At 52.7% G+C, this 57,671-nt stretch carries 53 protein-coding genes and 1 pseudogene (1 of these 54 only partly in view); 22 read left to right on the plus strand and 32 right to left on the minus strand.

Going from position 1 to position 57,671, the window contains the following annotated elements:
• Nucleotides 1-31 precede the first annotated feature (31 nt).
• The 3 genes from AACH44_RS11690 to AACH44_RS11700 all read left to right on the plus strand — a co-directional run bounded on the left by AACH44_RS11690 (nt 32) and on the right by AACH44_RS11700 (nt 4,340).
• Nucleotides 32-2,071, plus strand: a complete 2,040-nt coding sequence (locus AACH44_RS11690; RefSeq protein ID WP_261848353.1) for a beta-galactosidase — start codon at nt 32-34, stop codon at nt 2,069-2,071.
• A 16-nt stretch (nt 2,072-2,087) separates the two neighbouring features.
• Nucleotides 2,088-2,942: an arabinose operon transcriptional regulator AraC gene (araC, locus tag AACH44_RS11695; RefSeq protein WP_261848354.1), complete on the plus strand. Its 855-nt coding sequence runs from the start codon at nt 2,088-2,090 to the stop codon at nt 2,940-2,942.
• A 93-nt stretch (nt 2,943-3,035) separates the two neighbouring features.
• On the plus strand, nt 3,036-4,340 hold the full coding sequence (locus AACH44_RS11700; protein ID WP_261848355.1) for an MFS transporter: 1,305 nt from the start codon (nt 3,036-3,038) through the stop codon (nt 4,338-4,340).
• A gap of 138 nt (nt 4,341-4,478) precedes the next feature.
• On the opposite strand, the pseudogene AACH44_RS11705 reads toward AACH44_RS11700, so the two are convergent.
• From AACH44_RS11705 to AACH44_RS11715, 3 genes and pseudogenes are all read right to left on the minus strand, one after another.
• Nucleotides 4,479-5,027 (minus strand): annotated as a pseudogene (locus AACH44_RS11705) (SbmA/BacA-like family transporter); the annotation flags it as partial.
• 273 nt (nt 5,028-5,300) lie between these two features.
• Nucleotides 5,301-7,256, minus strand: coding sequence for a S9 family peptidase (locus tag AACH44_RS11710; RefSeq protein WP_261848356.1), 1,956 nt, complete (start codon nt 7,254-7,256; stop codon nt 5,301-5,303).
• The gene (locus AACH44_RS11715; protein ID WP_261848357.1) at nt 7,253-9,058 is read right to left on the minus strand and encodes an ABC transporter ATP-binding protein/permease; all 1,806 of its coding nucleotides are present in this window, start codon (nt 9,056-9,058) and stop codon (nt 7,253-7,255) included. Before AACH44_RS11715 ends, AACH44_RS11710 begins: the two co-directional genes overlap by 4 nt.
• A 190-nt stretch (nt 9,059-9,248) precedes the next feature.
• On the opposite strand from AACH44_RS11715, the gene AACH44_RS11720 reads away from it, so the two are divergent.
• From AACH44_RS11720 to AACH44_RS11730, 3 genes are all read left to right on the plus strand, one after another.
• Nucleotides 9,249-11,585, plus strand: coding sequence for a TonB-dependent siderophore receptor (locus tag AACH44_RS11720; protein WP_261848358.1), 2,337 nt, complete (start codon nt 9,249-9,251; stop codon nt 11,583-11,585).
• Nucleotides 11,586-11,663: 78 nt separating this feature from the next.
• Complete coding sequence (locus AACH44_RS11725; RefSeq protein ID WP_261848359.1) at nt 11,664-12,002, plus strand: thioredoxin family protein; 339 nt, start codon at nt 11,664-11,666, stop codon at nt 12,000-12,002.
• The gene (locus tag AACH44_RS11730) at nt 11,999-12,922 is read left to right on the plus strand and encodes a hypothetical protein (RefSeq protein ID WP_261848360.1); all 924 of its coding nucleotides are present in this window, start codon (nt 11,999-12,001) and stop codon (nt 12,920-12,922) included. Before AACH44_RS11725 ends, AACH44_RS11730 begins: the two co-directional genes overlap by 4 nt.
• A gap of 44 nt (nt 12,923-12,966) precedes the next feature.
• On the opposite strand, the gene AACH44_RS11735 is transcribed toward AACH44_RS11730, so the two are convergent.
• From AACH44_RS11735 to AACH44_RS11750, 4 genes are all read right to left on the minus strand, one after another.
• Nucleotides 12,967-13,905: a FecR domain-containing protein gene (locus AACH44_RS11735; protein ID WP_261848361.1), complete on the minus strand. Its 939-nt coding sequence runs from the start codon at nt 13,903-13,905 to the stop codon at nt 12,967-12,969.
• Complete coding sequence (locus AACH44_RS11740) at nt 13,902-14,417, minus strand: sigma-70 family RNA polymerase sigma factor (RefSeq protein ID WP_261848362.1); 516 nt, start codon at nt 14,415-14,417, stop codon at nt 13,902-13,904. The genes AACH44_RS11735 and AACH44_RS11740 overlap by 4 nt, the downstream gene beginning before the upstream one ends.
• A gap of 442 nt (nt 14,418-14,859) precedes the next feature.
• A complete protein-coding gene (locus AACH44_RS11745) occupies nt 14,860-15,333 on the minus strand; it encodes a TonB-dependent receptor domain-containing protein (RefSeq protein WP_261848363.1) in 474 nt (157 codons plus the stop codon).
• A gap of 214 nt (nt 15,334-15,547) precedes the next feature.
• A complete protein-coding gene (locus AACH44_RS11750) occupies nt 15,548-16,132 on the minus strand; it encodes a TetR/AcrR family transcriptional regulator (RefSeq protein ID WP_261848364.1) in 585 nt (194 codons plus the stop codon).
• A gap of 261 nt (nt 16,133-16,393) precedes the next feature.
• Between AACH44_RS11750 and AACH44_RS11755 the strand changes: the two genes are divergently transcribed.
• From AACH44_RS11755 to AACH44_RS11795, 9 genes are all read left to right on the plus strand, one after another.
• A complete protein-coding gene (locus AACH44_RS11755; protein ID WP_261848365.1) occupies nt 16,394-17,488 on the plus strand; it encodes an alkene reductase in 1,095 nt (364 codons plus the stop codon).
• Nucleotides 17,489-17,562: 74 nt separating this feature from the next.
• The gene (locus AACH44_RS11760) at nt 17,563-18,351 is read left to right on the plus strand and encodes an SDR family NAD(P)-dependent oxidoreductase (protein ID WP_261848366.1); all 789 of its coding nucleotides are present in this window, start codon (nt 17,563-17,565) and stop codon (nt 18,349-18,351) included.
• A gap of 42 nt (nt 18,352-18,393) precedes the next feature.
• The gene (locus tag AACH44_RS11765) at nt 18,394-19,380 is read left to right on the plus strand and encodes an MDR family oxidoreductase (protein ID WP_261848367.1); all 987 of its coding nucleotides are present in this window, start codon (nt 18,394-18,396) and stop codon (nt 19,378-19,380) included.
• 71 nt (nt 19,381-19,451) lie between these two features.
• Nucleotides 19,452-19,745 (plus strand): putative quinol monooxygenase, encoded by a 294-nt coding sequence (locus AACH44_RS11770; protein WP_261848368.1) that lies wholly within the window; start codon nt 19,452-19,454, stop codon nt 19,743-19,745.
• Between the two features lie 123 nt (nt 19,746-19,868).
• A complete protein-coding gene (locus AACH44_RS11775) occupies nt 19,869-20,450 on the plus strand; it encodes a TetR/AcrR family transcriptional regulator (RefSeq protein WP_261848369.1) in 582 nt (193 codons plus the stop codon).
• 157 nt (nt 20,451-20,607) lie between these two features.
• Nucleotides 20,608-21,435: an oxidoreductase gene (locus AACH44_RS11780; protein ID WP_261848370.1), complete on the plus strand. Its 828-nt coding sequence runs from the start codon at nt 20,608-20,610 to the stop codon at nt 21,433-21,435.
• A gap of 106 nt (nt 21,436-21,541) precedes the next feature.
• Nucleotides 21,542-22,528 carry an MDR family oxidoreductase gene (locus tag AACH44_RS11785; RefSeq protein WP_261848371.1) on the plus strand — a complete coding sequence of 329 codons (987 nt, stop codon included), beginning with the start codon at nt 21,542-21,544 and terminating at the stop codon, nt 22,526-22,528.
• Nucleotides 22,525-22,938, plus strand: a complete 414-nt coding sequence (locus tag AACH44_RS11790; RefSeq protein ID WP_261848372.1) for a hypothetical protein — start codon at nt 22,525-22,527, stop codon at nt 22,936-22,938. The genes AACH44_RS11785 and AACH44_RS11790 overlap by 4 nt, the downstream gene beginning before the upstream one ends.
• A 90-nt stretch (nt 22,939-23,028) precedes the next feature.
• Nucleotides 23,029-24,024 (plus strand): NADP-dependent oxidoreductase, encoded by a 996-nt coding sequence (locus AACH44_RS11795; RefSeq protein WP_261848373.1) that lies wholly within the window; start codon nt 23,029-23,031, stop codon nt 24,022-24,024.
• A 156-nt stretch (nt 24,025-24,180) separates the two neighbouring features.
• On the opposite strand, the gene AACH44_RS11800 is transcribed toward AACH44_RS11795, so the two are convergent.
• From AACH44_RS11800 to narQ, 4 genes are all read right to left on the minus strand, one after another.
• Nucleotides 24,181-25,548 carry an MFS transporter gene (locus tag AACH44_RS11800; protein ID WP_261848374.1) on the minus strand — a complete coding sequence of 456 codons (1,368 nt, stop codon included), beginning with the start codon at nt 25,546-25,548 and terminating at the stop codon, nt 24,181-24,183.
• A gap of 48 nt (nt 25,549-25,596) precedes the next feature.
• Nucleotides 25,597-26,442, minus strand: a complete 846-nt coding sequence (locus AACH44_RS11805; RefSeq protein WP_261848375.1) for an AraC family transcriptional regulator — start codon at nt 26,440-26,442, stop codon at nt 25,597-25,599.
• 222 nt (nt 26,443-26,664) lie between these two features.
• A complete protein-coding gene (narP, locus tag AACH44_RS11810; RefSeq protein WP_261848376.1) occupies nt 26,665-27,297 on the minus strand; it encodes a nitrate/nitrite response regulator protein NarP in 633 nt (210 codons plus the stop codon).
• Between the two features lie 76 nt (nt 27,298-27,373).
• A complete protein-coding gene (gene narQ / locus AACH44_RS11815) occupies nt 27,374-29,092 on the minus strand; it encodes a nitrate/nitrite two-component system sensor histidine kinase NarQ (RefSeq protein WP_261848377.1) in 1,719 nt (572 codons plus the stop codon).
• A gap of 240 nt (nt 29,093-29,332) precedes the next feature.
• Between narQ and napF the strand changes: the two genes are divergently transcribed.
• From napF to napC, 7 genes are read left to right on the plus strand one after another with little or no spacing between them, the layout of a single operon-like run.
• On the plus strand, nt 29,333-29,869 hold the full coding sequence (gene napF / locus AACH44_RS11820) for a ferredoxin-type protein NapF (protein WP_261848378.1): 537 nt from the start codon (nt 29,333-29,335) through the stop codon (nt 29,867-29,869).
• Nucleotides 29,866-30,186, plus strand: coding sequence for a chaperone NapD (napD, locus tag AACH44_RS11825; protein WP_261848379.1), 321 nt, complete (start codon nt 29,866-29,868; stop codon nt 30,184-30,186). Before napF ends, napD begins: the two co-directional genes overlap by 4 nt.
• Nucleotides 30,183-32,669: a nitrate reductase catalytic subunit NapA gene (napA, locus tag AACH44_RS11830; RefSeq protein WP_261848380.1), complete on the plus strand. Its 2,487-nt coding sequence runs from the start codon at nt 30,183-30,185 to the stop codon at nt 32,667-32,669. The genes napD and napA overlap by 4 nt, the downstream gene beginning before the upstream one ends.
• A 5-nt stretch (nt 32,670-32,674) precedes the next feature.
• Nucleotides 32,675-33,367, plus strand: coding sequence for a ferredoxin-type protein NapG (napG, locus tag AACH44_RS11835; protein WP_261848381.1), 693 nt, complete (start codon nt 32,675-32,677; stop codon nt 33,365-33,367).
• Nucleotides 33,354-34,217, plus strand: coding sequence for a quinol dehydrogenase ferredoxin subunit NapH (napH, locus tag AACH44_RS11840; protein WP_261848382.1), 864 nt, complete (start codon nt 33,354-33,356; stop codon nt 34,215-34,217). The genes napG and napH overlap by 14 nt, the downstream gene beginning before the upstream one ends.
• Complete coding sequence (napB, locus tag AACH44_RS11845; protein ID WP_095699806.1) at nt 34,214-34,651, plus strand: nitrate reductase cytochrome c-type subunit; 438 nt, start codon at nt 34,214-34,216, stop codon at nt 34,649-34,651. Before napH ends, napB begins: the two co-directional genes overlap by 4 nt.
• Before the next feature lie 8 nt (nt 34,652-34,659).
• Nucleotides 34,660-35,262 (plus strand): cytochrome c-type protein NapC, encoded by a 603-nt coding sequence (napC, locus tag AACH44_RS11850; protein WP_338659248.1) that lies wholly within the window; start codon nt 34,660-34,662, stop codon nt 35,260-35,262.
• Between the two features lie 808 nt (nt 35,263-36,070).
• Here napC and ccmI read toward each other — a convergent pair.
• The 21 genes from ccmI to bglF form a co-directional block, all read right to left on the minus strand.
• Nucleotides 36,071-36,940 (minus strand): c-type cytochrome biogenesis protein CcmI, encoded by an 870-nt coding sequence (ccmI, locus tag AACH44_RS11855; protein ID WP_261848384.1) that lies wholly within the window; start codon nt 36,938-36,940, stop codon nt 36,071-36,073.
• Nucleotides 36,937-37,395 (minus strand): cytochrome c-type biogenesis protein, encoded by a 459-nt coding sequence (locus tag AACH44_RS11860; RefSeq protein ID WP_261848385.1) that lies wholly within the window; start codon nt 37,393-37,395, stop codon nt 36,937-36,939. Before AACH44_RS11860 ends, ccmI begins: the two co-directional genes overlap by 4 nt.
• A complete protein-coding gene (locus tag AACH44_RS11865) occupies nt 37,392-37,949 on the minus strand; it encodes a DsbE family thiol:disulfide interchange protein (protein ID WP_261848386.1) in 558 nt (185 codons plus the stop codon). Before AACH44_RS11865 ends, AACH44_RS11860 begins: the two co-directional genes overlap by 4 nt.
• Complete coding sequence (locus AACH44_RS11870) at nt 37,946-39,901, minus strand: heme lyase CcmF/NrfE family subunit (RefSeq protein WP_261848387.1); 1,956 nt, start codon at nt 39,899-39,901, stop codon at nt 37,946-37,948. Before AACH44_RS11870 ends, AACH44_RS11865 begins: the two co-directional genes overlap by 4 nt.
• Complete coding sequence (ccmE, locus tag AACH44_RS11875) at nt 39,898-40,380, minus strand: cytochrome c maturation protein CcmE (RefSeq protein ID WP_261848388.1); 483 nt, start codon at nt 40,378-40,380, stop codon at nt 39,898-39,900. The genes AACH44_RS11870 and ccmE overlap by 4 nt, the downstream gene beginning before the upstream one ends.
• Entirely contained in the window at nt 40,377-40,598 is a 222-nt protein-coding gene (gene ccmD / locus AACH44_RS11880) for a heme exporter protein CcmD (protein WP_261848465.1), read from the minus strand. The genes ccmE and ccmD overlap by 4 nt, the downstream gene beginning before the upstream one ends.
• Nucleotides 40,598-41,335, minus strand: a complete 738-nt coding sequence (locus AACH44_RS11885) for a heme ABC transporter permease (RefSeq protein WP_261848389.1) — start codon at nt 41,333-41,335, stop codon at nt 40,598-40,600. The genes ccmD and AACH44_RS11885 overlap by 1 nt, the downstream gene beginning before the upstream one ends.
• A gap of 68 nt (nt 41,336-41,403) precedes the next feature.
• Nucleotides 41,404-42,060: a heme exporter protein CcmB gene (gene ccmB, locus AACH44_RS11890; RefSeq protein WP_261848390.1), complete on the minus strand. Its 657-nt coding sequence runs from the start codon at nt 42,058-42,060 to the stop codon at nt 41,404-41,406.
• On the minus strand, nt 42,048-42,680 hold the full coding sequence (ccmA, locus tag AACH44_RS11895) for a cytochrome c biogenesis heme-transporting ATPase CcmA (protein ID WP_261848391.1): 633 nt from the start codon (nt 42,678-42,680) through the stop codon (nt 42,048-42,050). Before ccmA ends, ccmB begins: the two co-directional genes overlap by 13 nt.
• A 190-nt stretch (nt 42,681-42,870) precedes the next feature.
• A complete protein-coding gene (nrfG, locus tag AACH44_RS11900; protein WP_261848392.1) occupies nt 42,871-43,698 on the minus strand; it encodes a heme lyase NrfEFG subunit NrfG in 828 nt (275 codons plus the stop codon).
• Entirely contained in the window at nt 43,695-44,096 is a 402-nt protein-coding gene (nrfF, locus tag AACH44_RS11905; protein ID WP_261848393.1) for a heme lyase NrfEFG subunit NrfF, read from the minus strand. Before nrfF ends, nrfG begins: the two co-directional genes overlap by 4 nt.
• The gene (locus tag AACH44_RS11910) at nt 44,089-45,963 is read right to left on the minus strand and encodes a heme lyase CcmF/NrfE family subunit (RefSeq protein WP_261848394.1); all 1,875 of its coding nucleotides are present in this window, start codon (nt 45,961-45,963) and stop codon (nt 44,089-44,091) included. The genes nrfF and AACH44_RS11910 overlap by 8 nt, the downstream gene beginning before the upstream one ends.
• Before the next feature lie 21 nt (nt 45,964-45,984).
• On the minus strand, nt 45,985-46,947 hold the full coding sequence (gene nrfD / locus AACH44_RS11915; RefSeq protein WP_261848395.1) for a cytochrome c nitrite reductase subunit NrfD: 963 nt from the start codon (nt 46,945-46,947) through the stop codon (nt 45,985-45,987).
• Complete coding sequence (nrfC, locus tag AACH44_RS11920; RefSeq protein ID WP_261848396.1) at nt 46,944-47,615, minus strand: cytochrome c nitrite reductase Fe-S protein; 672 nt, start codon at nt 47,613-47,615, stop codon at nt 46,944-46,946. Before nrfC ends, nrfD begins: the two co-directional genes overlap by 4 nt.
• A complete protein-coding gene (gene nrfB / locus AACH44_RS11925) occupies nt 47,612-48,181 on the minus strand; it encodes a cytochrome c nitrite reductase pentaheme subunit (protein ID WP_261848397.1) in 570 nt (189 codons plus the stop codon). The genes nrfC and nrfB overlap by 4 nt, the downstream gene beginning before the upstream one ends.
• A 46-nt stretch (nt 48,182-48,227) precedes the next feature.
• Complete coding sequence (gene nrfA / locus AACH44_RS11930; protein ID WP_261848398.1) at nt 48,228-49,661, minus strand: ammonia-forming nitrite reductase cytochrome c552 subunit; 1,434 nt, start codon at nt 49,659-49,661, stop codon at nt 48,228-48,230.
• A 441-nt stretch (nt 49,662-50,102) separates the two neighbouring features.
• Nucleotides 50,103-51,116: a nucleoside hydrolase gene (locus AACH44_RS11935; protein ID WP_261848399.1), complete on the minus strand. Its 1,014-nt coding sequence runs from the start codon at nt 51,114-51,116 to the stop codon at nt 50,103-50,105.
• 106 nt (nt 51,117-51,222) lie between these two features.
• Complete coding sequence (locus AACH44_RS11940; protein WP_261848400.1) at nt 51,223-52,407, minus strand: alpha/beta hydrolase; 1,185 nt, start codon at nt 52,405-52,407, stop codon at nt 51,223-51,225.
• A gap of 92 nt (nt 52,408-52,499) precedes the next feature.
• Nucleotides 52,500-54,158, minus strand: a complete 1,659-nt coding sequence (locus AACH44_RS11945) for a carbohydrate porin (RefSeq protein WP_261848401.1) — start codon at nt 54,156-54,158, stop codon at nt 52,500-52,502.
• 254 nt (nt 54,159-54,412) lie between these two features.
• The gene (locus tag AACH44_RS11950; RefSeq protein WP_261848402.1) at nt 54,413-55,807 is read right to left on the minus strand and encodes a glycoside hydrolase family 1 protein; all 1,395 of its coding nucleotides are present in this window, start codon (nt 55,805-55,807) and stop codon (nt 54,413-54,415) included.
• A 35-nt stretch (nt 55,808-55,842) separates the two neighbouring features.
• Nucleotides 55,843-57,671, minus strand: the 3' portion of a protein-coding gene (gene bglF, locus AACH44_RS11955) for a PTS beta-glucoside transporter subunit IIABC (protein ID WP_261848403.1). The gene runs 73 nt beyond the window's last position; 1,829 of the gene's 1,902 nt are visible here — the last part of the coding sequence; its start codon lies beyond the right edge, outside the window; the stop codon is at nt 55,843-55,845.

Consider the following 57,671-nt stretch of genomic DNA (forward strand, 5'->3'; position numbering starts at 1 on the left):
AGTAACGAAAACCAGAAGGAGCATACTGAAGATGTCGGGACTCTATTATGGCGTAGCGTATTATGATGAATATATTCGTGAAGCGCGTCTGGATAAAGATATTGAAATGATGCTGGCCGCAGGTATTAATGTCGTCAGAATAGCGGAATCAACCTGGAGTACGCTGGAACCCTCAGAAGGGCAATATAATTTTCATCATATCGATCGTGTTTTAGATGCCATGCACCATGCGGGGATCGCGGTAATTATCGGCACACCGACTTATGCCATCCCACACTGGTTGGCAAAGCAAAATCCTGATATTTTAGTGACCACGCCGAATGGCCATGAAATATATGGACGTCGACAGATCATCGATATAATGAATCCGTATTTTCTGACATACGCTGAGAATATTATTCGCGTGTTACTGGAGCATGTTTGCCATCACCCGGCAATCATTGGCTATCAGGTTGATAACGAAACAAAACATTACGAGAATGTCGGCGAGGTCATTCAAACCGCATTTAAACGCTCGTTGAAAAAACGCTTTCCCGATATTCGTCAATTAAACGACGCCTTCGGCCTTGAATACTGGAGTAATCGTATCGATTGTTGGGATGATTTCCCTCCGGTAGAAGGGACGATTAACGCCAGCCTGGGATGCGCCTTCGCACGTTTTCGTCGGGAGAAGGTGGCGGACTATCTCGCCTGGCAGGCCGCTATCGTTACGGAATATGCGCAGCCGTCACAGTTTGTCACGCAAAATTTTGACTTTGAATGGCGCGGCTGGTCGTTTGGCTTACAGCCCAGAGTCGATCATTTCGCCGCCGCTCAGGCAATGAGCGTGGCGAGTGTCGATGTCTATCACCCCACCCAGGATCACCTTACCGGGCGTGAAATTGCGTTTAGCGGCGACGTGGCGAGGAATCTCAAAGGCGGGAAAAACTATTTCGTGATGGAAACCCAGGCTCAGGGTTTTGCAAAATGGACGCCTTATCCAGGTCAGCTTCGCTTACAGGCATTCAGCCATATTGCCAGCGGAGCCAGTATGGTTTCTTACTGGCACTGGCATTCAATTCATAACTCCTATGAGACTTACTGGAAGGGGTTGCTAAGCCATGATTTCGCCCCTGGCCCAACCTATCAGGAAGCCGTGACCATCGGCACCGACATGGCTCGATTGTCCGGCACGCTTAATGAACTTCGCGTCGAGAATGATGTGGCGATCCTGGTCAGCAATAATGCCATGGAAGCAATGAACTGGTTCCGGCCGGACACGCCGCAGCCTGAACTCAATAATCACGGTCATTACATCTATAACGACATTCTACGACGCTTCTGGGATGCGCTGTACGATCGCAACGTCGGCGTAGACATCATTAACGGTATCGATCCGAAAGCGTGTAAATATCGTCTGATTGTGATTCCCGCGCTCTATTCCGCCTCAAATGAAGAGCTCGAAAGGATAAACCAGTACGTTGAAAACGGCGGCAGAGTCTTGATTGGGTTTAAAAGCGGGTTTTGCGATGAAGATGTCAAAGTACGCACAGAAACCCAGCCGGGGGTCATTAGCAAGTGCTGCGGCGTCAGCTATAGTCAGTTCACGATCCCGGAGAATGTCGGCCTTAAAGCAGAAACGGAAACCGTTAGCTGCCTGCCGAATGAATCCGCAGAAATGTGGATGGAGTTATTGTCACCGGCATCCGAACGCACCACGGTGCTGTTACGCTATGACCATCCGCACTGGGGGAAATATGCTGCGGCAACAATTTCACAGTATGGGCGAGGTCAGGCGCTTTACGTGGGATTTCTGCCGTCACAAGAGCAGATCTTCAGTCTCTTTTCATCTCTGGCGACCGGACTGACACTGACGTCAGTCACCGCAAACTGCCGTTGGCCTGTCGTGGTTCGCCATGCAGTAAACAAAAATGGAGAATCCATACAGTTCATTTTTAATTACAGTGCAGCTACAGAAACGATCGCACTTGATGCTGATGTTCATGAGCCGCTCAGCGGAGACCGTTTACGTAAAGGAGACAGAGTGACAATAGCAGCGTGGGGAATGCGCTTATTTGTAAAAAATGTTTGAGCCCAGGAGGTGGTAAATGTGTTTTACCTTTGATGCGTACCTGGTTGCCGGGTTTACCCCGGTCATCCTTAACGGACCTCTTGATACCGCCATCGAGCGTCCGAATGGCATGGAAGGCTATATCATCAACATTACCGTTAATGGTAAGGCCTGGGTTAAAACTGGCAAGGGAAAAATCCTCATTTGCGAGAAAAGTGATGTACTGATTTTTCCGCCTGGCGTGGCGCATCACTATGGCCGACATGAATCCAGCGACCGCTGGGAGCATTTTTGGATCTACTTTATTCCACGTCCCTACTGGGCTGACTGGTTGTGCTGGCAGACATCAGAAGGTGATATTGGAAAAATGACGCTGGGAAGCGATCATGAAGGCGAAACCATCAAAGGGTTATTTAACGAAACCATTTCCTGGTTTTCCGAAAGCAATGCGCTGTCCGAAGCGATGGCGATGAATGTGCTGGAACGCATTATTCTTTCTTGTTATCGAATGCAGGCGGATAAACTGAATAAAACGCAGGATCCGAGAGTAAAGGAAATATGCCAGTATCTGGATAATCATTTATCTGAGGATGAAAGTCTTACTGCACTGGCGGCGCGAGTTTGTTTATCACCATCACGTTTATCACATTTATTTCGCCGCGACACAGGGAAAACCATAAGCGAATGGAAAGAAGAACAGCGGATTTATCGTGCAAAAAATATGCTGCAAAATACCATGCTGTCGGTGGCTGACATTGCATTATTAAATGGATATAACGACGCATTCTATTTTTCTCGAATTTTCCGGCGTCACAGCGGAATATCGCCTAGCGGATATAGAAAAAATTACGCGAAACTTTCTGCTGTTGAAACGGTTTACTCTGGTGTGTAGCCACCAGAGTATTTATTTTTCATAAAAATAAAAAACCAATCCTTGATTGATAATCAATTATTCAGAAACAGGTCAATTAAAAGGCAAGAAAATATGAATAATGAAACCACGGTAAATGACGGTTGGTCTGCATCTGTTACTAATGAGCAACAACCTAAAGCCCCCGTATTATTAGGCTTCGCGGTGGGTATTGGCGCACTTTTATGGCTTGGACCATTTATGGGCATAAACTCGGTACTCAATCCGGCTAAGTTAAGCAATATTATCGGACAAGGCGCAGAGGTAAATAATTTCCTTGCACTATTGGGAACACTGGGAGCAATTACGTCAACAATTACCACGATTATTATCGGTGCATTGTCTGATTTAACGCGATCGCGATGGGGGCGCAGAACACCGTGGATTCTTGTCGGCTCGGTATTAACGGCTGCGGTAATGATCGGGTTAGGAATGATCAATACCAAAGAACAACTCGGCACCTTTATTGCATTATGGTGTTTATTACAGACGTTTATCAACTTTGTTGTCGCGCCACTCCTTGCGGTGATCGCCGATCAAATCGCCCCCCGACACCGAGGTTTGATCTCCTCAATATATGCAGCCGGTTTTATTGTCGGGCAATACGGCGGTCCGGTGGTAGGCGGTTTTTTTCTCAGTGATGTTAATCCGCATCTGGTTAATACCGGTTATTATGTGCTGGCCTTAGCCATGTTACTTTCCGGGCCGATAGCGGCAATGATTATCAAAGAGAAATCCAGCCTTGATATGCCGCATCAAAAAATAAACAAAGAAAACTTTGTGCAGTATTTTGTTTTTCCTGTCAGAAATGCGCGTGACTTTTATCTCGCGCTCTTTGGTAAAATGCTTGTGACCATCACTATTACCGCCTTTAGTGTTTACCAACTGTTCTTTTTGACGAGCGGAATGGGGTTGAATAACTCGTCTGCCGGCCATTATATTTCACTCATGGGCATCGCGACTATGGTAACTGCGCTGATATTTGCCCCCATTGCCGGCCCGATATCTGACCGACTACGCACCCGCAAAAAACCGGTTTTTATTGCCACACTATTAATTGCCCTCGGTACCGTTATTCCCTTTTTCTATGGGGAACCGGCGGCGATGATCTGGTACGGCGTCGTCGCGGGTATCGGTTCAGGGATCTTCTTCTCCGTCGATCAGGCACTCAATCTGGAAGTGTTGCCTAACCCTGAAAACTCCGCGAAAGATCTTGGCATTCTGAATTTTGCCAATACCGGCGCGCAAATTCTTGGGCCTGTGCTGGGGGCGGTTCTGTTTAATCTCGTGGGGCAACACTATCTGCCTATCCTGCCCATTCTGGCCATTATTTCCCTGGCGGGAGGCTGCCTGGTAATGATGATTAAACAGGTAGGTTAAACGCCTGTTCTCCTCCTCCATCATATACAACAGTATCATGGCTGGTTTAACCGTTCGGTGTGGCGTGATCTTACGCCACACCCTGCCGGGAAACAGCATAACGTTGTTAGGAATAACGTTCGCGTTGTTCGCATCACATCATGTTTTCTTCTTATCGATTACCGACTCAAAGGCATGTAAGCGTTTATAAATAGAAAGCAGCTCAACCATCGTTGACCATGAATGGATCAATTATTGCGATGAATCACGAACACGTTCAAAAACATTGGTAATTTGTGTCATCAGACCCAGCGTCAACATTCCCGCGAGAATAGCCGGAAATAACAGAAATAAGCTAAAAATACTATCCGCACGCAGGTAGAGAAATCTTGCGATATTAAAATAGGTGTAGTGGAAATACAGTCGAAAATAATTTTTCCTGACCGCAGTAAAAAGCTCGACTGTCGTTAACGGATCAACACGGCTAGCATAATCTTCAGCATACACCAATTCTTTACGATACGCGGCCTCGACCCGCTGGTTGTTAAATTCAAGACCAGGCAATTTAATGCCGACCAGAGCAATCAATCCGGTTCCCACCAGTGACTACATCGCAGCGACAATCACCAAACCATAAGGGACATCCCCCAATACGGGCAAGGTAGGAACATGTGAAGAAAGCGTGATCAAGACGGTAGGAAAAGCCACATAATAAAAAACCTACCATAAGCGTATAATCAGTATTCAGGCTACGATGGTTGAAGAACCAGAGCCTGAAATCATTCCTGACATTTCACCCAAATCCTCTGTATTAACGTCCGAACAGGGAGTTCCCTAAGTTTTTGCAACCCCCGTGAGGTCAGTGGCAACCCCATAAGGATCGGATCGAGATACACAGAAGTACCACGGAAATGAGGTGTCCTCAAAAAAAGCGCATTTCCGTGTTGATCCTAAACGTGTGTTATTAAGACATTGCCCCTGTCAAGGCTTTGGCTCGCTGACAATCGCAGTATTTCCTTCTGCTTCGCCCGGCTCTTCATCCTGAAAGCGCCCCCCCAGATGTCGGGCCAGAAACCGCTCGGTGATCGCATTAAAAGCAATATTATTAGCTGGCCGAGAGAAACCATGCCCTTCATCAGGAAACAACGCGTAAGTCACCGGAATCGCACGTTCAACCAAAGCGGCGACCATTTGATCGGATTCTGCCTGCTTCACGCGGGGATCGTTAGCACCCTGTCCTATCAGCAGCGGTTTTTGAATACGATGGGCATGATTCAAAGGCGACTGAGACTGTAACAGATCGCGCCCCTGCTGCGTGCCAGGATCGCCAACGGAGCGGTACAACTGGGCGCGGAAAGATTCCCAATAATCGGGAATAGCATTTAGCAAGGTTTGCAAACTGGACGGCCCGACAATATCCACGCCGCACGCATAACGCTCAGCATGTTGAGTCATCGCCCACAGCGTGGCATACCCGCCATAGCTTCCTCCCATGATGGCAATACGTGCCGGATCGGCGATGCCCTGCGCGATTGCCCAGTCAACGCCGTCGCACAGGTCGTCATCCATCTTGCCGCCCCATTCCAGGTTCCCAGCATTAACGAAGCGTTTACCAAATCCCACAGAGCTGCGGAAGTTGACGGACAACACCGCATAACCACGGTTAGCCAACCACTGGTGATAGGTATTGAAACCATAGCCATCGCGCGCCCACGGCCCGCCATGTACCAGCAGAACCAATGGCACGGGTTTAAGGCTGCGTAACGGCGTTTCAGGATCGTCAACCTCAACCGGCAATGTCAGGTAGCTCACCATACTCAGCCCGTCACGAGTCTGTATGACCGTATGCTGCATACGCGCCAATCGCGCTTCGGCCAGTTCAGGTCGGCTCAGGTAAATGCGCTCAATACGGCCTTCATTGCGATCGTACAGGTTGGCGATACCCGGCGTTCGGTCGTCACCGAACCCGACAATCCAGTAGCGGTCGTCCTCGCTGCGGCTGCTAACGCCCCATGTGCCTGGGAATTGCCGATCAAGGAACTCGATGTCAGGGCGGATACTGTCGTCGACGATCAGGTAATCGGTTCTCTCATAAGTGGCACTACAGTACAGCGGGCGATGGCTATCCTGATCGATAAAAACACCACCGATGTCTGCCTGCAAGTGCTCAGCAAGCAGCGTGGGTTCGAGATCGTCTGCGTTATTCACATCGAACGGCAGCGAAACCAATGCCGCTTTGTCCCTTCCGCGGCTGTCGAGCAGATACAAAATATCCCCATCAGCCCCCAAATGGCTCACATACGTGGTTCGGCTGTCTTCTGCCGACACCTTCAGCCAGGGAAGCCACTGCCCGTCTTTCCACTTCAGGTACTGTGTACTACCATCCCGTTGAGCCTGAACCGCCAACCGCACTTCAAGGTTTGCATCAACGATAAAACTGCTGAACCCTGGGTTTTCCAACACCACCGTCAGCACACCGCTCTTCAGATCAAGCCGATACAGATCGGCGTAACGTGGATCACGCTGATTGAGGGACACCAGAACCGTGCCGCGCAGATCCTCCCGTTTGCTCGTCGCGGTAAGCAACCCGCGCGAACCAGGATAAGGCGTGAGATCGCGCGGTTCGCTGCCGTCCAACGTAATCGCGTAAAGATGGTGGTTCTCATCGCCCTTGTTATCCTGGTTGTAAAGCAGATGTACGCCATCCCGCGCCCAGGCGTAAGACTGAATGCCCCGATAGCGATCGTGGGTGAGGGGTCTGGCGTCTTCAAGGTTTTCCCTTGGTGCAATCCACAGGTTCATGACGCCGTCCACCGGCGCAACCCACCCCAGATACTGTCCGTCGGGGCTAATGCTCGCATTCATTTTTTGCGGGTTGCCAAATAGCAAGGTACGTGGCAACAAGGGAACGTCAGAGCAGGCGCTAAAGCTCGTCATTTATTTTCTCCATTGATTATCTCAGGATGATTAGGGTCAAAGGGGTAGCGTGTTTGGGACGAAACCGTAACGTCAGGCTGAACCGTGCTGATTTCTTCCGTCTCTTCGGCAGGAGCCAACACCAGTGACCGAGAGTGAAAAACTTGCAGTGAAGCGTGGTGCGCCACACTGACCAACGTACACTCAGGCAGGCGTTGTAGCAGCATGTCATAGAGGTGTCGCTCGGTTTCAGGATCGAGCGCGCTGGTCGCCTCGTCCAGAAATAACATATCCGGCCGCTGCAACATCACCCTGGCAAAACCAAGGCGCTGTTGCTCGCCCATCGATAGGCGATTGGACCAGTTAGTCACTTCGTGCAAACTGCCCTGCAAACTGGGAAGACGACATTCCCTGAGCGCTATCACGCAGGCATCGTCCGTAAAGGCATCCTCAGCGGAGGGATAGCACAATGCCGCCTTCAGTGAACCGATGGGGATATAGCTGCGCTGCGGCAGGAACAGTCGACTTGCGTCGGCGGGGATGCGGATCGTACCTGCGCCGTGCGGCCATAAACCGGCAATGGTGCGCAACAGCGTACTTTTCCCGACCCCAGAACGGCCGCTAATGATTAAGCGCTCACGCGGTGCGATGCTGAACGTGCCGATATCAGTCAGCCGCTTGCCATCGGGCAGATTCAGCGACACGCCCTCCCCTCGCATATCGGTAGCCTGATGCCCGACGACCTTGATGCCTTCCGCCGGCGGGTTATCGATAGCGCGATCGAGCAGAGATAAGCGCAACGCTGCGGCACGCCAGGTGGCAATCGTCGTATAGTTAGCGGCGAACCAGGACAGCGCGACAGCCGTTTGCATCCAGGCGGCATTGGTGGCCATCATGGTGCCCAGATCGGTATGCCCTGCAAACAAATTTGGTGCCATCAGCAGCATAGGCAATAAGCTCATCAACCTGCTGTTAAGGCCAGAGGTAAAACTGACCTGCGCATTCACAATGAACTGGTGCTTGCACACCAGCCAGATCGCACCGAAGCGATTGAACAGCCGGTTTTTCTCAACGCGTTCGCCATGATACATGGCAATCTGCTCGGAATGGACGCGAATTTGCATCAGCGCATAGCGTAAATCGGCTTCCGCCGCTTCACGACGGACATTGAGCTTCAGCAAGCGTTTACCGGCAAAATGCGTCATGCCGATGTCAAAAAGCGCATAGGCCACCGCCACCCAAAACATATAACCGGGAATATGAATCGGAACCCCAAACCATTCAGTATCGAGGTTGCCACCTTTGGTCCACGTCAGATAGCCGAAAGATCCCAGAGACACCATCGTCGTAATAAAGCGAACGGTCAGCCCCATAGTGAGATCGATAAGCGTCGAGGTATCTTCGCTGATCCGCTGATCCGGGTTATCACCAATATCATCCCGCTCTATGCGGTAATAAGCCTTGCGTGACAGCCAGTGCGACATCATGTGTTTGGTCACACCACGCCGCCAGCGCAGTTGCAGCCAGGCATCGAGAAAATCCTTCAACGTCAGCAGCAGCAGCGTCACCGCCATCAACGACAGTAATACCGGGATCGCCAGCCAAAAATCGTCGGCTTTCCCCTGTTGCAGGTAGTTGAAAAAATCGCCATACCAGTCGTTATATTTCACAGACAAGGCGGTTTGCACTAACCCCAGTCCCAGCACACCCACGGCCAGCGCGATACCATAATTTCGGTCGCTCGTTGCCCAGTAAGACGCTAATAACCGAAATGTCGAATGAGACGAACAAAAGGAGGAAACACGCCGGACAAACTTGAACATTCACTCTTTTCCTGTACAGAACACAACGCGCTTCAATAGCGCCACTATCGGGTATGAGCAACAATGATGAAAAAGTGACAGTGGATAAGCCGAAAAAAAACAGTGTCACTTTTTAAAACTGATTGCTCATACCATCTGAAGCCTGATGCAAAGGGGCTAACTAATAACATTTTTGGTAAGGGACATTGGAATGATGATGAACAAACACAGGCTAAAAACTGTGCCGAAGGTGGTGGCGGTACTCATTGCACTGTTATCTCCTATTGGTACTTATGCCGCTACTGGCGACATTTACACCTATTCACTGGCCAAGGCGCCCTTGGCAGAAACGTTGTTGTCGATCGCTCGGCAAAGCAGGGAAAACATTTCATTCGAACCGGATTTGGTTAAAGGCTACACCTCGCGTTCGGTTCAGGGGCCGTTGACCGTGGAACAGGCGATCGCCATCGTGCTGGAAGGAACCGATCTCCAATTTACCCGGACAAACAATGGAACGCTGACGATCATCCGTAAACCGGTGCTGCCCGCTAAGGTGGAAGAAAGCCAGTTGCCGCCGATAGAGGTCAGAGCACGACAGGAGCGGGGCTATGCAGCAGATAGCGCCAGCACGGCGACGCGGGGGATTGATACACCGATACTCGAGCTTTCCAAATCGGTCAGCACCGTTTCCGCTGAGTTAATCAAAGACCAGCAATCCCCCTCGGTTCTGGATGCATTACAGAATGTCAGCGGTGTGACGACCAGCCAGGCGACAGTTGGTCCGAGTTCTTCTGTCAGAATCCGCGGATTTGATGCTTACAACGACGTCATAACCGATGGTTTGCAATCAAGCGGTGGCAGGTTTGCATTAAATACCCCATTGATTGGTATAGATAAAATAGAGGTGGTAAAAGGGCCTGAAGCGGTGATCGGCGGCGGTGCCGGGAAATTCGGCGGGGTGATTAATCTGGTGAGTAAGAAACCTCAGGCGACAGCGTGGCGAGAGTTATCAACGGTTGTTGATTCGTCAGGCAAAACCTCTCTTGGCCTGGATTTAACCGGGGCGCTGACGGAGGATGAGAAACTGCGTGGGAGAATCATCGGCCTGACCGAGAATCATGGCGATACTGATCGAGACTGGGATGGAGGGAAAAATAAATATTTGGCACCTTCACTGGCGTGGAAAGATACGGTTAACGATCTTTTAATTGGCGCCGAGCTGCAAAATGAAACCCGGCCTTTCGGGAATTACGCATATACGCCGTCGAATAGTCTTAATGATCTGGTCACGGTGCCTCATGCCAAAGATGATGGTTTTGATTACAAATCGCGCCGTTATTATATTAATTATAAACGTTATTTTAGCCAGGATTGGGAGTTTACTACACAGGCACAGTATGCATCCTATCTATCGGAAATGAATGCCTGGTTAGCTTCGCCTAATCCGCTTAATAGCCCAACGAGTATATTTGCCCAAGCAAACCAAAATGGTTTGAATTATCGTTCAAAAAGCTTTTCAACTTCACTGGGAAAATATGTTGAGCTGGGAGCGACTACGCATAATTTATTACTGGGTTTCGATTTTATTGATAGCGAAAGCCGTCAGGATATCAGAGGCGTTTTTAATGACGCTTCAACACCCTTCTTATTATTACCGGTAGGTCAGAACATCATATTGCCTTCAGTAAAAAGTTTACCTTACGGTATTGATTACCTTTCCGACTCTCGTAGCCGTACGATAGAAAATAGCTATTATTTTCAGGATCAGTTCTCTATCGCAGATGATTGGCATTTTCTTCTGTCAGCTCGCCGGATAACCTATCGCCCAGTCGGAGACTCAACGATTGAATCATTAACTAAGTGGTTATACGGCGGGGGTATCGTTTATCAACTGACACCCGCTTTTTCCACCTATGCCAGCTATTCCGAAGGTGTAACCAATTCATTTCAATATGCCACTCGAGATGGCTCTGGTTTGCCGCCCACCCAGGCAAAGCAGTACGAGATCGGTACTAAATATGGGCTAGACAACGCTAAGGTTGTTTTAACCACGGCATTGTATCGTCTTGAAAAGAAAAATGTTCCCAAGCAAGATCCGCTTGATCCGAACTTCTACTTTGCATCATCGGGGCAAGTTAGTCGTGGGTTGGAGGTCGAACTGAAAGGTAAACCCACTGACAAGTTAAATGTCAGCCTTACTTATAACAATATCTTGGCTGAGGACGATGATGGCCTTCGGATTGGAGACGAACCCCGTCACCATGCCAACCTGTGGACAACTTATCACTTAACTGACAATTGGAGCGTTGGCGGCGGTATTGATGCCAGAAGCAAAACCTCCTACAGCAGCCAAAGTATTGGCGAATTTAAATTTCCCGGTCAAACGCGGCTAGATGCGATGGTGCGTTATGAGGCTCGCCAATGGTCTGCCACATTGGGGGTACGCAACCTGACGAACCGCGATTTGTATGATGGCGGCTCCAGCCCGTATTACCTCTATCAAGAACCGGAACGGACCTTTACCCTGAGCGGTTCGATGAAATTCTAAAAGAACCGAACAACGAGCCGCTTCGTCAGAATTGATCAGGTGAAAGCGGCAACAACTGAAGAAATAATAAGGAAAGCGATGAGTTCTATTATTGCAGTGACCGAACACAACTATACCGATGAAGTTGAATTATCCGAACTACCCGTATTGATCGACTTTTGGGCACCCTGGTGTGCGCCTTGCCGGGCATTGGCTCCTACCATTGAAGAAGTGGCGCAGAAATATGACGGAAAAATCAAAGTAGTGAAGATCAATGTCGATGAGGCCAAACCTTTAAGCGATCGTTTCGGTGTTAAAGGCATACCCGCGCTATTTATCATAAAAGACGGCAACATAGCCGCCCGCCCTCAGGTCAGCAACCGCACCCGCTTATTCGCGTTGCTCGACACACAGTTAGCACCGGAGCATAAATCATGACCACCACATTATCGGCATTCCATAATGATACGCAGCGAAAAGAAGACCTACTGGCGCAGGCGCGAACAGCAATTGCACAAGGTCAACTTCGCGCAACGACAGATAGCTACGACGATAACAGCGGCAAAGGCAGTGTTATCGCCGTTTTACTGGGATCGCAGCAAATTACACTGGCAGAAGAAAAACTGGGTATCCCTACAAATGTGGCGACACTCTATGAAACTCTTTTCGCCAATTTTGGCGTATTGGAGACAATCGATAACATTCAGTATCACGATAAACTCCCTGCCGACGCCCAATCAAAGCTGCTCGACTGGCTAACCGCCATTCCGGTGGGTGCCGACCTGACATTATTACCCAGCGCATTTATCGCACGGTTGCTTCAAGACATACTGTCTGGCGACATCTTACTTCCCGAACATATTCCAGCCAGTCTTGACGACATCATACGCGATACGGCAGAGGCTCACTGGCGGACTTCACGTGGAGAACCATTGACGGAGCAGGAATGGCAGCAGTTGCGACAAAACGCAATGGCAATCACAGACGGTGTGGAATCAGGCTGGCCACATTCGGTGGCGACCTTCGTAGAAAGTATCCTGTGGCCTTCAAATGAAGGAGGGCGAGCTATATCCGATGCGTTGCATTTTTTTCTGGCAACGCTGGTGAGCCAGTTCAGCCTGCAACATTATACTCCCGAAGATCGTGCCGCCTTGAGTGCAGCGATGCAAGCTTTTGAACAGTTAAAAGAAGACACGCCGGAACCTGACCAAGCCGCTATTTTAGCACTGCCTGAAATTATTGCCTGGAGAGAAGTCACGGCCAGCGGCCGACAAAACAGCGCGCTGACGCAAGCAAAAAAGACGGTCTCTGCACTCAGCGCGGCGCTTCATCAACGGCTCATTGAGTTAATCGCGTAAATGGAGCACGGGGGAAAAGGAGATGTTCGCCTTTTCCCTTTCTGTTAAGCCCTTTTCGAAATATTGACCCAATAATCTGTTGTGCGATGGATATTGATAGGAAAGGTTTGCACGAGTGATTCGAATGTACGGTTGATATCATCCAATGAGAAGATCCCGCTGATGCGTAATCTGGCGGCCTCTGGGGAAACACGGATCACGCCTTGGCGATAATTACGAATCTCATCAACGAGTTGGCCTAGCGGTTGTTCATTCATTTCAATTAAACCATTAATCCAGGCACTTTCCGCTTTGGCTACCACCCGCAACGGTTCAAAACCAGACTGGCTCATGAGTACGCTTTGTCCGGCCCGTAATTGATAGGTATCATTGCGGTGATTGAGCAAACGAACCGGATTGGATAAAGCAGAAACACGTGCCCCCTGTGATTGCTGAGCGACATTAAGTATCCCGCGCTCTAACACGATCTCCCCATGATGAGTGGCGATCGTCAATGGAACCGAGGCAACCTGCGCGTCAATGTAAATCTGCCCTTGCAATAACCGAATCTGTCGCTGAGTATTGCTCATCGCCAGATCGACCACGCTGCGTGCATTGAGCGTTAACTGACTGCCATCTGTTAATAATTGCTGGCTTCGCTCCCCAGTTTTGGTGTGCAGATCGGCGAGCAGGCCACTGAGTGGGGCTTGCCGATGATAAACCCACCCACTTAGTGTTCCTCCGGCGGCCAATGCCAAGACGCCAAGAACAAACTGACGTCGACTCCCCCGTTTCTGTATGGTTCGCCGCACGTCAGGTGACGTTACTAATAGGGGGACATTCCCTAACATTGACTCAAGCATTCGACAGGCTTTGTCGTGTTCAACATCGGTGTTACGCCATCGTTCGAAGGAACGCCACTGCTCATCTGTCATTTCACCAGAATGTACCAACACCATCCATTCGATGGCTTGTTGAGCAATAGGGTCGGGCGTCGCTATCATTTTGGGGTATGCTCCGCAATCACCAGATAACACTGGGTAAGTGCTTTAGCCATATATTTGCGCACCATACTCACAGACACCTGTAACCGCTCTGCAATTTGTGTATAGGTCATCCCATCAAGCTGGCTACAAAAAAAAGCATCTCGCGCTTTGTCAGACAACCCGCTCAGTGCCTTATCAATCAATATCAGCGACTCCATGATCTGCTGTTGCTCTTCTGGCGAAGGATGAACGATTTCTGGCCGACTTGCCAACGCAGTCATATAGGCCTGCTCCAGATCGCGGCGACGCCAGACTTCATACACCAGATGATTAGAAATCGTTGTCAACATTGCCCGCGGTTCACGCAATTCGACAAGATTATAATTGATAGATAATCGTAAAAAGGTTTCTGAGGCGATATCTTCTGCATTATGGCGACATTTCAGCGTATAACTCAGGCGTTTTACCAACCATTGGTAATTTCCACGGAATAACTGAGATAATATATCAGGTTCTAACGTAATAGCCATAATAAACAAGCCTACCCATTAACAGGTTGAATTAATATACCCGTCATCTCTCTAGATGTTTGTACACGTATCGTCTTCACGCAACTCACCGTATTTGGAGTATGGAGAATGGGCATTCATTGCCTGACGCGGAAAGTAGAATTATAGAGAGCAAGCTAAGTAGCACCTAATATCTTTTATTTATTTGCTTATTTGAAAATAACAAAATCGAGTAATCGAACGACTAAACATATTATTGCCGAACACGTCGTCTTGTGATTAAAAAAACGAACAAGGGGATAGGTTGTTTTGATGTTTGGAATAATTGTCAAGCAGCAGCATACTCTGCCAGTGCATTGTTGAGGGTTAAGTATGGCAGTCTGTCACCGGCCGCCATAGCAGTGGATCAGCTCAAGGCCAACAAACCACGGTGCGCTCAAACAAAGGTGAATAAAACGTACATTCACATCACGCGTAATCGCTTCCTGTTTCTCAAGTGGCACCACCTTGAACAAGACGACAGATTCAGGCAGAGCCGTTTGTCATAGAAGGCGAACTTAGCACCGGTTTCAAGCTGTTCAGCTTCAACCGGAGCAAGCGCAGAACCATTTCGGGTGGGGTAACCAACGTTATTGCTGATCCCTTGCGAGTAGCTAGCATAGGTGGAGATGCCAGGCTCGACCTGATAGGTAACACCCAGCCTATAGCGCCATTTATCCAGTGGTTCCGAATTGATGCTGAGTGAGTAGGTCGAGTAAGGGCGGTAGGATACCCGCCGTGCCGAGGTTAGAATGTCCCAGCGATCGCCAATCGAGATCTGATCCTGAATAAAGTAGCCACTTCTCGGTTTTTGTAGAAAAATCACCGAGCACAGGGGCGCATAAGCAAAGCTGTCCACGGAGGGCTGAATTTTGGTGCCACCAACAGGAAGCCGCAATTCCTTCTAAACCGTACTGACCGAACGAACCCTTCGTGGGGAAAATTGCTTTCGCTTATACGACGCTCTCTCACCGAACCGTTCTAAACGTCGCAAGTGAGCGTTGGTTAACTAACTCAGCGAATCGATATATGGCCGTGAGCGAAGACAATAGCACCCGCCTTCCGTCATATGATGGCATGCCACGGTGGAATAAATTCACTTTTTTGCTCGTTTATTCCGCGAGCTTAGCTGAAGAGGACGGCACCAAGCGCCTCGCTCGGCATGCATCGAGAATTTCATCAGCCAAAGATGAATCATCTGGACAGGCTCGTGAAAGCACAATCGCCCCGACCACATGGGCGAGCATGTCCAGCGTAGCGGCACGCGTTTCCTGTTGGCTCGCTCCATCAGGCACATGATCACTCTGCCCCAGCCCAGCCAGTAAGCGCTCAATCCCTTTGACAAACGTGGCTTTAACTTCATCCGACTGCCGGGCGGCATCTCCGCACAACGCCGCCATCGTGCAACCACTTCCACGCTCGTCACGGTGTTTTCTCGACAGATAGTAATCGACAAACGCGTTCACATCGGTCTCTGCGGTAAATTGAGAAACTTGCGAGAAGCCACTTTCCGCCGCTTTAGCCATCAAATCAGCCTTAGACCGGAAGTGCTTGTAGAACCCACCGTGCGTGAAACCCGCCGCCGCCATCAGATCGGCCACCCCCACGCCATCGTAACCACGCTCACGAAACAAAGCAGAAGCCGTTTTGACGATGTGCGCACGATTGGCCAACGCCTGTGTCTTAGTGACCCTCATTTCAGATGCCTCTTTTGTCTTATAACAATAATGCATACCAATATACATTGATGTCATTCATCATCAAAGCACTTGACGAAAAAGATTATGATCATCATCATAAAAACACACTCACTTTCTGTACGGAGTGATAAGTCAGGATCGACAACGACATGACCGCATCAATTCTGGCGGCTGACGCTTGTTGGCCTCACGCGGGGGACTCAACTCGCTTTGAGCGCTCATAATAACCATCGTTAACCCATGTGGATGAAAGAAAACATGACTGATAAAAACTTGTTTGCCCCCTACTCTCTTGGCCCGCTAACGCTGTCCAACCGGATCGTTATGGCGCCGCTATCGCGCAATCGTGCTGACGTTGATCTGGTCCCCAGCGAACTGGCAACCACCTATTATAGCCAACGTGCTTCTGCTGGGTTAATCATCACGGAAGCAACACAAATATCGCCGCAGGCGCAGGGTTACCAGAACACCCCTGGCATCTACACACCAGCACAAATTGATGGCTGGCGTAAAATTACTGATGCCGTACATGCCAAAAATGGGAAGATTTTTTTGCAAATCTGGCACGTTGGTCGCGTTTCTCACGTTGATTTACAGCCCGGTGGCGCCGCGCCCGTTGCCCCTTCAGCCATCCGTGCCGCCACCCAAACGTTCATCAATAACAGCTTTGCTGAGGTTTCCGAACCGCGTGCGCTGGCGTTGAACGAACTACCCGACATCATCAACGATTTCCGTCAGGCCGCCGCCAACGCTATCGCGGCTGGCTTTGATGGCGTTGAAATCCATGCTGCCAACGGCTATTTGTTGGACCAGTTCCTTAAAGATGGTGCCAACGTACGCACCGATGCCTACGGCGGCTCCGTAGAGAACCGGGCACGGCTCACGCTGGAAGTCACCAGCGCTATCGCTGATGAAATCGGCGCCGAACATACCGGTATCCGCATCTCACCCGTGTCACCGATTAACGGTGTCTCCAGCAGCGATCCACAGCCACAGTTCGATTATCTGGTCGAGCAGCTTAATGCACTTGGCATCGCCTATTTGCACGTCGTAGAAGGTGCCACAGGTGGCCCGCGCGATATCGCGCCATTCGATTATGACGCCCTGCGCCAGCGTTTTAGCAACACTTATATCGCCAACAACGGCTACGACCTGACACTAGCGACCTCACGCCTCAACGACGGCAAAGCCGATCTGTTTGCCTTCGGACACCATTACATCGCTAACCCCGACCTGGTGGAGCGACTGAAGGCGGGTACTCCGCTGGCCGATCTCAATCCAGCCACACTCTATGGCGGTGGAGCAGAGGGATATATTGATTACCCAACGCAGGCCGACACCAGGGCCAATTAACTGTTCGGTGGCCACATTTCGTGGCCTTTACCGCCGCGCCTGATGGTGCGTTCTCTCTTTAAAGGACAAATATTATGACTACCCACTCTACTGCTCTCATCACCGGTGCCTCAACCGGAATTGGTGCCACTTACGCCGACCGCTTCGCGCGCCGCGGACACGATCTGGTCTTGGTCGCGCGCGACAAAAAGCGCCTCGACGCACTCGCCACCCGTCTGCGGGACGAATACCACGTCAACGTTGACGTTCTGCAAGCCGATTTGACCCAGCCAGAAGATCTGGCAACGGTAGAACGCCGTCTGGCAGAGGATTCCGCAATTGATATTCTCATCAACAACGCGGGTATCGCACAGTCCGGCGGCATCGTCGATCAAACGGCTGACAGCATCAACCAACTGATCACATTAAACACCACCGCGCTGACCCGACTCGCCGCCGCCATTGCGCCTCGGCTGGTCGAGTCTGGCACGGGAACCATCGTCAATATCAGCTCGGTCGTCGGTCTGGCACCTGAGTTCGGCATGTCGGTGTATGGCGCAACCAAGGCCTATGTACTATTTCTTTCGCAGGGTCTGAGCCAGGAACTCGCGCCCAAAGGTGTGTATGTACAGGCGGTGCTGCCTGCGGCCACACGTACCGAAATCTGGTCGCACGTCGGCATTGATGTCAATAGCCTGCCGGAAGTGATGGAAGTCGGCGAATTGGTCGATGCCGCTCTCGTCGGCTTTGATCAACGTGAACTGGTAACGATCCCTCCTCTGCACGTCGCCGAGCGCTGGGACGCACTGGATGCAGCACGTCAAGGTCTGCTGTCTGATTTGCGTCAGGCAAACGCGGCACAACGTTATCGCCCAGCGAACTGAAATGCACGGTTACCGACTTAAAACACAAACGAGGCTCAATTCATGACGTTCAAAGCATTGTTGGCAACCAAAGAAAACGGAAGATTTGCAGTCAATCCTGTCGAACTCGACGATAGCGACCTGATGCAGGGCGATGTCACGATCGCGGTCGATTACTCAACCGTCAACTACAAGGATGGACTGGCCGTCACCAATCGCTTTGATATCGTCGAGCGCTTCCCTCTGATCCCCGGAGCCGACCTTTCCGGTACGGTCAAAAGTTCAACGCATCCGGGCATCGAGGTCGGCGATAAAGTCGTGGTCAACTGCTGGGGTCTGGGTCAGACCCACCATGGTGGGTTTGCTCAGAAGGCGCGCGTACCCGGTGAATGGGTAGTCAAGATCCCTGCTCCCTTTTCGACTAAGGATGCCATGGCTATTGGCACCGCAGGTTACACGGCAATGCTCAGCGTGCTGGCGCTGGAGCGCGGTGGCATCACACCCGACAGCGGCGACATTTTGGTAACGGGTGCCAATGGCGGCGCGGGGTCGGTAGCCATCGCCCTGCTGTCCAAACTCGGTTATCGCGTCATTGCATCAACAGGGCGTCCCGAAGAAGCAGCATACCTACACGCGCTAGGGGCAGCGGAGATTATTGACCGCCATACTTTATCTGGTCAGGGTGCGCCGATCGCCACCGAACGCTGGGCGGGAGCGATTGACGCTATCGGTAGCCATACGTTGGCCAACGTACTGACGCAGACGCGCTACGGCGGAGTGGTTGCCGCTTTCGGCATGGCTCAGGGGATTGACCTGCCAGCTTCGGTGCTACCTTTCATTCTGCGCAACGTGACACTGGCGGGCATTGATGCCGTCAACGCGCCACAAGCGATCCGGATCGAGGCCTGGAAACGCCTGGTGCGCGATCTGGATCTGGACAAACTGGCACGGACAGTGCGAGTCATTGGGCTGACTGACGTGTTAGCACTCGCCAGTCAGATCGTCGAAGGTAAAGTCCGCGGTCGTACGGTGGTCGATGTTAACGCCTAGTCCCAACACGCGTATAAAACCCTGAATCGAGGGTACAACCGTACTCTCGATATTCATTGCTGGAGAACATCATGTCTGAGCCCTATACACTGTGTGTAGTTCTGCACGTAAAGCCCGAACACGCCGTAGCGTTCGCGGCATTGGTTGAGGAGAACGTCGCCGAAACCCGCAAAGATAAAGGCGTTATCATCTTCAACTACCACAAAGTGGTCGGTGAAACGACCTGGGTTCTGTATGAAAGCTGGGAAAGTGAACATGATTCTGACGTTCACCGCCAGAAACCCGATGTTCAGGCATTCTTTGCCAGAGCACCCGGCATGCTGGCTCAGGAACCCCAAATACTCCATCTGGGGCCGGTGATCTAGCACGCCAGTAATCGGGTTTGGCACCCAAGTGAGTTCTGCGATAACAAAGGCTTCTTGTTCTCCCGTTCAGCATCCAGAAACGGCTTGCTGATTTAAGACAACCGTTATTATGATGAACGTCATATGAAAAAGAAGACGATTCGCTCAAAAGAAGTAACCCATAATCGCATTGTAGAAGCCGCTTCCCGCGCTATCAGGCGAAGTGGCTATAGTGGCACCGGCGTCGCTGACATCATGAAAAGTGTCGGCTTGACCCACGGTGGCTTCTATGCGCATTTTGAATCACGCGATGCGATGCTGGCCGAAGCAGCCGATCGCGCAGGCGCAGAGACGATTGCTTTAGCCACCGATCTGGCCGCTAGCGCACCGCGCGGGCAGGCGCTGGAACGACTGGCACAGGCCTATCTGTCGAAGGCGCACCTTGAAGATATTGAGAATGGCTGCCCCATCGCGGCTCTCGGTTCGGAAATGCCACGTCAGGCACCTGAAGTACGACATGCCGCTACCTGCCATATCAAGGAGATACTCAATATCATCACGCAGCAATTCCCCGACCGGGAAGGGACTGATGCCACTGGAGAGGCGCTACTGACCATGTCAACCATGGTGGGTGCCCTGATACTCGCACGTGCTGTCGATGACCCAGCAATATCGGAAACACTACGTCAGGTGGTAATAGAAAAGCTATCAATTCTGACCCCTTGACTCGGTCAGTTTATTTTTTTACCTGACAATATGATGATCATCATATTGTCAATTTACACAATCCCATCGCCGTCGCGCTGAGCGCTTTAAAAAGTGCTCACCCCGACGGCAGTATTGACCACTTACTGGGTTATATCGATCTACTGAAGGAGTTTTCATGACAACCAAAAGACTTGTAGCGCTGGTGACTGGCGCATCCTCCGGTATCGGAGAGGCTTCCGCCCGTAAACTCCTTTCCGCAGGTTACACGGTCTACGGCACCAGCCGACGGGGCGCCCAGGCTGGGCAACAGCCGTTTCCACTGCTGGCACTCGACGTCACTGACGAAGCGTCTGTCGACGCTGCCGTCAATGAATTGTTACAGCGGGAAGGACACATCGACCTGTTAGTGAATAATGCGGGCTTCGGCGTTGCGCCAGCCGCCGCAGAGGAAAGTTCCATCGAACAAGCCAGGGCAATATTCGATACCAATTTCCTGGGAACTGTTCGCATGATCCGTGCCATCGCGCCGCATATGCGCCGTCAGGGCAGCGGTCGCATCATTAATATCGGCTCAATCCTCGGCATCGTCCCCATGCCTTATGTGGCACTTTATGCAGCCAGCAAACATGCGGTAGAAGGCTATTCGGAAGCACTGGATCACGAGTTACGCACCTATGGTATCCGGGTTTCAGTCATTGAACCGGCTTACACCAGAACACAGTTCGAAGCTAACAACCTCCAGCCAGATGCCAAGCTAGAGGAATACGAACAGATCCGTGCAGATCTGGCTAACGTCGTCGCTCAGGCAATGACGACCGCAGATGAACCCACCGTCGTGGCAGACGTCGTGCTGCACGCCGCTCAGGACAAACGCCCTAAACTGCGCTATACCGCAGGTAAAGCAGCAAAACAATTGCAATTTCTTCGCCGATTCGCCCCAGCCAGTGTGCTCGATTCAGGGATCCGCAAGAACCTGCAACTTGATGTGAAGAAGTCTTCGTAAGCCAATGCGTACGCCAGTCATATTGGCTGACCTAGGCTCAGACAGGCGATATTTCCCTTGCTGGCAAATACACGGAATACTCCAACGAATGTGACAGGAGAAAAAAATGACATTTAAAGCACTGCTCGCGACTAAAACTGGCGATGTGGCTTCAACCCACCTTGTCGACTTTAAAGATGAAGACCTCATGCCGGGCGATGTTACCGTCGCCGTTGAGTATTCTACCGTAAACTACAAGGATGCCGTTGCCGTCACAGGCCGTAGCCCCATCATCCGTCACTATCCGCTCATCCCCGGTATCGATTTCGCCGGTATTGTCGAGCGTTCCAGCTATCCTGGCATCGCCGTTGGCGACCGTGTACTGGTCAACGGTTGGGGGCTGAGCCAAACCCACCACGGCGGCTTTGCGCAAAAAGCACAAGTGCCTGGTGACTGGTTGATCAAAATTCCTGACGTATTTTCGACCAAAGATGCGATGGCCATCGGCACTGCGGGCTACACCGCTGCACTGTCTGTACTGGCGCTGGAACATGGCGGCCTGACGCCCGATCGCGGTGACATTCTGGTAACAGGTGCCAACGGCGGCGCAGGCTCGATAGCCATCGCATTGCTTTCAGAGCTGGGTTATCGTGTAGTTGCCTCCACCGGGCGTCCAGAAGAAGCGGATTACCTGCACAGTCTGGGAGCTAGCGAGATCATCGATCGCCGTACGTTATCTGAACCGGGTGCGCCAATCGGTAAAGTACGCTGGGCTGGCGTCATCGATTCAGTCGGCAGCCATACTCTGGCCAACGCGTTGGCACAAACCCAGTATCGCGGGGTAGTCACGGCTTTCGGTTTGGCTCAGGGTACGGATTTGCCCGCGTCCGTCTTTCCCTTCATTTTGCGTAACGTCACCCTTGCCGGTATTGATTCGGTCAATGCGCCACAGTCCGTGCGTTTACAGGCTTGGGCGCGCCTTGCCCGCGATCTGAATCTGGACAAACTCGCGCATACCACGCAGGTAATCGGTTTGGCCGATGTCCCCACCATCTCTGAATTCGTACTGGAAGGCAAAGTGCGTGGGCGTACCGTCGTGGATGTGAATGCATGAGTATTCACACCGCGTCTCGCAGCTTCCGCTATCTGTCCACCCTGTCGGCGCTGCTGTTCTTTGTACTGGCGGCGATCTGGTTATTCGCTCCTGCAACGCTGCTGGCCAACTGGGGCGTCGCCTTCGATGGCGGTGTCGAAGGTCTGATCGGCCGCCGTGCCGCGCCGCTGTATGCCGGTATCGGGGTGATGCTTTTCGCTCTGAGAAATGCGCCGCCTTCAGCCGGACGTACAGCAGCCGTAGCGGGATTCATCACAGCCTGTCTGCTACTTGCGCTGCTAGGCGGTGTGGAGTGGGCAGCAGGACGGGTTAATGCTGGCATCCTGTCGGCGATAGTAGTCGAAATCGTTCTGCCGCTGGCCTTTATACTTGCCATTCGTGCTGAACGGAAAGGCGTGCTGCGCCGCTAGGCGCGGCTGCAACATAGGGATAACGCCACCAGCGGCGTTATCCCTATTTTAACCGTATTCCTCTCTCAACAGGCAAAAGGCGACATCACCATGAAGGCATTTTTCATCAATCGCTACAAGGACACGGGCCAGATTGGTCAACTCCCTGATCCCGAGGTCGGACACAATGACGTATTGGTACAGGTGCATGCCGCCAGTATCAACCTGCTGGACGCTAAGATCCGCAAAGGCGAATTCAAACTTATTCTGCCGTATCGCCTCCCACTGGTGCTGGGTAACGATCTGGCTGGCGTGGTCGTGCGCGTCGGACGTAATGTTCGTCAGTTCAAGGTGGGCGACGACGTTTATGCCAGACCCCCGGCGGATCGTATCGGTAGCTTTGCCGAATTGATTGCCGTGAAAGAAGAGGCGCTGGCGCGTAAACCCACCAATCTCGATATGGAACAGGCCGCCTCCATCCCACTGGTTGCCCTGACAGCCTGGCAGGTGCTGGTCGAAACCGCACAGTTGAAAAAAGGTCAAAAGGTACTGATTCACGCAGGTTCAGGCGGCGTAGGCACGATCGCCATCCAACTTGCTAAGCATCTCGGCGCGTTTGTCGCCACCACCACCAGCACCAGCAATGTCGAATGGGTGAAAAATCTGGGTGCCGATGTGGTGATCGACTACAAAACACAGGCGTTTGAAAACGTGCTGAAAGATTACGATGTCGTCCTCAACAGTCTGGGCAATGATGTGCTCGAAAAATCACTTCTGGTGCTCAAGCCCGGTGGCCGACTTATTTCTATCTCTGGGCCTCCGACCCCCGCCTTCGCCGAACAGCAAGGGCTATCCTGGTTCTTGAAGCAGGTGCTACGTCTGCTGAGCCGAAGCATCCGCAAGAAAGCCGACAAACACGGCGTACGCTATGACTTCGTTTTCATGCGCGCAGACGGTGACCAGTTGCGAGAAATCACTGCATTAATCGAATCCGGTATCATCAAACCCGTCATCGATCGTACTTTCCCACTGGCATCTACCGCAGAAGCACTGGCTTATGCCGAGCAGGGAAGATCGAAAGGCAAAGTCACCATCAGTGTTAGATAATCCCCGTATTAGAGAGTTCGCGGGTGCTGAATAGCGGGAATAGGCATCATTCATGGGGAACACGACAATAAGGCCAATGCTAACAATGCCTCATACCGTGTTCCCCTCGCGCTTTACTCGATTCTCCCCCGTTTAATGCTTGAGGACTCGGGGTATTTAGTCGCGCAGGAGCAACGCTGAAATTGACACGGTTGCGCCGAATCCAGCCATCAGCAGCCACGCCAGACTATATTGATCGGCATAAAACGCCGTTCCCGCTACCGCAACAAAGACAGAAACACCAACCGCGGCACCGATTTGGCGAGCCGTATTAATAATACCAGTGCCGGTAGCATACTGTTGCTCGGGCAGCGCAGCCGTGCCACCGGCCAGAAACCCCGTTTGCCCAATGCCCGCCCCCGCGCCAGTCAGCAGCAATCCCGGCAGATAGGCCACCAAATAGTCAGGTTCGGAGCCTAACATGGCATACCACCAGATTCCGGCAATCAGGAAAAGGAGACCGGCCAGCACGGTCAGCCGCTTGGGTGAAATATTTGTTTTTCCCGCCAACAGCGATGCCAGCACGGCAGTACCAGGACTAATACCAATGCCCGCACCAGCCACCATCGGTTCCCATTGCCACACTTGCGTGAGGTAAAGCGTGCCTCCCAGCAGCATGATCGCAAACCCCATATAAAAGCAGGCCATTCCAAACGTCGCGAACGTGAAGGCGGAAACCTGAAAAACGCGCAGATCCAACGCAGGTGACAGCACCGTTAAGCAGCGCCACACAAACAGCGTCAAAAACACTGTCGCCGCCCCAAATGCCAGCCAGAGGTTGATATGCTTAACACCCCACTCCGGCGCGTACGAAATGCCCGTGACAAGGCAACCAATCCCAGCGATCAACAGCCCAGAACCCAAAATATCAGGAAATATCCCGCCCGTGGTCGGGCTTTCAATCAGGTGCTTACTCAGCCACAGCGCCATCATGACAATAGGCAAGTTAACCAGAAAAATCAGACGCCAGTCGATCTCAACAAGCACCCCACCCAACGTCGGGCCCAGCGCGGCAGCAACCGATCCGGTTGCTGCCCAAATGCCAACCATCTGCTTGTGTCGCGCTTTAGGGTAGGCTGCAAGAAGCAAACCTAAACTGGTCGGGATCATCAAGGCCGCGCCCACCCCTTTTAACCCCCGAGCGACAATCAAAGAGACCGCATTGGGTGCAAAGGCACAGGCTACGCTGGCTACGGCGAAAATCAGCAGCCCTGCGATAAATACCCGCTTGCGCCCGTAGAGATCGGCTAACCGACCACTGGGGACGAGAAAAGCCGCAAACGCGATGGAATAAGCGGTTAGCACCCACGACATAACCTGATTTGTCGCACCGGGAAAGCTATCCCGTATTGCCGGAAAAGCCAGATTAACAACAAACAGGTCGAGCGATGACAGCACACTGCCCGCCCCGACGGCGACCATGATCCAGGGTGAAACACGGCTGGGAGTTTCTTCGGTCATTAATGTATTGCGTGGCTGGGACATATCCTCTCCAGGCATTGGTATTTCTGGAGGAAGAGTGTGATAAAGGTGTCAGGACATGTATTGGACATCTGATAAATACGCCGCACTGTACTGTGCTGGCGTAATACCAAATGTGCCTTTAAAGCGCCGAATGAGATGGCTCTGATCGGTCAGGCCGACGGATGCCGCAACATCGGCAGCACAATGGCCGGAGCGCAGAAGCTGTTTCGCGGCCTCTAATCGCACACGAGTGAGATAGGCGTGAAGAGGAAGGCCATAAGCCGCACTAAACAATTGATTCAGTCGAACCCGACTCAGCGCCGCAGCTTCGGCCAACACGGACGTCGTCAACGGCTCAGAAAAGCAGGCGTGGATAAGTTCGCGTACACGCTCAATGCGGGGTTCATTGCACACCGATTGAGGTTTTGCGGGGGTCGTTGAGTAACGCTGAAATAACGGATTTAGCGCATCAATCATGCTGACCTCACGCGCCAGCGGATCCTGCTCACTAAAAAGCACGCGATGGAGTTTTTTCAATAAAAAGACAATATCTGCATCCATGATTAACGCGCGTGTAAAACGTGTGGAGGAAGAGACGGAAACGTCATGCGCCTGAGCAAGATCGTTAATCATCCAGGGATCGATATACACCATACTATAGACGTAACCCCGTTCATCACAGGGCTTCCCGTCATGCATCTCCCCCGGATTGATGATCATCGCGCTGCCCGGAGGAGCAATGAATCCGCCCTTTTCCAACGCTACTTTTGGCGCTCCGGCATCAATCGTCCCCAAGACAAAATAGTCGTGGGAATGGCGTTCATACTGATGCTTGTTGAAGTAGGCATGCAACCCCTGCACGCCAAGTGCAGGAGCGGCAACATATTTCATCCATTCGCGCTGTTGGGATTGCATACACACCGCCCTGTCTGATCTGAAAAGCAATCTCTCCAGGCACCAGATAGGTGCCTGTGTATCATGATTATGGCGAGTTCGCTGTCTTAAAACCAGACTTCCCACATCGCCCTGACGTTGAAAGCGTCAAGACGCGTGTCATCTTTTGACTATGAGGCGATGATATCACCTCTATTCAGGTGCCCAAATATACTATGCCACCACATAACAACACGGGCGACCCTACTGGCCGCGCGTTTCCAGATAAAGCACGGTGGCAGCGACGCGAGAGCGCACGTTGAGTTTGCGCAGCATGTTGCGGATATGCACTTTTACCGTCTCTTCTGAGATATACAACACACTCGCGATTTGTTTGTTGGACAACCCTGAAGCCACTTCCTGAAGTACATCCAGCTCACGTTCCGTCAATACGCTAAAAGGCGACGGCGTTTCTTTTATGGCGATACGGTGGCGCAACACATCGCGTACTTGTTCGCTAAATGCATCACTGCTACGAATAGAATCCAATAAATGTTCCGGGGCGCTGTCTTTAAGCAGGTAGCCATCGGCGCCCGCATCCATCAGCGCATAAATATCGCTCGGCGCATCCGAAACCGTCAGTACAATCACACGAGCGCAGATCCCATCACGTCGCAGCGCGTGCAGCGTATCCAACCCACTTAACCCTTTCATGTTGAGATCGAGCAAAATGATATCGGGAGAATCTCGATTCGCGAGACTCAGCGCCTCCATACCATTGCTGGCTTCCCCAATCACGTTAAAGATGGGATCAGTTGCCAGTAACTGACGAATTCCCCGACGCATAAGCGGATGATCGTCGACGATCAACACGCGATAAGATGGTTTTTCTGACATGCCCAGCCCCAATGTAATATGGATCTATTATTTTTTATGTATAACTTTCTCTCAAGCGGCCTGTACGCCGTTCGAACTATTCAGGATAAAGCGTATTCGTATTGTCTCGTTCACGCGCGGTGGTCGACGTCGAAAAACAGACGCTCACCTGCGTTCCCCCTTCAGGATGGAGACGAATAGATAATCGTCCTCCTAAGCGTTCGGCACGTTCCTGCATAATATTTAAACCGTAATGCCCTGCGGGTTCCTCTTGATCGACAATACCGCAGCCATCATCACGAATATCAACACAATGGCTTCCGTCGGGCTGCGTACGGCAGTTGACGGTAATCGCCGCCGCCTGCGCGTGTTTAATCGCGTTCAGTACCGCTTCACGAATGATTTGCAGCAGGTGAACCTGCTGTGAGGCATCCAGCGCCTGCGTAGGGATACGGCAATCGATATGAATCGTCGCCGGGGTCTGCGCCCGTAGCGGTTCAATCATTTCCTGCATTGCCGCAGGCAAATCAGCCTGTTGCAACGTCAACCGGAACGTGCCCAGCAGTTCTCGCAGTTGGCGATAAGCATCGCTCAACGCCTGTTCAAAATCAGTGATGATCTGCCGAGCCTGCGCATTTTCTTCCGCTACCGCACGCTTTAATAACGTCATCTGGATATTCAAGTAAGACAACACCTGAGCCAGTGAGTCATGCAGTTCACGCGCGATGGTGGCGCGTTCCTCCATGAGTAACAGCTGCTGGTAATGCTTCTGCGCCTGATTAAAATAGAGGCCGCGCCCCAGCATATTGGCGACGCTTTCCATCAACTGTGCCGATGGCTGCTGCGTTGATGCCTGCCAGCGCAACTGCCCAAATTCAACCTCTTGCAAACGGATGGGCAACGCCTGCCACGCAATCTGCCCGTCCGGCTGCCCTTCACATAACAGCCAGTTCTCCCCTACCCGCATTTCCAGACAGCCCACCGTTTCATAGCGGCGAACGATTTGCAAAATCTGCTGAAAGCAATGCCTGTCGATCGTACTGACATTCATCGCCTGGGAGCAGTTGTACAGCACCTTCAGCATACGGTTCACTTCCTGCAAACGCAGCGTTTTCTGCCGAACCTTATCTTCCAGAGAGCGATAAAGTTTTTGCAATTCGTCAGTCATGCTACTGAAGGTTTGCGCCAGTAATCCCAATTCATTCGGCAGATTGACATCCAAGCGCGAATGGGTAAACCGCCCCTTCTCAATGGACGCACAGGCCGCCATCAGCTTATTCAACGGCACAACCACCTGACGACGAATGCGGCGTAGCGTAAAGAAGATCAGTATATAGATAGTGATCGAACCAATTATTGATGTTGCAACCACTATCATCATCTTGCGTTCGGAATAGTGCTGCAACGCCAGCACAAAGAGATCGATCTGCGTGACATAGCGAACAATATTATCCTGATACCACCTGCTATCCCCCACGCTAAGACGCTCGTCCATCGTTTTCCAGCTCTGCAACAACGCGGTATAACGATCGTGTACATCACGCGGCACATACCAGCGATCCAACAGGTGAAAAACCGGAGAGTCCAGCGTTTGCGCATAGAGATGGCGGTGCGCTTCTAACGCGGCGCGATCGCCCTGTAGGTCATACCCCATGCGATAACTTTGCATACGCATCGATCCGGCAACGTTGATCGCTTCCGCATCACGTAAACCACTGGCTAACGTCAGCAGCGCAATGCCCGTCGTCAGAAATGAGAGCAAGGCGATATAAAAAAATGCGCGAGCCAGACTGGTAGAAACAGGACGTTTGACCATCTCGACGACGACTCCTCTTTGGCGTCATACAGACTCTCAATAAGTAGATCAACACTTCAGCGTACTATCACGATCTCCACAAGCCGATAAGGCGCGAATCCTGCATAAGCTTGATCCGGCACCCCCATTTACCTCTAAAGGGTGATTATCGCATACACCCCAAGAGGAATAGTGTAACCCCTACAAAAACAGCGTGTTTTCTATTGGATATTGCATTGAGTGCCAGAGCGACAAACTGCCATGACTAATCTCTCCCGGCGTTCCTTACTGACTGGTGGCCTACAACGTGCAGACAACGCGTTACGTCCGCCGTGGAGCGGTGCGGAAAATCATTTCCTAAGCCAGTGCACGCGCTGCAACCTCTGCGTTGATGCCTGCGGAGCGGGAATCATCCAGCGCGGTTCCGGCGGTTTTCCCACTGTCGATTTCCAACGCGGCGCATGCACGTTCTGCTACGACTGCGCTCGCGCGTGTCCACAAGCGCTGTTCGCGGAAAGCCACACCACTCCGTGGGAATACCATCTGACGATTCAGGATGCCTGCTTATCGCGGCATCAGGTGGAATGCCGCAGCTGTCAGGATACCTGTGAAACCGGCGCGATACGGTTTCGTCCCACGATTGGACGCGTTGCCATACCGTCGATCGAGGATGACGCCTGTACCACCTGTGGTGCCTGTATCGCAGGGTGCCCCATCGGTGCCATATCGATGAAAAAAATAACAGCGGAATATCACACCGCGCCAGCGCGTCTGCCGACGCAACAGGAAAACCGATGAACACAGTCTGGCATGTTTGCAGTGTAGTGGTTCACGTCAACACGGAGCGTATGGCGGCAGTGAACGACGCATTGGAAAAATTACCCAATGTGGACGTTGCCGCCAGCGATAGCGATACCGGAAAAATGGTCGTGGTACTGGAGTCAGATTCAGAAGACACGCTATTAAAACACATAGCGTCAATACGCGAACTTGCAGGCGTATTGGCGGTTTCGCTGGTTTATCACCAGCTTGATGAACCGTCTTTTGATGAACAATCTTTTGCTTTCGATGAACAACCTCTTGATCAACAAGCTCAGGGTGAGGAAATACCATGAAACTCAGTCGACGACACTTTATGAAGGCGAACGCCGTGGCAGCGGCCGCCGCGGTCGCAGGCATCACCATCCCTATCGCGGTCCGCGCCGCGACCGAACAGTCGGACGCTATCCACTGGGATAAAGCCCCCTGCCGCTTCTGTGGCGTCGGGTGCGGGGTGCTGGTAGGGACGCAAAACGGACGCATTGTCGCCAGCCAGGGCGACCCCGAAGCGCCGGTTAACCGTGGATTAAACTGCATCAAGGGCTATTTCCTGCCAAAAATCATGTACGGGCAGGATCGCCTGACCCAACCTTTGCTGCGTATGCGTGACGGCAAATTCGATAAAGAAGGCGAATTTACCCCGATCTCTTGGGACAACGCCTTTGACATCATGGCGGAGAAATTCAAAACCGCGCTGAAGGAGAAAGGCCCGAACGCGATAGGCATGTTTGGCTCCGGGCAATCAACGATTTGGGAAGGCTATGCCTCAGCCAAACTGTTCAAAGCGGGCTTCCGTTCCAACAATATTGACCCTAATGCGCGCCACTGCATGGCATCGGCGGTCGTCGGCTTTATGCGTACCTTCGGTATGGATGAACCGATGGGCTGCTACGACGACATCGAGCAGACCGATGCGTTTGTGTTGTGGGGCTCCAACATGGCGGAGATGCATCCGATTCTCTGGTCACGTATTACCGACCGTCGCCTGTCGAACAACAACGTCACGGTCGCCGTGCTATCTACCTATCAACACCGCAGTTTTGAACTGGCAGATAACGGTATGGTGTTTACGCCGCAAACCGATCTGGCGATTCTCAACTATATCGCCAACTACATTATTCAAAATAACGCGGTCAACGAGGCGTTCTTTACCCGCCACGTGAACCTACGCAGAGGCGTGACCGATATCGGCTACGGGCTGCGTCCAACGCATCCATTGGAAAAAGCGGCAAAAAACCCCGGTTCCGATGCGTCTGAACCGATGAGTTTTGAAGAATACAAAGCCTTTGTCGCCGACTATACGCTGGAAAAAACGGTGGCGATCAGCGGCGTTCCCGCCGACCAACTGGAAGCGTTGGCAAAACTCTACGCCGATCCGAAGAAGAAAGTGATCTCCTACTGGACGATGGGTTTTAACCAGCACACACGCGGCGTTTGGGCGAACAATTTGGTTTACAACATCCATCTGCTGACAGGCAAGATCTCTCAGCCGGGCTGCGGGCCGTTCTCGTTAACTGGGCAACCGTCTGCCTGTGGCACCGCGCGTGAAGTTGGTACGTTTGCCCACCGCCTGCCTGCGGACATGGTGGTGACCAACGAGAAACACCGCGCAATGGCGGAAAAACTGTGGCAATTACCCACAGGCACCATCCCTGAAAAGATCGGTCTGCACGCCGTCGCACAAGATCGGGCGCTGAAAGACGGCACGCTGAATGCCTACTGGGTAATGTGTAACAACAACATGCAGGCTGGCCCGAACATCAATCAGGAGCGTATGCCGGGTTGGCGTGACCCGCGTAACTTCATCGTGGTTTCCGATCCCTATCCAACCGTCAGCGCCCTGGCTGCCGATTTGATTTTGCCGACTGCGATGTGGGTAGAAAAAGAAGGTGCCTACGGCAACGCCGAGCGCCGGACGCAGTTCTGGCGTCAACAGGTTAAAGCGCCGGGTGAGTCAAAATCAGATCTGTGGCAGGTCGTGAGCTTTGCCAAGCGCTTTGCCGTAGAGGACGTGTGGCCGGAAGCACTTCTGGCGCAAAAACCCGCCTATCGCGGCAAGACACTCTACGACGTGCTGTTTGCCAACGATGTCACCACACGCTTCCCGCTCAGTGAGTTAGCGGAAAATCAGTTGAACGACGAATCGCGCGAATTTGGTTTTTATTTGCAGAAAGGTCTGTTTGAAGAATACGCCGCATTTGGCCGTGGACACGGTCACGATTTGGCACCGTTCGATGCCTATCACAAGGTTCGCGGGCTACGCTGGCCAGTGGTTGACGGTAAGGAAACGCAGTGGCGCTACAGCGAAGGGAACGACCCTTACGTAAAAGCAGGAGAAGCCTACCGTTTTTACGGTAAGCCAGATGGCAAAGCGGTGATTTTCGCGCTGCCGTATGAACCTGCTGCCGAAGTACCGGATGAAGAGTACGATCTCTGGCTCTCTACCGGTCGCGTGCTGGAGCACTGGCACACCGGCAGCATGACGCGTCGTGTACCAGAATTGCACCGCGCCTTCCCCGAAGCCGTGCTGTTTATCCACCCGCAGGATGCCAAAGCACGCGATCTACGTCGCGGCGAGAAAGTCCGCATTATCTCGCGCCGTGGTGAAGTCGTCTCGATTGTTGAGACACGCGGTCGCAATAAGCCACCACGTGGGCTGGTCTATATGCCGTTCTTCGATGCCGCACAGATGACCAATGTCCTGACGCTGGATGCTACCGATCCGCTGTCGAAAGAAACGGACTTTAAGAAATGCGCCGTCAAGCTGGCTAAGGTGTAGCGCACATGGCACGCCCGGAAAATTCATCACCCGCTCGCCGTCGCTTTCTGCGTGATGCTGCTCGTGCCGTAGCGGGATTATCCGCTGCGGTGACGATACTCGGCATTCAGCAGCGGCGTGCTCAGGCTGACGGACTCAGGCTACGGCCGCCGGGTGCGCTGCCTGAAGCGGCGTTTTCCGGTGCCTGCATCCGCTGTGGCCAATGTGTTCAGGTTTGCCCCTACGATACACTGAAACTGGCGACGCTGGCCTCCGGCTCCGCAGCCGGTAGCCCTTATTTTGTCGCGCGTGATATCCCGTGTGAGATGTGCGAGGACATTCCCTGCGTGGTCGCCTGCCCCAGCGGTGCCTTACAGCCGCTGGACACGATTGATGACGCCCGCATGGGATTAGCGGTGCTGCTCGATCAGGAAAACTGCCTGAACTATCAGGGGTTACGCTGCGATGTGTGCTATCGCGTTTGCCCTCTCATCGATAGCGCCATCACGCTGGAGCCAGAGCGCAATGCCCGAACCGGAAAACACGCCCGTTTTCTGCCGACGGTACATAGCGATGTCTGTACCGGCTGTGGCAAATGTGAAAAAGCCTGCGTACTGGAGCAGCCAGCGATAAAGGTCTTGCCGCGCACGCTGGCAAAAGGCGAACTCGGGCACCACTACCGTTTCAGTTGGCTGGAGGCACGCGATGGCAAATCGTAAGCAAGACGCCGGACGAGAAGCTCGGGCGAAAAAAGGCTGGTGGCGTAGCCACCGCTGGCTGGTATTGCGTCGGCTGACACAGTCTCTGGTGCTGCTCATGTTCCTCAGCGGCCCGCTGTTAGGCTTCTGGATCCTGCGCGGTAACTACAGCGCCAGCCGCTTGCTCGACACCGTACCACTTAGCGATCCGCTGATGGTGCTGCAAAGTTTGGCTAGCGGCCATTTGCCCGCCACGCTCGCGCTGGTCGGTGCGCTGATTATTGCACTGAGCTATGCGCTAGCGGGCAAGCGCCTGTTCTGTAGCTGGGTCTGCCCCGTGAATCCGCTCACCGATTTAGCCGCCTGGCTGCGTCGCCGTTTCGGCATCACCGCCTCGGCGACGATCCCCCGCAATCTACGCTATCTGCTGCTGATCCTTATTCTGGCAGGGAGTGCACTGGCGGGCGGGCTGCTGTGGGAGTGGGTCAACCCGGTCTCACTGGCGGGGCGTGGGCTGATTTTCGGGTTTGGTGCAGGTATCTGGCTGCTGCTGGCGCTGTTTCTGTTTGATTTATTGGTCGTGGAACACGGCTGGTGCGGACACCTTTGTCCAACGGGTGCGCTGTATGGCGCGCTTGGCAGCAAAGGCGCACTGGTTGTGGATGCCACCGAGCGTGAACGCTGTACGCGCTGCATGGACTGCTTTCATGTCTGTCCAGAGCCACAGGTGCTGCGCGCGCCCTTGCTCGATAAACACAGTCCGGCACAGGTTACTGACCGAGACTGCATAACATGCGGACGCTGTATTGATGTCTGCGCTGAAGACGTTTTTAAAATAACCCTTAGATGGAAACCGGGAGCAAAGTCATGAAAAGCCTGAGAATGGGATGGTTTCGCTGGATCACCGCCCTGGCGATAATGGGCAGTGCGATAGCCACTGCACAGGTCGATTTAAGCCAATCGCCAGAAGTCGCCGCGACACAGCCGGGAAATAGCCGGATGCCGAAGCAGCAGGAGCGTATGGCGCTCAACTATGTCAACCAGCCACCGATGATCCCGCATAGCGTGGACGGTTATCAGGTCACACCAACCTTTAACCGCTGCTTACAGTGTCACGGCGTGGAGAGCTACCGTTCCACCAGCGCCCCCCGCGTCAGCCCAACCCATTTTGTCGACAGAGACGGCAAAGTGCTGAGCAATGTGGCACCCGCACGCCATTTCTGCCTGCAATGCCACGTACCGCAAGCGGACAGTTCGCCGATTACTGGTAACACGTTCACCCCTTCTAAAGGCTTTGGTCAGTGAGGTTTACTATGAAACAGCCAGGAAAAGTGGGACGGTTGTTGCGCCAGCTGTGGCAATGGTGGCGTCGCCCAAGTCGGCTGGCGTTGGGAACCTTGCTCATTATCGGCTTCGCGAGCGGTATTTTCTTTCTGGCGACGTCCCAGAAAGGGATGGAAATGAGCAACAGCGAGGCGTTCTGCATCAGTTGTCATGAAATGCGCAATACCGTCTATCAGGAATATATGGAAACCGCGCACTACAGCAACCGCAGCGGCGTGCGCGCCACCTGCCCGGATTGCCACGTTCCGCATGAGTTTGTGCCGAAAATGGTGCGTAAGATTCAGGCCAGTAAAGAGCTGTACGGCAAAATAATGGGCACCATTGATACGCCACAAAAGTTTGAAGCACACCGGCTGACGATGGCGCAAAACGAATGGCGGCGCATGAAAAATAACAATTCTCAGGAATGCCGCAACTGCCACAACGTTGACTATATGGACTTCTCAGGGCAAAAAACGGTCGCGGCGGAAAAACACAGTGAAGCGATAAAACTCGGTCAAAGCTGTATCGATTGCCACAAAGGCATCGCGCATAAATTGCCGGACATGCACGGCGTCAAAAGCGGGTTATAACCCGCCCCTCTTCGTCACACTCGGGACGGCGTATGCCGTCCTCAACACAAGCGGAAACATCCGCCCTTCCCTAGTCTGATTATCGTATTTTTGTGAATACCGTGAGGGTTTCGTGCGCAATAAGTAGTGTGATTTTGTGCAACGCATCCGACACGGCTAAAGCAGCCCTCAATACAGGCGGAAGCATCTCCCAAATGACAATCTATTAAATTCAGCCTTTGATTTTATGGAAGTTAGCTCGCGTAAAAAATCACGCTGAGGTGGACGTAGCCGCCGGATGAGCGGCATGGACGCCGCGAAAGCCTGCGCCGCGTATGGAACGCGTCGCAGGTGGTTCGAACAGCGGATACGAACGCCGAAGGCACCGCGAAGCGGCGCGATTTACCGCGAAAAGCCAGGGGTCACGGGGCGACGGCAACTGAGCCGCCCCGTGTCGGGCGCATGCGACGCGAGTTGCAGAGAATTACCCTGCTTATTGCGCACGAAATCTTCACCGTAACAACAGAAACAACAAAAGGGCAAGGTTGCTGACAAAGTCCGTTGAGCGAGAGTAACGGATAGCTCGTAAAGACGCTGTGAATACGTCCATGTACGCTCGGATTGCGCAGATATGAATCTCATCCCTGAGATTAACCCTTTCAGGGCCGTCGCAAGCGACGTTCAAAAACGTTCCTGACGTTTTTGTCCATGGCGCAAACGCTTTACTCTTCTATTTCGTTACTCCCGTTTTCATTCAGCAAATAGATTTGTCAACGGTCTGAGGGCGATATATCGCCCTTCTGCTATTGATAATGAAGATAAAAAAGGATTATTTCCCCGTGGTCGCCTGCACCGACATTGACGCTTTCGCCTGCGCCACGCTGCGCTCAATAACTGCTCGGCGCGTGTCGTTTTGCGGTAACAACTGCAACATGGCTTCCCAGGCATTAATCGCATCCTGATAGCGCTGGGCTTCATAGGCATTGAAAGCCAGCAGACTCAGCACGCGTACATTGGTCGAACCGGAATTCAATAGTTCACGCAGCATGTCTCCACCGCGCTGGCTATCTCGTGGATCAGTCGAGCGCGACAGCAGATCGGCGTAATCCAGCGCCAAATCCGTATTCTTCGGATCGAGTTGGAACGCCTTGGCAAACGCCTGCACGGACATGTCGTAGTTATTCAGCAAGCCCGCAATACGCCCCAGCATCCACCAGTCTTGTGCATTGTCTGGCTGCGCCTCCAGTTGGCTGCGCAATCCCAGACCGAGACGCGCCACCTCTTCGATCGTCAGTGGCTCCGCATCAGCATCCAACGCTCGCTTCATCAGATCCGGCGTTAATGCCACAACCTGCTGCAATTCTTGCACCCGATTAATCGCGGAGGTCTTCCAAAACACGCCGAGGCTGACAATGACCAGCAACAGCACGCCCGGCAGCAAAACCCAGCTGTTCAGCGGGCGCTGTTGTGCCTTCGCCCCGTCGGGGATATCCTGCAATAACGTATGCTGGAGCTCTTCGACCAGTTGCGCTCGTTCCTGCTCATTGGCAACATCTCCATTCAGCTCACGCAGACGATCGCGATACAGCGCCTGATTGATCGCATCGCGATCGTATTCGCCCCGTGACGACCACGGCGCAAGCAGCAGCGCGGAAAGCGCAATCAGCGATAAAACAATGAGGGTTGTCAGTAACATCATTCCGATTTCCTCTCATGTCCCAACAACGTCTGCAAACGCTTTTTATCCTGTTCGCTCATCGGTTCTTTGGCACTTTTGATGCGACGCGCGCGCCGAATGATCATCCCTATCCCCGTAAACAGAAACAGCGTGGGCAGCAGCCACAGTAAGATCGTAAAAGGCGTGATCGGCGGCTCATACGTCACAAAGTAACCGTAACGATCCACCATATAATCGACAACCTGCTCTTTCGTTTGCCCCTGCTGCATCAGTTCATACACTTTTTGCCGCATATCTGAAGCAATCATCGAATTGGAATCAGCGATACTGTTGTTCTGGCATTTCGGGCAGCGCAGTTGCATGGTTAACTCACGAAACTGTTGCTCCTGCGTGTCATTGTCAAAACGCAATACCTCGGAGGACGCCAGCACACTGAACGACAGCAGCAATGCACTAAGGAAGCCGATCATTTTCATGCGCCACCCTCCTTGCTGTATTTTTCCCACAACGGTTGCAGCGTTTCTTGCCACACCTGCATGTTGAGATCGCCCGCATGGCGGTAGCGAATGATGCCTTGTCCGTCGATCAGGAAGGTTTCCGGCGCGCCATACACGCCCAAATCCAGCCCCAGCATACCGTCGCCATCAAACAAACTCATCGCATAGGGGTTGCCCAACGTCTTCAGCCATTCGACCGCTTTGGGGCGTTCATCTTTATAATTCATGCCCACGACGCGAATCCCCTGCGCCGCCAGCGTGTTGAGAAACTGGTGCTCCGCACGGCACGTCGGGCACCACGTTGCCCAGACGTTCAGCAGCAGCGGCTTACCATCGCTCAGCTCAGATTGGTTATAAATCTTGCCCGGCTGATCCAACGATTCAAGACGAAATTCAGGGATTGGCTTGCCAATCAGAGCAGACTCTAGCCGCATGGGATCGTCGCCGCCGCTGTTGCGCACCAGTTGCCACAGCAAGGCAACAGCCAGCAGCAAAAACAGCATTAATGGGATTAACAAAACCTTACGGCTCATGATGATGTCTCCCTCACGGCGCGACGCAGACGATAGCGCGGATCAAACATGCACAGAATGCCCCCCAACGCCATCAGCCCTCCGCCATACCAAATCCAGCGGATAAAGGGTTTGTAATACAATCGTACCGCCCAGCTATCGTCATCCAACTCTTCACCCAAGGCTGCATAGAGATCGCGCGTCACACCCGCATCAATCGCCGCTTCCGTCATGATCGCGCCGCGGGTGTTATAGAAGCGCTTTTCCGCCGTCAGGATCGCCTCCGGCTTGCCATTGCGCGTGACCTCGATCGTCCCTTTCGCGCTGTGCCAGTTCGGCCCCACTACATCCTGCACGCCTTGAAATGTAAAACGGTAATCATGGATTTGTATGCTGTCGCCTGCCCGCATCCGCACATCGCGCTCAACGCTATAGTTTTGGCTGAATGCGATACCCACCACCGTCACCGCCAGCCCAATATGACCGCACACCATGCCCCACTGGCTCAGTGAAAGTGTGGTCAAACCACGCAGCAGACCATGACGTCGGGTAGCGTTGGTATGCAACTCGTACACCGTTAAGAAGAATACCCACAGCGCCATCGACAGGCCGACCACCGTCATAGCAACAAGAGAATCCTGCAACAGCCACGGAAGCAGCAGCGACAGCGCAGCCGTTACGGCCATCGCCACCAGTAACAGCTTACGCAGCTTTTGCGGCTCGTCACGCCGCCAGCGAACCAATGGCCCCACCCCCAACAACAGGGCAAAAGGTGCCATTAATAGAGTAAACATGGTGTTGAAGAACGGTGTGCCAACCGAAATGCTGCCCAACCCCAACTGCTTATGTACCAACGGCAGCAGCGTTCCCAGTAGGACAACGAGCGTGGCGGCCATCAGGATCAGGTTATTGCCGAGCAGGAAAGTCTCACGCGACCAGAGCGAATTCGTTACCCGCGCCCGTACCCGGTTGCCTTTGATGGCGAACAGCAGCAGAGAACCACCGATAACAATGACCAAAAACGCGAGAATAAACATGCCACGCGCCGGATCGGAGGCAAACGCGTGCACCGACACCAACACGCCGGAACGCACCAGAAACGTTCCCAGCAAACAGAGCGAAAACGCGCCGATGGCCAGCAGTACCGTCCAGGCCTTAAAGCTGCCACGTTTTTCGGTGACCGACAGCGAATGCAGCAGCGCGGTACCTACCAACCACGGCATCAATGAGGCGTTTTCCACCGGGTCCCAGAACCACCAGCCGCCCCAACCCAGTTCGTAATACGCCCAACCCGAACCGAGCACGATACCCAGCGTCAGAAACGACCAGGCCGCCTGTGTCCACGGCCGAGACCAACGAGCCCACGCGCTGTCCAGCCGTTCGGCCAATAGCGAGGCAACCGCAAACGCAAACGCCACGGAAAACCCGACATAACCCATGTAAAGCAGCGGCGGGTGGAAGATAAGCCCGACATCTTGCAACAGCGGATTGAGATCGCGTCCGTCAATCGGATAGTCCGGCAGCGTGCGCGTAAAAGGGTTTGACGTCAGGATGATGAACAATAAGAAACCGACATTAATCATCCCCATAACGGCTAACACGCGGGCGACGGCATCCAGCGACATCCCTCGGCTGAAGACCGCCACGGCGAAGGTCCAGCCGCTCATCAGTAACACCCAGAGCAACAACGATCCTTCATGTGCGCCCCATGCTGCCGCCACGCGATACCACACCGGCAGCGCCCGATTCGAGTTGTTGGCTACATAGAGGACAGTGAAATCATTGATCACCAGCGCATGCACCAACACGAGAAAGGAAGCCAAAATGCATGCAAACAGCGCCCAGGCAAGAGGACGTGCCAGCGCCATCAGGCGCGCATCCTGACGCGACGCGCCCCACAGTGGATACACGCTGAGCAATAGCGCCACACCCAGCGCCAGACAGAGCAGATAGTTGCCCACTTCCGGCATCATAACGGTTTACCCTCTGTCGCTGCCGCAGAGGCGTGGCCGTTCTGCCCTTCCATCGCCGCTTTGATTTCCGGTGGCGTGTAATTTTCGTCATGGCGGGCAAGCACTTCTTTCGCTGCAATATGATCGTCGCTATCCAGAATACCCTGTGCCACAACGCCTTGCCCTTCGCGGAACAGATCCGGCAACATCCCGTTATAGGTCACATCGACGGAGCCTTGTACATCATAAACGGTGAAGCGAACTTCCAGACTTTGGCTGTCGCGGCGCACGCTGCCCGGCATCACCATGCCACCAACGCGCAGGCGCTGCCCGATGGCGGGTTTTTCCTGCGTTTCATTCTTGCCATAAAGAATTTCACTGGGCGTATAAAAGAGATCGATATTTGAGCTTAACGCATAGAGCGTTAGTGCTATCGTCAACACCGTGCCGCAGACCACGGTCAGAATGGCATAGAGGCGGGTTTTACGCGGCACACTCATTGCGCCACCTCCGTTGCTGCTGGCTTACGCGCCGTATTCTTACGCTGCTCGCGCGCTTGCTGGCGGCGAATGTCGATCAATAATGCGCGGCGACTCAAGAGGGTATGACCGACCAATGCGCTCAGCGGTAACAGCGTTAGCACCACGGCCAGCCACACGTAAAAGGCATAGCCGCCCATCGCAAAGAAATCTTGCCAGCTCGTGAAGGCGATGTTCATCATGCTATTCCTCCTTTATTAAGCAGCGCAGCCACCCAAGGCGCGCGGCGCTGCTGCACCAGTATCAAATTACGCAATCGCATAAGTGACAATGTCACGAATAAATTCATAAACCCGAGCATCATAATGCGCAGCGGCAGACGCATAGCGGGATCGATGGTTTTCTGCATTTTTGTCGATCCCTGATGCAGGGTATTCCACCACTCGACCGAGAAATGGATGATGGGTAAATTCACCACGCCAACCAGCACCAGAATGGCCGCCGCACGACCGGCAAGACGGCGATCGTCAAAGGCGTTGTAGAGCGCGATGATGCCCACATACAGAAACAGCAGAACGAGTTCGGACGTCAGGCGCGCATCCCACACCCACCAGGTTCCCCACATCGGTTTCCCCCAGGTGGCGCCCGTCGTCAGCGCAATAAAGGTAAACACCGCGCCGACCGGTGCCATCGCCGCCACGGCAAGTTCTGCCGTTTTTGACTGCCGAATCATCCCGATCAGCGCAAATATCGCCATCACGGCATAGACGCCCATCGACCACACGGCCGCTGGTACATGCAGATACATGATGCGATACCCTTGCCCTTGCTGGTAATCCGCAGGCGCAAACCCAAATCCCAGCAGACAACCGCCGAGCAGCAACGCGGCGCTGATCAGGGCAACCCAGGGGATAAGCCTGCCGCAAAGGCCATAAAGGCGATCCGGCTGCGTAAGCTGATAGTTTTTTTTCAACATAATCGTGTGCTCACTTTGCGTAAAACGCATCCCAATGGGACGATGAAGGCGATCCTGAGATCGGAAAATTATTGAATGCTCACCCGCAACGCCGCCGCCGTGGCAAACGGGCTCAGGGTGGCGCTGCCCGCCAGAAAGGCACCGAGGATCGCCAGATACCCACCGACCGGCAGTTGCATCATCGCGGCCTCGACCGCCGCCGTCGCAAATATCAACAACGGTATGGTGAGCGGCAAAACCAGCAGGCTTAACAGCACGCCGCTGCGGCGCAGCCCGACCGTTAATCCCGCGCCAATAGCACCCAGAAAACTGAGCGTTGGCGTACAGAGCAACAGCGTTAACGCCATTACCCACCAGCCGTGGCTGTCCAACCCAAACAGCAACGCCGCCAGCGGCGAAAGCAGGAGCAGCGGCAACCCGCTAACCATCCAGTGCACCACCACTTTCGCCAGCACCACTAACGGCAGCGGCAAAGGCAGCAGTATCAGCTGTTCCAGCGAGCCATCCTGATAGTCATCGCGGAAAAGGCGATCCATCCCCAGCAGCGAAGCGAGCAACGCCGCCACCCACACCACGCCGGGTGCCACACGCATCAATAGCTGCGGCTCTGGTCCAATAGCCAGAGGAAATAAGATGATGACGATCAGGAAGAACCACAGCGGGTTAAGAATTTCCGCGTTATTGCGCAACGCAACGCGCAGCTCTCGAGCAATCAGCCGCCGCATGATGGGGTTCCCTCACTCGGCGTAAGCTGGATACAGCGAATATCCTGAGCGAACGGACGCAGCGGCTGATGGGTGGTTAAAATGATAATGCCGCCGCGCGCAATATGGTGCTCCATGCGCTGTGTCAGCATTTCGACGCCCGCTACGTCAAGCGCGGTCAGTGGTTCATCCAGAATCCACAGCGGGACGTCGGTGAGCCACAAACGTGCCAGTGCAACACGGCGCTGTTGCCCCGCCGAGAGGCGCGCCACGGGCACGTCTTCATAGCCAGCCAGCCCGACGGCGGCCAACGCTTGCCAGAGTGCATCCTGATGCTGCTGCGGAGAGAAAAAGCGCAGGTTCTCTTCACCCGTCAGGACGCTCTTGATGCCCGGCTGATGACCTAACCACAGAAGCTGCTGATTAAACTGCTCGCGTATGCGGTTGATGCGCTGACCTTGCCAGCAGATTTCCCCCGATTCAGGCGTCGCCAGACCGCTTAAAATGCGCAACAGCGATGTTTTACCCACCCCGTTGGCACCGGCAATCTGCACCATGTCTCCCGCACTGGCGGTAAACGACAACGCGCTGAACAGCACATGCTCATCGCGTATGCAAACCACATCGCGCGCTTCTAACATCGGGGTGTACTCCTACTTTCTTAGTGGCTATAGAATAACATGACGTTCTAACTCCCCCTCTTGGGGGTCGTAACCCTAAAGGGTTAATCTTTTTTATTGAGATCAATAAAGTCGGCGATTCCGGTTATTTCTGTCATCATGACGGTGCAAAAAACCGCGCAGGCACCGCTGAATCGTGAGGAGTCACGCACTATTTCTGGCTGTTCTTCAGCAGCGTTGCCGTGTTGATCGCCTCGATCAACTGGACGCGATTAACCCGCGGACTGTAGGTATCCAGTAAGCGCTGCCAAATCGTAATCGCGCGGGCATAGTCCGCTTTCAGGAACGCATCAGACGCTAGCAGCATTAGCGCCGTCACTTCATTGGCATCCAGCGCCAGCGCTTTATCGACCATCTCCTGCATCGGCGGCGTAACAGCCTGACCGGACTGGTAATACAGCACCGTCGCCAGTGCCGAATACAGTTCCGCGCTGTCGCCCTTCAACGCAATCGCCTGCCGATAAGCCCGCAGCGCGTTGTCGTAGGCATTACGGTAAAGATAATATTCACCTAGCTCAGCCCAGAGGACGCTGTTGCCCGGTGTTTTACGAATGTTGTCCTGCAAGGTAGTAAGCTGTTTTTCCTGTTGCTGCGCGTCGCTAAAATCGTGTAGCGGATCGGCAAGCCGCTGGCGCTCCGCTTGGACGAGCTCGCCGCGCGGGCTTAGCGCGTAGAGCGCCGCACTACTCAAGAAAATAACGATGACGGCAACCACAACGGCGATGGTGGGCATCGGACGCGACGTGAAGGAGGGACGTGATATTAGCGGCAGATCGTGCGACAGTTCGCGCCCCAGCATCTTTGCCTCATGCTCGGACAGATGCTTTCCTGCCTGTTCACACTGAAAATGCCAGATGCGCTCCGCTAAACGCGGTAGCGTGTCGTCGTTCTCCGGCTTGCGTAGGGGCAATAGCGGCCACAGCAGTCCGGTAATCAGAATAATGGCGACAGCGGCGATCAATACCTCTAACAGGCTCATGGGCGCGCCCCTCGGCTCTGTCGCCGCATCACGCGCCACGCAATAACCACAATCGCTACCAGCAAGAGCAACGGCGTGAACCAAAGTATGCCGGTTTGCATTTTCATCGGTGGGTTGTACTGAACAAAATCGCCATAGCGCTGATTCATAAACGCGATAATTTCTGACTTATCTTTGCCCTGCTCCACCATGGAAAAAACCTCATGGCGCATGCTGACTGCTACAGGTGAGTTCGATTCCAGCAGACTTTGGTTCTGGCATTGCGGACAGCGTAATTCCCCAGCAATCGCCAACGCATCCTGACGCTGTGCCTGACTGGAAAATACCCAGGTATCGACCACCTGAGCCTGCACAGAAAAAACCAGTAGCATAAGGAGAAGCGCAAGGGGTTTAGTCATCGGCCCGTCTCCCTCGGAACCACCCCAGCAGCGCGCCCACAACCATCAGCATGCCACCGCCCCATACCCAGCGAACACCGGTTTGCACATAGAAACGCATCGCATAGCGGTTTTCGCCAGTTTTCTCTCCCATCACGGCATACCATTCTCTGATTGGCTCCCAGGCAATGCCCGGTTCAACCATCTGCTGTTTACGTGCGTTGTAATAACGACGTTCCGGCATGATGCGGGCGATCGGTGAGTCGCCACGATAAATCGCAATCACGGCCTGCTCGGCGGTGTAATTCTGTGCTGCGACTAACTCCAGCTGTAAAAATCGGAAATGGTAGTCGCCCAGCGTGACCTGTTCTCCCTGACCCACATTGGCGCTGATTTCCTGCTTGCTGCCCGCAGAGAACGCGATGCCCAGAGCAAATAACGCCACGCCCGAATGTGCCAACAATGCAGGAAGCTGCTGACGTATCGCCGACAGCGGCTGTAACCACTGTGCGGCCATAACCCAGCCGATCAGACCCGCAGCCAACGCGACGGCGTACCCATGCGGCCATAAGACCAGCGTGATAATGACGCCGATAGCCAGCGTCACGTCGAAACGCCGGACTGGCCATCGCGCACTGCGTTTCCAGTAGCCGCCCGCCGCTGCCCCGATGAGCAACAGCATCAGGCCACCGAAGGGCAAGAGCACGCGGTTGAAATAGGGCGCACCTACCGAGATTTTCCCCCAGCCCGCCAGCCCATAGATCATCGGGTAAAGCGTGCCAAGTAATACCACCAGCGCGACGGCACTGAATAACAGCAGCACCAGCAATATCGCCATTTCCCGCGACCAGCCGGAGAAACGGGCAGCAGAATGGACAAGCTGAGCACACCAGCCATAAACCGCCAACGCCACCATACTCAAGCAGGCGAACAGAATAAAGAGAGGCACCGCACGGTCATGTTCGAGCGCGAACGCATGAACCGACACCAGTATCCCGGAGCGCACAATCAGCGTGCCCAACTGGCATAAAATGAACGTCAGCAACGCCAGTATCAGCGACCAATGTCGGAAGATGCCGCGCATGCGGGTGACAGACAGGCTGTGCAGTAATGCGCTGGCCGTAAGCCACGGGAGCAGCGAGGCGTTCTCTACCGGATCCCAGAACCACCATCCGCCCCAGCCCAGTTCGTTATAGGCCCACCACGATCCGAGGATAATGCCCAGCGTTAACAGGCTCCAGGCGGGCAGTGTCCAGCGCCAGCAAATCCAGGCGGCTGGCGCAGTAAACTCACCATGAATCAGGGCGGCTAACGCCAGCGCCGCACTCACGGTTAACCCGCCATAGCCCAGATAGAGCAACGGCGGATGAAGGATAAGGCCAATGTGTTGCAACATGGGGTTGAGATCTCTCCCCGCCACCGCAGGCGGGAAGAGACGCACAAAGGGATCGGAGAAAAAGACAATGAACACCAGCAACGCAGTCGCGATCACGGCCAGCATCGCCAGCGTCAGCGGAAACAGATCGCTCTCCGCCTTACGATAGCGACAGGCGAACGCGGCGCTCCAACCGGTTAAACATAGCAGCCACAGCAACAACGAGCCTTCATGCCCGCCCCAGACCGCCGCAATTTTTAGCCCCAGCGGTAAATCACGATGGCTATGCTGGGCGACGTAATTAACAGAAAAATCATCCTGTACCACGCTCAGCGTCAGCGCGATAAACGCAAACAGCACGAGGCCAAACAGTACCAACGTCCAGCACCGCGCCAGTCGGTAAGTACCCGACCAGCGCAGGGAGTAGCCTGAAAATGTCAGCAACGCCGTCGCCACACCGACGCAAACCGCCAGCGACAGCGCGACATACCCAAATTCTGGCAATAGCAACATCAACCGGCCTCTTGCTGGGAATTAGACAACGGTTAACTGCCCCGCATAGAGGATAAAGAAGCGCAGCAGCAAGACCCCCACCAGACTCATGCCACAAACCGCCAGCACCCCATAGTGCGAATGCTGTCGGTTAGCCCATGACTTGAGCAGCAAGGGAATGACCAATCCAATCCCTACCACGCCCAGCCAGAACCACATGGCCCAGAACCCGCCGCCCACGGCAGCCACTAGCGCCCGCTGCTTCCCATCGTCCCCTAAAGCAAGGCCGATAAAGAACGCAAACAGTAAGAAGATTTCTAGCCACACGACCGGCATTTCGACACGGTGTACAAAGTGCGCTTCTTCGCTATGCGGATTGCGGCGATAGCGGCAGGCCATGGCGATCAGCGCGACAGCGGCACCGGAGGACACCCCCGAAAACAGGAATAGCGCGGGTAAAATCGGGTTATTCAGCAGCGGATAGGTCTTCAGCGCGGAGAGTAAAAAACCGGTATAAGCCCCTAACATCACCGCCAACAGTAACATCACGATATCCAGCGATTTCTGCATCGGAGCCAGCCAGCTGAGCACCTTAGGCAGGATACTCAGCTTCGGCAGCCAGCGTTGTTGCAGTGCTATAGCCTGCTCGCTAAAAATGTTGATCAGCCAGACTGCCAACGCCGCCATGTAAACCTGAAACAGCATGACCCCAACGGACATCACCGAGGTAAAGCTGTAATGAAACATGAGCTTCCAGAACGTCCAGGGGCGCGTCAGGTGGAAGACCAGAATCAGCAATCCCAGAATGATGGTGCACGGTGCAAGAATCAGCGTCGTGCGCATTAACGTACTGTCGGCGGTTGCCTGCTCAGGATGGTAGCGCCGCAGTAAGGCCGACAGCGTCACCAGCCCCGCAGAGATGCCGACCAAAAACAGGTAAATCGCAATCGGCCAGTCCCAGACTAACGAATCAAAATGGAATGCGCTTGAAGACACGGGCGTCATTGATGAACCTCCCCGTATTTAAACGGTACGCGATAAACCTTAGGACGAGTGCCGAGCGCGATTTTGTAGCGGTACGTCGGCTGTTGACGAAGCAGGCGGGAAATCTCACTGTCAGGATCGTCAAGGTTACCGAACGTCAGCGCCTTCGTCGGACAAGACAGCACACAGGCAGGTAGCTTCCCTTGTTTCAGATTGGTCTTGCGGCAAAAATCACACTTGTCCGCCGTTTTCGTTTTCGGATGAATAAAGCGCACTTGATAAGGGCAGGCAGCAATACAGTATTGGCAACCTACACACAGATCGGGATTCACATCCACGATGCCGCTTGCCGCATCGCGAAACGACGCCCCAGTCGGACACACGTCAACACAGGGCGCATGATCGCAGTGCTGACAGGAGTGACGGAAAAAGCGATATTTCACGTCAGGGAAAGTCCCGATCGGTTCACTGCGAATGATCGTCAGACGTGAGACGCCTTCCGGCACCTGATTGACCTCACGGCAGGCGTCCATGCACGCCGTACAGCCGATACAGAGCGATTCATCGTGGATCATGCCGTAGCGGACGCCGTTGATATTCAGCGTCTGTGCGACAACCTGCCCCGCCGTACTGGTGAGGGCAATGAGCCCCCCCATACGGGCAAGAAATTGACGGCGAGAGCAACTCATGGCTGCCTCTTATTACCCAGATGCACTGAGGCTGGGTTGAAGTCTGGGTTATTGCGCTGATCGCTATGGCAATCCACGCACAGTTTGATGCGGCTCTTGTCGTTCAGCGTCTGCATACTGTCTTGCGTGGGGTGCAACTGGTGGCAACTGGCACAGGCCACTTTCGCGACATGCACATCGTGTGGCCAAAACGATTTCTGCAACTGCTCCGGGGTATGGCATGACATGCAGACGCTGTTTTGCTCTTCCACCTTATACATCGGGAAGTTAAAGCGCATGACATCTTTAACGCCTTCGCGGTGCAGCAGCGATGGCTTGCCATGACAATTCGTACAGGTCACCTGCTGTTGATTGTGCGGGTTGACGGCAGAGGCATGTTTGCCCTGCATGCCATCCTCTTCCGGTTTATGGCACTGTAGACACGCCTCATCGGGATTGCGTTGTGGCATGACCTCCCAGCGCTCTCCTTTTTCCGCCTGAGGTGCGGGCTGCGTCAGCCCTGGCAAGGCCCAAAGCATGCCTGATACCAGCACCCCGGCAGTCAATAACGAACGTAATACGCTCATATCCACTCCACTTTATGATCGCCCGCGTCCACAGGCGATGGGGTTATTAGTTCAGTCGTCCCGCTTTACGCGCTTGCTCATCCCACTGCGGCACTACCGTATTCAGGAAATCCTGTTTTTCGGCGTTGATCTGCTGCATGTTGAGCCCAATCGCCTGCTGCGCTTTCTCTTTCGTCGAGATATCCGGCAGCTTGACTTCGCCTGTCACCCCTTTTTGTGCCAACAGACGAACCAGTTTGGTTCTCGCCTCGGCGGATTTACTCAGCGAGGTGCCGAGCATCCGTAAGCCTTCATCCGGCGCATGCATGTGAATACCGTGAGAGGCAACCGCCAGATCCCAACGCCACTGCGCATGACGGATATCCATCAGAATCGGCTGCATTTCTGCTTCGGTTGCACCGGCATCCCAGGCCGCTTTAGCCTCAAAGTGCGCATGAACCAATTGCTCTTCTGCTTTCAGTTTTAATTCCTGAATCGCTGTTTTACGTTCAGCAACAACCGTCTGCATTGCCGCTTTATCCTGCGTGTGGCAATTGGTACAGGTTTCGCCGTAGTTGTCGAAGGGGTTACCTATCTTGTGATCGGTATACAGCTTGCCGTCTGCGTTTTTCACTTTCGGCATATGGCAGTCGATACAGGTCACGTTGTTTTTACCGTGAATACCAATGCTCCAGGTTTCATACTCTGGATGTTGGGCTTTCAGCATCGGCGCGCGGGAAAGGGAATTGGTCCAGTCGGAGAAGGAAATAGCGTCATAGTATTTTTCCATGTCTTCGACTTTCGTGCCGTTATCCCATGGGAACTTCACGGCTTTGTCTTTACCGGAAAAATAATACTCCACGTGGCACTGTCCACAGACCATGGACTGCTGCCCGAACCGGCTGGCGCTGTCAAACGGCTTGCCAAGGGTTTCCATTGCGCGTTCCGCATATGGGCGGGACAGCGTCAACGCCGGCTTGCCCTGAGCAAAATCCGGGGATGCGGTGTCATGGCAATCTGCACAGCCGAGATCGTTAGTAATCTCCGGCCCGCCCCGCGCCCACTTACCTTTGAAGTAGCCGTCCTCACCCTCCTGTTGGATCAAGCGGGCGACATCCGGGCTTTTACAGCTCCAGCACGCCATCGGCAACGGGCCATCTTCAGCCGTCTTCGGTGCACCGGTACGCAGCGTTTCGCGCACGTCCGTTATGGCGTAGGCATGGCCGCGCGGCTTGTTATAGTCTCTGGAAAAGGGGTAACCCGCCCAGAGGACCACCATCATGGGGTCTTCTGCCAACGCATCATGACGTTCAGACTGTTCAGTGGTCGCTTTCCACGAGTTGAACTGATCGGGGTGTTGATTAGTGAATACGGAGTTTCTTGCTTCTATCGGGGCGAGTGGTGGTGACACCGGAGCATCAGCGGAATAGGCTGGAATCAGTAGAAAGAGACTGGCTACCATGCCCCATAGATAGGAGACTGACATGCTTATCCTGACCATGCGTTTGTGTCCACATTAAGCCGCCTACTGGCGGTCATTTTAGTTATCTATTCGACAGAAACCACACCAACTGTCGTGACATTGCTCGGTGCTATAAATAGCAAAAAGATGCATTAAAAATATTGTTTTTGATCAAAGGTAAAGAAAAGTAATGAATCGTATCGAAAGTTATATGAGGATTGTCTCAGTCACGGAGGGGGCATCGCAGAATATGGCAAGGGGCTTAAACACGGGGGGACTTAAAAATTAAGCACTTAAAAACCGGGCGTTTAAGGATCAAGACAGGTGGCGCGAGCACTGGGATGACGCGCCCATCTCGGCAGTTCATCCCAGTTCATTTGCTGATACAGCGCGGCGTTTTGCCCGATAGAGCACATCAGAAGCTAAATAAGTGGAGCTTAAGTGAAAAATAGCCCCCCACAGTATGCCCTTCCGAGATTTTTATTTCCCTTGACCATAGGCTAACGTCAGCTTGGCGTAGAAATCTTCCAGCGTGAAGCGGGCATCAACGGCGTTATACACTCGAATCTGGCGCGCATTGTCCTGCGGTACATAGGTCAGATCGTCGTTTAACTGTGGGGCATTGACCAGCGTGTAATGGTATTCGTGATCGTCCAGCAGCAGAGAAACCGAGGGATTATCACCCAGTACCCAGACTTCGCTTTTCGGCCAGGGAACATCTTTGATGGTTTCGGAAATTGCACGATTAAACTCGATTAGCTGTTGCCACAGGTACTCCCCGACCTTCCCCTGTGGCTTAACGCGCACGGCAAGCTCAGACAGCGAGACGCGTACGGACATATAGACATTATGTGGCACTTGCCACAATGGCACCTGAGACTTGAATACGTTGTTCGCCGCAACCGGATCGTTGAACATGTTGTATTCCCAGCCGCCTTTCGGGTAAGGCATACCGCCAATCCACACCACCGTCATTTTGCTGGCGATCGTCGGTTCAGCCTGTAGCGCGGCAGCGATATCCGTAATCGGCCCCATGACTAGCACAAACAGGGGATGCGAATCGTCTTTTAACGCCTCCTTGATCAGCATTTGCGCACCCTCACTCAACGCAGGCGCACCACCGTCGGTTTTCAGCGCTTGCGTTGCCCCGCGATAAACAGGGACGTCAGTCTTTCCCATTACGTTCATCAGGCGTTGAAGTTCATGATAGCTTTCCATCATGCTGTTTTCGCCATTACGTTTCATCAACGGCGCGGTACGCGAATAATGGGCAGCAATCAATCCTTTCACCTGCATCGTTGGCGTCAGCACCGCATGGGCAACGGCAAAATCATCGTCAGCCTCGTTTTTCGCATCGGCGCTGATAATGACGCGAATCTGTTTATGATCGGCAACGTCAAAAGGTGACGTTTGTGCCTGAGCGGTGAGCACGCTGAAGAAGGGCAACGCCACGATCAACATGGCACATCGGGAAAAATACCGGTGAATAGACATAATTATCCTTAATTGTGATGGGCAATCGTTGATATGACAGCTTGATGATTCAAACTGCCATCAGAGAAAGCGAGCCTGCGAACATTCAGCCCGCCGCATGCAGACACTATTTAAAAAGTTTCTGAACAAATTCACTGTAGGCCGGCCGCCAGACATCCATCTCATGGCCGAGGTTAGGATAGTGGCGGCAATCAAACTGGATGTTTTTCTGCTCCAGTACCGTTTTCAGGCCAGCAATATCCTTACCCGTGATGTTGTCCGTTTCGCCAATCACCACCGTAAAGTTCTTCAGTTGCCGATTAATCTGCTCCGGTCGTTCAAACTGTGCCGCAACCGCCGTGTTTGGCACCGTTTCTGTGGTCACGCCGCTGAACGTTGCCAGCCAGCCGAAATGATCCAGGTGGCTCATGCCGGATACCAGTGCCTGATAACCGCCCTGAGACAGCCCAGCCAGCGCTCTGCCGTTTGCATCCTGACGGACATTAAAACGTTTGCCGATCTCGGGGATAATGTCATGGATGAGTTCCCTGTCCGCCGCGAGCGCGTTACGCGGATAGAACACGTTGCGGCGCTCCTGCGGTGGATACGCTTCAGGGATAATCCCCGGAACGTCGGTTTCCGTATCAGGGACGACGACCAGCATTGGCTCAATTTTTTTCTCTGCCAGCAGGTTATCCATTATCTGCGGTATCCGCCCCTGCACCACGGCTGATGCGCCCGTGTCACCGAAGCCATGATAGAAGTACAGCACCGGCAGCGGTTTTGACGATTCGCTATACCCCGGCGGCGTCCAGACATAGACCTGACGCTCTGATTTCAATGCTTTCGAGTGATAGGTCAGCGTTCTTAACTCACCGTGTGGTACCTGACGCACATCCAGAATGCTCCCCGGTACCAGAATCAGACTGGTATTCACCTGACGCTGTGGTTTAGTAAACGCCGTGCCAGTATCGATGGTACGAAAACCATCGACGCTGAAGAAATATTCATACAGGTTCGGTGCCAGCGCAGGCGTTTTGAACGACCACACGCCGGACTCATCTTTCGTCATCGCATGGGACACGATGCTATCGGGCGTCGAACCAGTAAAAACACTGACCTGTTTCGCTGTAGGCGAAAACAAGCGAAAAGTAATGCTGCTATCGGCATTAACCGCCGTGACGTACTGGCTTACAGGAACCGTTGCCGCAGGCATAACAGGAAAATCAGCAGGGAGTGCCGATGCGTTAACAGAAACGCCAGCCAGAACCCCGAAAGTTAATAATGATAACGATATTTTCTTCATGTTCATTCGCATAACCCCATCCCGACCATTACGTAATCGAGTCTGTTTTTGCTAAATATGACAGCACCGCCGCAGCGGTGCCGACGTGATGAGAGCAATTACCACCAGACTTCCGCCTGAACCCCCAAAGAGAATTGATCGCTCTTGCTGTCGTTAAACGTGGCCTGACTGATGTCGTTATCTTCAATTTTTAGGTAAGTACCATAAAAACGAATTTCTGGTCGTGACGTCAGCATACTGGTATTCACTTTGATGGCATGATATAGCGTCGTTTTATAACCGGATTCATGGTAATTCACACCGTTCGTTTTATTAGTTTGGTTAAAGTATGCCAATTCCACGCCAGTCTGATTGAACTTATCCCAAATATAGGCGGGACGAAGTACCGCACGGATACTGTCAAAGTCAGTATTTGCACCCGTGTCATAACTGTAGATATCGTTACCTTTTGAATAGACCAGTGCATTGGCCATAATAATATCATCACGCAAATACATTTCCCCTTGCGAGATCACACGAAATGCATTCCCTGAATGGTTACCGTAGTAATCGCCATTACGGCTATACGTCGGGTTAGCATCGGATATATTAGCAAAACCGCTGGCGATAGCATTGCTGGCACCTTGTACGGTAAATTCATTAAATCCGCCGTTATATAATCCTTGACGTAAAATGACGCCAGCTGTCCACGCATCTTTCAATTTATAAGATAATCCGTCGCTCTCATCATTTTTCTGTATATTGTCTTTATTGGCTTGCGCATACTTACCAATCAGAGACAACGTTGCATTATCCCATAACGGAATACCTTTATAACGGATGTCAACCGCGTTGGTATTAACCTGATGTTTATCTTGAGGCGAATTGCTATTACGTGGGTTATATAAGGCATGACGCGCGTTAACATCCTCACGATTTAACGAGAGATCCAACTGCCCTACGCCCAACTGCCAGTTTTCAATACCTACCCCACCCGCTGCTTCTGAACGGTGGCTTTTCCAGTCCAGCATCTGAATTTCATAGACAGGTAAGGTATTTTTACCTACCCAGAAATCAGCGTCTGGCGCAAAGGGGAGAAACCCTTTTGTTGTGACATACATTTGAGAAAATTGCAGTTTATTTTCGTTATCAGCATCTTCACCAAACCAGGCACTGTTGTACTGCATCCCCACATTGCCATCTAATTGAACCACAGCATCGACGCGTTTATTGCCTTCTTCAAATACTTTTTGGTTTAAGGAAAGATCGAACCAGCCACTGTGCTCATTGCCAAAACGCCCCAGCGAGCCGATCGCATAAGATTTTGGTGAGCCATGATCGGCAGTTGCCCATCCCGAGCGGAAATAGCCCGTGTAGCTAAAACCAAGGTCATTTTTGACGTATTTGCTAATTTCAGCCAGCGTCAGCGGTTTTGGCTGCATATCTGTAGTCGCGACAACATCAACCGTGTTTGTCGCAGATTGAGCAACGGGAGCCGCTACCGCATAATCAACAGGAGATCGCTCGCTAGAGGTAACAACCTGCGTCTTATCTTTTGCCATTGAATTTGCAGCTACGCGTGTTTTATTCTCCGCGATCGTTTTATATTCACGCAGCTCTTTTTTCGTCGATTGTAATTCGGCTTTATTTTTCGCCAGTTCTTTCTCCAATAGTTCAAGTCTTTCTTCTACGGTCAATTTTGCGGCCATCGCACCATTAGACAAAAACACTGACGACATCAGTAATACCATCATCTTTACAGGGAATTTTTTACGCATGATTATTATCCGAGTAGGGTACACTTTTAAATTGAAAACAACATGCTTTCGACGCTAGCCGAAATCTCGTCTATTTATAAAATTTTGTAAAATCCAAATGATCGTTTATATGATTTAATGGCTAGTCAACACTCTCCCGTTTCATTTTATTTTTCTGCCATCTTTTCCATGGGTAGTAAAAAATAGAGTTCGCATTCATTCCAGAATTTGCTTTTCTGAGAATGAATGCGGAAATAACGTAGCGACACGCTGATTTATTTCAACGTTTCTCCGTTAGACGAAATAACGTCTTTATACCAGTAGAAACTTTTCTTACGTCGACGTTCTAGCGAACCATTGCCTTCATCATCACGATCGACATAAATAAAACCGTAGCGTTTCGACATTTCGGCTTTTGACGCACTAACCAGATCGATAGGACCCCAGCAGGTGTAACCCATAACGTCAACGCCATCTTCCAGCGCTTCGCCCACTTGATACAGGTGATCGTTCAGGTATTTGATACGATAGTCATCGTTAATGCTGCCATCACTCTCAAGTTTATCTTTGGCACCCAGCCCGTTTTCCACAATAAACAGCGGTTTCTGGTAACGGTCATACAGATAGTTCAGCAAATAGCGCAGCCCTTCTGGGTCGATCTGCCAACCCCATTCAGAGCTTTCCAGATGCGGGTTCGGCACCATATTCAAAATATTACCACGGGCTTTCAGGTTCACGTCTTCATCCGTGGTCACACAGCCCGTCATGTAATAGCTGAATGAGATGAAATCGATAGTTTCTTTCAACGACTGACGATCGTCTTCGGTTACCGTCAGCGTAATACCGTGCTGCGCGAAGAAACGCGTCATGTACGCTGGGTAGTATCCTCGGGCTTGTACATCACCAAAGAACAGCCAGTCGCGGTTCTGCTGCATCGTTTCCATCACATCCGCAGGCTTGCAGGTTAATGGATAGAACATGGAGCCCAACATCATATTGCCGATTTTGGCATCAGGGATGATGTTATGACACGCCTTTACCGCTTTAGCGCTAGCAACAAGCTGGTGATGGATCGCCTGATAAATATCCTGCTTACTACTCTCGGTAGGTAAACCAATTCCTGTAAAGGGTGCATGTAATGCACAGTTGATTTCATTGAACGTCAGCCAATATTTCACTTTGTCTTTATAGCGTTGGAATACCGTGCGGGCGTAGCGTTCGAAGAACGTAATCGTTTCACGGCTTCCCCAGCCGCCATAATTTTTCACCAGACCATACGGCATTTCATAGTGAGACAGCGTCACCAGCGGCTGAATGCCATACTTTACCATTTCATCAAACAGGCGATCGTAAAATGCCAGCCCTGCTTCATTCGACTGGGTTTCATCACCCTGCGGGAAAATACGCGTCCAGGCAATCGAAACTCTCAGGCATTTGAAGCCCATTTCAGCAAAGAGCGCGATATCTTCGGGGTAACGGTGATAAAAATCGATCGCCGTGTCTTTAATGCCGCTGTCGCCCGGCGTACGCGTGACGATCTCGCCAAAAATACCCCGTGGCTGTAAATCAGACGTTGATAGCCCTTTGCCGTCCGTTAAATACGCACCTTCAACCTGATTGGCTGCAATCGCGCCGCCCCACAAGAATGCTTTCGGAAACTGATGACTCATTTTTTCTCCTCCCAATTGGGGTATAAATGTCAAGGTCAGCGAATTAACGTCAACAGCGCACCCTGTTCCTGCACAGTGTTTCCGGCAGTAGGCAGAACATCAACGTAATCTTCGCTATTGGTAATAATGACGGGCGTTGTCGTGTCATAACCGGCTTTTTCGATCGCCTGATAATCAAACTCCACCAGAAGATCGCCCTGTTTTACGACATCCCCCGTCTTAATGTGTGCAGTGAAATACTGACCATCTAATTTCACCGTATCGATTCCGATGTGGATGAGGATTTCAGCACCATATTCAGACTCCAGTCCGATGGCATGATTGGTCTTGAACAGCGAGGCAACCGTACCATTCACCGGTGAAACTACGCGCCCAGCCTGTGGTTTAATCGCAATGCCTTTTCCCATTAATCCACTGGCGAACGTTTCGTCGCCAACCTGCGCAAGTGGCAGTACGATGCCCTCAATCGGGCTATTTATCGCTTGTTTACGCGTTGTATCGCTCGGATTCTGCGTAGCTTGTGGTGCTGCCGTAGGCGCGTTGACTACTGTCGTATTCTCTTGTGACGGAATGCCAAATGCCCAGGTGGCCACCGTAGCGAAGGTAAAGGCGATCGCCGTACCAATAATCGCGGCCCACACCGTATTATCGACACCTGTCGGCGGGATAACCTGCGTAAAGGTGAAGATGCTCGGAAAGCCGAAGGAGTAAATGGTGGTATGGAAATACCCCAGAATCGCGGCACCTATCGCGCCACCCGCACAGCCAAAGATGAAAGGACGCTTCAGCGGCAGCGTGACGCCATATACCGCGGGTTCGGTAATACCAAAGATGGCTGCTGAGAACGCTGAGCCAGAAATCCCTTTCAGTTTCATATCGCGGGTACGCAGCAGCACGCCCAGCACCGCGCCGGCCTGCCCTAATACTGCGGGAACCAATAGCGGCATCATAGTGTCATGCCCTAATACGCTGAGGTTGTTAATCATCAGCGGCGTTAAGCCCCAGTGCAGACCAAAAATCACGAACACCTGCCATAACGCGCCCATCAATGCACCCGCAATCGTGGAGTTCAGCCCGTAGATCAATTGGTATCCGCTGGCTAGCATATGTCCTAGCCAGGTCGCCGCAGGCCCAATCAGTAGGAATGTGACGGGAACAGTGATACAGAGGCACAGTAACGGCGTGAAGAAATTGCGGACGTTGATGTGCATTATGGCATTCAGTGGTTTTTCCAGACGTGAAGAGAGCCAGGCCGAGAAAATAATCGGGATAACAGAAGAAGCATAATTAATAAAGGTGATCGGAATGCCAAGGAAATAAAGCGGCTGATAATTCGCATTCTGCATGGCGCCAAATTCGGCAATCATGGATGGATGAACCAGCGTGGCCCCAATTACCATAGTAACAAAAGGATTTCCACCAAATTTTTTCCCTGCGGTATAACCCAAAACTACAGGAAAAAAAAAGAATAATGCATCACTTGTCGCAAACAGAACTTTATAGGTTCCGCTGGTTTCGACCATCCATCCGCACACTACACTCAGCGCTAAGAATCCCTTTAAAATACCAGAAGCGACCATAACACCAATTAACGGTGTAAATATTCCAGAAATAATATCAATGAAGCGGGAAAGAAGATTTCCTTTCTTTTCGTCCTCTTCTTCAGAGCGTTCGGAATCGGTTTTATCAGTCAAACCTGAAACATCGAGTAAACTACGATATACGTCGCTGACATGATTGCCTACGACGACCTGAAATTGCCCGCCACTTTCAACCACCATGATCACGCCAGCGTTATTTTTCAGCGCAACTGCATCCGCTTTCTTGTCGTCTTTTAGCTTAAAACGTAGTCTGGTCGCGCAGT

Origin of the sequence: Pectobacterium araliae, assembly GCF_037076465.1 — a bacterium.
In the GTDB taxonomy this organism is placed as follows: domain Bacteria; phylum Pseudomonadota; class Gammaproteobacteria; order Enterobacterales; family Enterobacteriaceae; genus Pectobacterium; species Pectobacterium araliae.

Excerpts from the sequence above, each read along its gene's own strand:
- AACH44_RS11690 (WP_261848353.1), top strand. The coding sequence starts at position 32 with ATGTCGGGACTCTATTATGGCGTAGCGTATTATGATGAATATATTCGT.
- AACH44_RS11755 (WP_261848365.1), top strand. The coding sequence starts at position 16,394 with ATGACTGATAAAAACTTGTTTGCCCCCTACTCTCTTGGCCCGCTAACG.
- napH (WP_261848382.1), top strand. The coding sequence starts at position 33,354 with ATGGCAAATCGTAAGCAAGACGCCGGACGAGAAGCTCGGGCGAAAAAA.
- AACH44_RS11760 (WP_261848366.1), top strand. The coding sequence starts at position 17,563 with ATGACTACCCACTCTACTGCTCTCATCACCGGTGCCTCAACCGGAATT.
- AACH44_RS11735 (WP_261848361.1), bottom strand. The coding sequence starts at position 13,905 with ATGATAGCGACGCCCGACCCTATTGCTCAACAAGCCATCGAATGGATG.
- nrfG (WP_261848392.1), bottom strand. The coding sequence starts at position 43,698 with ATGAGCCTGTTAGAGGTATTGATCGCCGCTGTCGCCATTATTCTGATT.
- nrfD (WP_261848395.1), bottom strand. The coding sequence starts at position 46,947 with ATGACGCCCGTGTCTTCAAGCGCATTCCATTTTGATTCGTTAGTCTGG.
- ccmI (WP_261848384.1), bottom strand. The coding sequence starts at position 36,940 with ATGATGTTACTGACAACCCTCATTGTTTTATCGCTGATTGCGCTTTCC.
- ccmE (WP_261848388.1), bottom strand. The coding sequence starts at position 40,380 with ATGAGTGTGCCGCGTAAAACCCGCCTCTATGCCATTCTGACCGTGGTC.
- narQ (WP_261848377.1), bottom strand. The coding sequence starts at position 29,092 with ATGGTCAAACGTCCTGTTTCTACCAGTCTGGCTCGCGCATTTTTTTAT.
- AACH44_RS11865 (WP_261848386.1), bottom strand. The coding sequence starts at position 37,949 with ATGAGCCGTAAGGTTTTGTTAATCCCATTAATGCTGTTTTTGCTGCTG.
- AACH44_RS11770 (WP_261848368.1), top strand. The coding sequence starts at position 19,452 with ATGTCTGAGCCCTATACACTGTGTGTAGTTCTGCACGTAAAGCCCGAA.
- araC (WP_261848354.1), top strand. The coding sequence starts at position 2,088 with ATGTGTTTTACCTTTGATGCGTACCTGGTTGCCGGGTTTACCCCGGTC.
- AACH44_RS11720 (WP_261848358.1), top strand. The coding sequence starts at position 9,249 with ATGATGATGAACAAACACAGGCTAAAAACTGTGCCGAAGGTGGTGGCG.
- AACH44_RS11785 (WP_261848371.1), top strand. The coding sequence starts at position 21,542 with ATGACATTTAAAGCACTGCTCGCGACTAAAACTGGCGATGTGGCTTCA.
- AACH44_RS11800 (WP_261848374.1), bottom strand. The coding sequence starts at position 25,548 with ATGTCCCAGCCACGCAATACATTAATGACCGAAGAAACTCCCAGCCGT.
- AACH44_RS11805 (WP_261848375.1), bottom strand. The coding sequence starts at position 26,442 with ATGCAATCCCAACAGCGCGAATGGATGAAATATGTTGCCGCTCCTGCA.
- napC (WP_338659248.1), top strand. The coding sequence starts at position 34,660 with ATGAAACAGCCAGGAAAAGTGGGACGGTTGTTGCGCCAGCTGTGGCAA.
- nrfB (WP_261848397.1), bottom strand. The coding sequence starts at position 48,181 with ATGAGCGTATTACGTTCGTTATTGACTGCCGGGGTGCTGGTATCAGGC.
- AACH44_RS11795 (WP_261848373.1), top strand. The coding sequence starts at position 23,029 with ATGAAGGCATTTTTCATCAATCGCTACAAGGACACGGGCCAGATTGGT.
- napA (WP_261848380.1), top strand. The coding sequence starts at position 30,183 with ATGAAACTCAGTCGACGACACTTTATGAAGGCGAACGCCGTGGCAGCG.
- AACH44_RS11710 (WP_261848356.1), bottom strand. The coding sequence starts at position 7,256 with ATGACGAGCTTTAGCGCCTGCTCTGACGTTCCCTTGTTGCCACGTACC.
- AACH44_RS11945 (WP_261848401.1), bottom strand. The coding sequence starts at position 54,158 with ATGCGTAAAAAATTCCCTGTAAAGATGATGGTATTACTGATGTCGTCA.
- AACH44_RS11940 (WP_261848400.1), bottom strand. The coding sequence starts at position 52,407 with ATGAACATGAAGAAAATATCGTTATCATTATTAACTTTCGGGGTTCTG.
- AACH44_RS11870 (WP_261848387.1), bottom strand. The coding sequence starts at position 39,901 with ATGATGCCGGAAGTGGGCAACTATCTGCTCTGTCTGGCGCTGGGTGTG.
- napG (WP_261848381.1), top strand. The coding sequence starts at position 32,675 with ATGGCACGCCCGGAAAATTCATCACCCGCTCGCCGTCGCTTTCTGCGT.
- nrfC (WP_261848396.1), bottom strand. The coding sequence starts at position 47,615 with ATGAGTTGCTCTCGCCGTCAATTTCTTGCCCGTATGGGGGGGCTCATT.
- AACH44_RS11780 (WP_261848370.1), top strand. The coding sequence starts at position 20,608 with ATGACAACCAAAAGACTTGTAGCGCTGGTGACTGGCGCATCCTCCGGT.
- AACH44_RS11935 (WP_261848399.1), bottom strand. The coding sequence starts at position 51,116 with ATGTCTATTCACCGGTATTTTTCCCGATGTGCCATGTTGATCGTGGCG.
- AACH44_RS11910 (WP_261848394.1), bottom strand. The coding sequence starts at position 45,963 with ATGTTGCTATTGCCAGAATTTGGGTATGTCGCGCTGTCGCTGGCGGTT.
- AACH44_RS11790 (WP_261848372.1), top strand. The coding sequence starts at position 22,525 with ATGAGTATTCACACCGCGTCTCGCAGCTTCCGCTATCTGTCCACCCTG.
- ccmB (WP_261848390.1), bottom strand. The coding sequence starts at position 42,060 with ATGCGGCGGCTGATTGCTCGAGAGCTGCGCGTTGCGTTGCGCAATAAC.
- AACH44_RS11725 (WP_261848359.1), top strand. The coding sequence starts at position 11,664 with ATGAGTTCTATTATTGCAGTGACCGAACACAACTATACCGATGAAGTT.
- ccmD (WP_261848465.1), bottom strand. The coding sequence starts at position 40,598 with ATGAACATCGCCTTCACGAGCTGGCAAGATTTCTTTGCGATGGGCGGC.
- napF (WP_261848378.1), top strand. The coding sequence starts at position 29,333 with ATGACTAATCTCTCCCGGCGTTCCTTACTGACTGGTGGCCTACAACGT.
- AACH44_RS11740 (WP_261848362.1), bottom strand. The coding sequence starts at position 14,417 with ATGGCTATTACGTTAGAACCTGATATATTATCTCAGTTATTCCGTGGA.
- AACH44_RS11700 (WP_261848355.1), top strand. The coding sequence starts at position 3,036 with ATGAATAATGAAACCACGGTAAATGACGGTTGGTCTGCATCTGTTACT.
- AACH44_RS11885 (WP_261848389.1), bottom strand. The coding sequence starts at position 41,335 with ATGTTGAAAAAAAACTATCAGCTTACGCAGCCGGATCGCCTTTATGGC.
- AACH44_RS11775 (WP_261848369.1), top strand. The coding sequence starts at position 19,869 with ATGAAAAAGAAGACGATTCGCTCAAAAGAAGTAACCCATAATCGCATT.
- nrfF (WP_261848393.1), bottom strand. The coding sequence starts at position 44,096 with ATGACTAAACCCCTTGCGCTTCTCCTTATGCTACTGGTTTTTTCTGTG.
- ccmA (WP_261848391.1), bottom strand. The coding sequence starts at position 42,680 with ATGTTAGAAGCGCGCGATGTGGTTTGCATACGCGATGAGCATGTGCTG.
- AACH44_RS11730 (WP_261848360.1), top strand. The coding sequence starts at position 11,999 with ATGACCACCACATTATCGGCATTCCATAATGATACGCAGCGAAAAGAA.
- narP (WP_261848376.1), bottom strand. The coding sequence starts at position 27,297 with ATGTCAGAAAAACCATCTTATCGCGTGTTGATCGTCGACGATCATCCG.
- AACH44_RS11860 (WP_261848385.1), bottom strand. The coding sequence starts at position 37,395 with ATGAAAATGATCGGCTTCCTTAGTGCATTGCTGCTGTCGTTCAGTGTG.
- napB (WP_095699806.1), top strand. The coding sequence starts at position 34,214 with ATGAAAAGCCTGAGAATGGGATGGTTTCGCTGGATCACCGCCCTGGCG.
- nrfA (WP_261848398.1), bottom strand. The coding sequence starts at position 49,661 with ATGGTCAGGATAAGCATGTCAGTCTCCTATCTATGGGGCATGGTAGCC.
- AACH44_RS11715 (WP_261848357.1), bottom strand. The coding sequence starts at position 9,058 with ATGTTCAAGTTTGTCCGGCGTGTTTCCTCCTTTTGTTCGTCTCATTCG.
- AACH44_RS11750 (WP_261848364.1), bottom strand. The coding sequence starts at position 16,132 with ATGAGGGTCACTAAGACACAGGCGTTGGCCAATCGTGCGCACATCGTC.
- AACH44_RS11765 (WP_261848367.1), top strand. The coding sequence starts at position 18,394 with ATGACGTTCAAAGCATTGTTGGCAACCAAAGAAAACGGAAGATTTGCA.
- napD (WP_261848379.1), top strand. The coding sequence starts at position 29,866 with ATGAACACAGTCTGGCATGTTTGCAGTGTAGTGGTTCACGTCAACACG.
- AACH44_RS11950 (WP_261848402.1), bottom strand. The coding sequence starts at position 55,807 with ATGAGTCATCAGTTTCCGAAAGCATTCTTGTGGGGCGGCGCGATTGCA.